Annotated in this window: 36 protein-coding genes, 5 pseudogenes and 2 CRISPR repeat arrays; of the genes and pseudogenes, 19 read left to right on the top strand and 22 right to left on the bottom strand. The window is 68.9% G+C overall.

Translation table 11 applies throughout. The features are described 5' to 3' along the window. Positions 1-278: pseudogene (locus tag ND748_RS02535) on the bottom strand (AraC family transcriptional regulator); the annotation flags it as partial. A gap of 614 nt (positions 279-892) precedes the next feature. Between ND748_RS02535 and ND748_RS02530 the strand changes: the two are divergent. From ND748_RS02530 to ND748_RS02520, 3 genes are all read left to right on the top strand, one after another. Continuing rightward, on the top strand, positions 893-1537 hold the full coding sequence (locus tag ND748_RS02530) for a protease (protein ID WP_251743773.1): 645 nt from the start codon (positions 893-895) through the stop codon (positions 1535-1537). Positions 1538-1683: 146 nt separating this feature from the next. Next, positions 1684-2115 (top strand): ester cyclase, encoded by a 432-nt coding sequence (locus ND748_RS02525; RefSeq protein ID WP_251743772.1) that lies wholly within the window; start codon positions 1684-1686, stop codon positions 2113-2115. Between the two features lie 208 nt (positions 2116-2323). Continuing rightward, positions 2324-3214 (top strand): neutral zinc metallopeptidase, encoded by an 891-nt coding sequence (locus tag ND748_RS02520; protein ID WP_251743771.1) that lies wholly within the window; start codon positions 2324-2326, stop codon positions 3212-3214. Between the two features lie 838 nt (positions 3215-4052). Here the strand turns inward: ND748_RS02520 and ND748_RS02515 are convergent. Next, positions 4053-4457, bottom strand: coding sequence for a hypothetical protein (locus tag ND748_RS02515; RefSeq protein WP_251743770.1), 405 nt, complete (start codon positions 4455-4457; stop codon positions 4053-4055). Positions 4458-4493: 36 nt separating this feature from the next. Here ND748_RS02515 and ND748_RS02510 point away from each other — a divergent pair, with 36 nt between their 5' ends. Next, a complete protein-coding gene (locus tag ND748_RS02510; protein WP_251743769.1) occupies positions 4494-4637 on the top strand; it encodes a hypothetical protein in 144 nt (47 codons plus the stop codon). A 212-nt stretch (positions 4638-4849) separates the two neighbouring features. Here the strand turns inward: ND748_RS02510 and ND748_RS02505 are convergent, their stop codons facing one another. Continuing rightward, a complete protein-coding gene (locus ND748_RS02505; RefSeq protein WP_251743768.1) occupies positions 4850-5683 on the bottom strand; it encodes an SDR family NAD(P)-dependent oxidoreductase in 834 nt (277 codons plus the stop codon). 99 nt (positions 5684-5782) lie between these two features. On the opposite strand from ND748_RS02505, the gene ND748_RS02500 reads away from it, so the two are divergent. Continuing rightward, the gene (locus ND748_RS02500) at positions 5783-6628 is read left to right on the top strand and encodes a TetR family transcriptional regulator (RefSeq protein ID WP_251743767.1); all 846 of its coding nucleotides are present in this window, start codon (positions 5783-5785) and stop codon (positions 6626-6628) included. Positions 6629-6725: 97 nt separating this feature from the next. Here the strand turns inward: ND748_RS02500 and ND748_RS34895 are convergent. Continuing rightward, positions 6726-7232 (bottom strand): annotated as a pseudogene (locus ND748_RS34895) (TniQ family protein); the annotation flags it as partial. A gap of 103 nt (positions 7233-7335) precedes the next feature. Continuing rightward, positions 7336-7734: pseudogene (locus ND748_RS02495) on the bottom strand (F0F1 ATP synthase subunit A); the annotation flags it as partial. 355 nt (positions 7735-8089) lie between these two features. On the opposite strand from ND748_RS02495, the pseudogene ND748_RS34890 reads away from it, so the two are divergent. Then, positions 8090-8272: pseudogene (locus ND748_RS34890) on the top strand (hypothetical protein); the annotation flags it as partial. A gap of 101 nt (positions 8273-8373) precedes the next feature. On the opposite strand, the gene ND748_RS02490 reads toward ND748_RS34890, so the two are convergent. After that, positions 8374-9231 carry a helix-turn-helix transcriptional regulator gene (locus ND748_RS02490; RefSeq protein ID WP_251743766.1) on the bottom strand — a complete coding sequence of 286 codons (858 nt, stop codon included), beginning with the start codon at positions 9229-9231 and terminating at the stop codon, positions 8374-8376. A 138-nt stretch (positions 9232-9369) separates the two neighbouring features. On the opposite strand from ND748_RS02490, the gene ND748_RS02485 reads away from it, so the two are divergent. Beyond that, positions 9370-10071, top strand: a complete 702-nt coding sequence (locus ND748_RS02485; protein WP_251743765.1) for an SDR family oxidoreductase — start codon at positions 9370-9372, stop codon at positions 10069-10071. Positions 10072-10102: 31 nt separating this feature from the next. Here ND748_RS02485 and ND748_RS02480 read toward each other — a convergent pair whose 3' ends face one another. Further along, on the bottom strand, positions 10103-11038 hold the full coding sequence (locus ND748_RS02480) for a helix-turn-helix transcriptional regulator (protein ID WP_251743764.1): 936 nt from the start codon (positions 11036-11038) through the stop codon (positions 10103-10105). 101 nt (positions 11039-11139) lie between these two features. Here ND748_RS02480 and ND748_RS02475 point away from each other — a divergent pair. After that, positions 11140-12399 (top strand): annotated as a pseudogene (locus ND748_RS02475) (MFS transporter); the annotation flags it as partial. 231 nt (positions 12400-12630) lie between these two features. On the opposite strand, the gene ND748_RS34885 reads toward ND748_RS02475, so the two are convergent. Further along, positions 12631-13299 (bottom strand): O-methyltransferase, encoded by a 669-nt coding sequence (locus tag ND748_RS34885; RefSeq protein WP_374215825.1) that lies wholly within the window; start codon positions 13297-13299, stop codon positions 12631-12633. 179 nt (positions 13300-13478) lie between these two features. After that, on the bottom strand, positions 13479-14312 hold the full coding sequence (locus ND748_RS02465) for a siderophore-interacting protein (RefSeq protein ID WP_251743763.1): 834 nt from the start codon (positions 14310-14312) through the stop codon (positions 13479-13481). 107 nt (positions 14313-14419) lie between these two features. On the opposite strand from ND748_RS02465, the gene ND748_RS02460 reads away from it, so the two are divergent. Together ND748_RS02460 and ND748_RS02455 are read left to right on the top strand one after the other, a co-directional pair. Beyond that, positions 14420-15481, top strand: a complete 1062-nt coding sequence (locus ND748_RS02460) for a LysR family transcriptional regulator (RefSeq protein WP_251743762.1) — start codon at positions 14420-14422, stop codon at positions 15479-15481. Positions 15482-15604: 123 nt separating this feature from the next. Beyond that, positions 15605-16450: an SAM-dependent methyltransferase gene (locus ND748_RS02455; protein WP_251743774.1), complete on the top strand. Its 846-nt coding sequence runs from the start codon at positions 15605-15607 to the stop codon at positions 16448-16450. Between the two features lie 272 nt (positions 16451-16722). On the opposite strand, the gene ND748_RS02450 is transcribed toward ND748_RS02455, so the two are convergent. Beyond that, the gene (locus tag ND748_RS02450; protein WP_308205574.1) at positions 16723-17199 is read right to left on the bottom strand and encodes a toll/interleukin-1 receptor domain-containing protein; all 477 of its coding nucleotides are present in this window, start codon (positions 17197-17199) and stop codon (positions 16723-16725) included. A 66-nt stretch (positions 17200-17265) separates the two neighbouring features. Next, positions 17266-17955, bottom strand: coding sequence for a CRISPR-associated endoribonuclease Cas6 (gene cas6 / locus ND748_RS02445; protein ID WP_251743761.1), 690 nt, complete (start codon positions 17953-17955; stop codon positions 17266-17268). 999 nt (positions 17956-18954) lie between these two features. Here cas6 and ND748_RS02440 point away from each other — a divergent pair. Then, positions 18955-19527 (top strand): hypothetical protein, encoded by a 573-nt coding sequence (locus ND748_RS02440; RefSeq protein WP_251743760.1) that lies wholly within the window; start codon positions 18955-18957, stop codon positions 19525-19527. Between the two features lie 106 nt (positions 19528-19633). On the opposite strand, the gene ND748_RS02435 is transcribed toward ND748_RS02440, so the two are convergent. Further along, positions 19634-19873 carry a hypothetical protein gene (locus ND748_RS02435; protein WP_251743759.1) on the bottom strand — a complete coding sequence of 80 codons (240 nt, stop codon included), beginning with the start codon at positions 19871-19873 and terminating at the stop codon, positions 19634-19636. 442 nt (positions 19874-20315) lie between these two features. Continuing rightward, positions 20316-20805: a CRISPR direct-repeat array (repeat unit 30 nt; unit sequence GTCGCTGATCATCCCTGGAGGGATCGCAAC). Between the two features lie 10 nt (positions 20806-20815). Then, the gene (locus ND748_RS02430) at positions 20816-21700 is read right to left on the bottom strand and encodes an NAD(P)H-binding protein (protein ID WP_251743758.1); all 885 of its coding nucleotides are present in this window, start codon (positions 21698-21700) and stop codon (positions 20816-20818) included. Between the two features lie 211 nt (positions 21701-21911). Here ND748_RS02430 and ND748_RS02425 point away from each other — a divergent pair, with 211 nt between their 5' ends. Continuing rightward, positions 21912-22880 carry a LysR family transcriptional regulator gene (locus tag ND748_RS02425; protein WP_251743757.1) on the top strand — a complete coding sequence of 323 codons (969 nt, stop codon included), beginning with the start codon at positions 21912-21914 and terminating at the stop codon, positions 22878-22880. A gap of 230 nt (positions 22881-23110) precedes the next feature. Then, positions 23111-24193: a CRISPR direct-repeat array (repeat unit 30 nt; unit sequence GTCGCTGATCATCCCTGGAGGGATCGCAAC). A gap of 21 nt (positions 24194-24214) precedes the next feature. Here the strand turns inward: ND748_RS02425 and ND748_RS02420 are convergent. Further along, complete coding sequence (locus ND748_RS02420) at positions 24215-26725, bottom strand: helicase-associated domain-containing protein (RefSeq protein WP_251743756.1); 2511 nt, start codon at positions 26723-26725, stop codon at positions 24215-24217. A 1151-nt stretch (positions 26726-27876) separates the two neighbouring features. Between ND748_RS02420 and ND748_RS02415 the strand changes: the two genes are divergently transcribed. Beyond that, positions 27877-28422, top strand: coding sequence for a response regulator transcription factor (locus ND748_RS02415; RefSeq protein WP_251743755.1), 546 nt, complete (start codon positions 27877-27879; stop codon positions 28420-28422). A 93-nt stretch (positions 28423-28515) separates the two neighbouring features. Here the strand turns inward: ND748_RS02415 and ND748_RS02410 are convergent, their stop codons facing one another. Further along, on the bottom strand, positions 28516-29346 hold the full coding sequence (locus tag ND748_RS02410; RefSeq protein ID WP_251743754.1) for a helix-turn-helix transcriptional regulator: 831 nt from the start codon (positions 29344-29346) through the stop codon (positions 28516-28518). A 65-nt stretch (positions 29347-29411) separates the two neighbouring features. On the opposite strand from ND748_RS02410, the gene ND748_RS02405 reads away from it, so the two are divergent. Together ND748_RS02405 and gap are read left to right on the top strand one after the other, a co-directional pair. After that, positions 29412-30848, top strand: a complete 1437-nt coding sequence (locus ND748_RS02405) for an MFS transporter (RefSeq protein WP_251743753.1) — start codon at positions 29412-29414, stop codon at positions 30846-30848. A gap of 16 nt (positions 30849-30864) precedes the next feature. Further along, positions 30865-31875, top strand: coding sequence for a type I glyceraldehyde-3-phosphate dehydrogenase (gene gap / locus ND748_RS02400; protein WP_251743752.1), 1011 nt, complete (start codon positions 30865-30867; stop codon positions 31873-31875). A gap of 324 nt (positions 31876-32199) precedes the next feature. On the opposite strand, the gene ND748_RS02395 is transcribed toward gap, so the two are convergent. Then, positions 32200-33372, bottom strand: coding sequence for a pyridoxal phosphate-dependent aminotransferase (locus tag ND748_RS02395; RefSeq protein ID WP_251743751.1), 1173 nt, complete (start codon positions 33370-33372; stop codon positions 32200-32202). A gap of 271 nt (positions 33373-33643) precedes the next feature. Further along, positions 33644-34648, bottom strand: a complete 1005-nt coding sequence (locus ND748_RS02390) for a TauD/TfdA family dioxygenase (protein ID WP_251743750.1) — start codon at positions 34646-34648, stop codon at positions 33644-33646. 258 nt (positions 34649-34906) lie between these two features. On the opposite strand from ND748_RS02390, the gene leuC reads away from it, so the two are divergent. The 3 genes from leuC to ND748_RS02375 are packed head-to-tail and all read left to right on the top strand — an operon-like array spanning position 34907 to position 37826. Then, positions 34907-36307 carry a 3-isopropylmalate dehydratase large subunit gene (gene leuC / locus ND748_RS02385; RefSeq protein ID WP_251743749.1) on the top strand — a complete coding sequence of 467 codons (1401 nt, stop codon included), beginning with the start codon at positions 34907-34909 and terminating at the stop codon, positions 36305-36307. 26 nt (positions 36308-36333) lie between these two features. Then, entirely contained in the window at positions 36334-36921 is a 588-nt protein-coding gene (leuD, locus tag ND748_RS02380; RefSeq protein WP_285901489.1) for a 3-isopropylmalate dehydratase small subunit, read from the top strand. An 11-nt stretch (positions 36922-36932) separates the two neighbouring features. Further along, positions 36933-37826 (top strand): LysR family transcriptional regulator, encoded by an 894-nt coding sequence (locus ND748_RS02375; RefSeq protein WP_251743747.1) that lies wholly within the window; start codon positions 36933-36935, stop codon positions 37824-37826. Here ND748_RS02375 and ND748_RS02370 read toward each other — a convergent pair. Both ND748_RS02370 and ND748_RS02365 read right to left on the bottom strand, forming a co-directional pair. Then, the gene (locus ND748_RS02370; protein WP_251743746.1) at positions 37805-38221 is read right to left on the bottom strand and encodes a cupin domain-containing protein; all 417 of its coding nucleotides are present in this window, start codon (positions 38219-38221) and stop codon (positions 37805-37807) included. The genes ND748_RS02375 and ND748_RS02370 overlap by 22 nt on opposite strands. A gap of 115 nt (positions 38222-38336) precedes the next feature. After that, a complete protein-coding gene (locus tag ND748_RS02365; protein WP_251743745.1) occupies positions 38337-40253 on the bottom strand; it encodes an FAD/NAD(P)-binding protein in 1917 nt (638 codons plus the stop codon). Between the two features lie 209 nt (positions 40254-40462). On the opposite strand from ND748_RS02365, the gene ND748_RS02360 reads away from it, so the two are divergent. After that, positions 40463-41047: a cysteine hydrolase family protein gene (locus tag ND748_RS02360; RefSeq protein ID WP_251743744.1), complete on the top strand. Its 585-nt coding sequence runs from the start codon at positions 40463-40465 to the stop codon at positions 41045-41047. A 346-nt stretch (positions 41048-41393) separates the two neighbouring features. Here ND748_RS02360 and ND748_RS02355 read toward each other — a convergent pair whose 3' ends face one another. From ND748_RS02355 to ND748_RS02345, 3 genes are all read right to left on the bottom strand, one after another. Beyond that, on the bottom strand, positions 41394-43079 hold the full coding sequence (locus tag ND748_RS02355) for a CocE/NonD family hydrolase (RefSeq protein ID WP_251743743.1): 1686 nt from the start codon (positions 43077-43079) through the stop codon (positions 41394-41396). A 522-nt stretch (positions 43080-43601) separates the two neighbouring features. Beyond that, positions 43602-43952, bottom strand: a complete 351-nt coding sequence (locus ND748_RS02350) for a hypothetical protein (RefSeq protein WP_251743742.1) — start codon at positions 43950-43952, stop codon at positions 43602-43604. Further along, positions 43949-44792: EndoU domain-containing protein (locus ND748_RS02345; protein WP_251743741.1), on the bottom strand; the 844-nt coding region annotated here is incomplete at its 5' end. The genes ND748_RS02345 and ND748_RS02350, both read right to left, overlap by 4 nt.

Genomic DNA, 44792 nt, shown 5'->3' with positions numbered 1-44792 from the left:
GCGGCGGCCCGCAGCGCGTCGAGCACCGCGGCGTCCGGCTCCGTAGCGGGGTTGTCGCACCCCGGCACGATGACGGTGTCCGCCGCGGTCAGCGCGTCGAGCCGCCAGGGAGCACGCAGGGCGAAGGCGCCCGCCGTCACCTCCGGGCCGGCGGCGCAGAGCCGCACCTCGTAGGCCGGGCGGCCGTCCGTCAGGCGGGTGCGACCGAAGATGTCCAGCGGTGTCGCGAGGTCGGACGGGACGACGTCGTCCATCGCGAGGACGGCCACCACGTGCATACCGGCCAACCTAACCCGGCCCGTGGCACCCGTTCGCCCGCTTCCGGCCCCCCGACGGAGCCCGCGGCGACTCGACGGGCCGTCCCCCGTCCGGCCGTCCCGGTGCCACCTCCCGGTCTGGTCGTCAGGCGCCAGCCGACGAGCCGACCAGCCGACCAGCGAACCCGGTGCCTCCCGCGCCACCCCCCTTGATCGGAAATAGAGAAGCGCGCGAGGTCGGGGGTCCAGGCGAGCCCGATGGTGGCGCGCGGTTCATTTCCGTCGCCGTCCGGGCGTTTTAGCGGTATTTGAACTGTTTTCGCTGGTCCAAGGCCTGGCGGGCACGGATGGGCGGAGCCCGGGGCCCGCGGCGCTGGCGGGGGTTGGCGAGAAGACGGCGATACCTGGCAATCCTGTCAGCGTGCCGGCGTCCCGGCGGTCGTAGCGTCGACGTCGAACCGTCAGACCCTTCTCCCGGCTCCGTGATGTCCGCGGCTCGGCGATCACCGCGGCTTGGTGATCTCCGGGGCTTCGCGGCCGGGCGGTGCCCGTTCCGGCGAGGTGTGTTGCGTGAACTGCTTGCTGTGCTTCTGGCCGCCGCGGCCGGCGCCCGAGGCGCCCCGCGGGGCAAAACCGTGACCAAGTTCCTGCTCAGCGTGCACGTTCTTGCCGCGATCGTCGCGATCGGACCGGTCACGGTGGCGGCGAGCATGTTCCCGTCGGCCGCCCGCGCGGCACTGGCCCGCCCGGGCGACGAGCACTCCGCCGGGATCGCGCGGGTGCTGTACCGGATCTGCGGGATCTACTCGGCGCTCGGCCTGCTCGTGGTCGTGTTCGGGTTCTTCACCGCGCAGAGCCTCGACGTGCTCGGCCAGACCTGGCTCATGGTCGCGATCGCGCTGACCGGCCTCGCCGCACTCGTGCTCGCGTTCGCGATCCTGCCCGCGCAGCGCAACCTCATCGACGAGATCACCGCCGCCGCGGCCGCCCGCGTCGCCGGTGCCGGTGCCGGGACAGGGGCCGGTAAGGCCGAGGCCTCGCCCGGGGGCGCGCCCGCCGGGGCCGTCTCGGCGATGGACCTGCCGACCGCCGACCAGCCGACCACCAGCCTGCCGGCCTCCCGCGTGGCGGCGGCCCTGGACAGCGGCGCGGCGACCGGCAACGGCTTCGCGCTCGCCCGCACCAAGCGCCTCGCGATGACCGCCGGCATCTTCAACCTGCTCTGGGCCACCGTCACCGTGCTGATGATCATTCGTCCCGGCTCGACCACCGGCGTCTGACCGCCGCCGGCCCGCCGCCCGCCCGGCTGGTGCCAGGCGGTGCCGCCCGTCGGCCGTGGGATCGGGTGAATCCGTCGTCGCCTGGTCACGTCCGATGGGATGATTTTCTCTCGGTGAGGTCGCGGCGACGCAGCGGGAGGGCCCCGATGGGGGAGGCACTGGACACGGTCAAGCGGGCGCTGGACGCCTTCGACGCCGGTGACGAGGCCGCGGTTCACGCGCTGCTCGACGACGACCTCGTGGTCGAGGCCCCCGGCGGGGTGCGCATCTGCGGGCGCGACGCCGCCGCCGGGTACAGCGCCGCGTTCCTCGCCGCGTTCGGCGACGCGGACGTCGACACGCACATCCTCGCCGAACAGGGCGAGCTCGTCGTCGAGGAGTACACCCTCACCGCCACGCACACCGGGGTCCTGCGCGACGCCGACGGCACCGAGCACCCCCCGACCGGGCGGCGCGTCACACTGCGGGTCGTCGAGGTCTACCGAGTCCAGCACGGCCTGATCACCGAGAACCGCCTCTACTTCGACCAGACCCTGCTGGCCCACCAGCTCGACGCCCCCGATCAGCCCTCCCGCTGACGGCCCAGACCCGCCGCCCGCCGCCCGCCGCCGCCCGCCGCCGCGCGCCCACCGTGGCGGCGCTGACCGTGCAGAACGCACCGTTTTGGCTGTGCGTGGCGGTGGCGGCCGCGGGTCGATGTTCAACGGCTGATCGGCGCGGACATACTGCCTTGCGGAACCCGGCGAACCGGACAGGTCCGAGACCGGGACAGGCGAAGGGCGGGACATGCAGTTCGACGACGAGTCTGTGGATGCCTCGGAGCTGGAGGACCAGCGCGGAGGCGGGGGGCTCGGCCGGGGGCTCGCGGTCGGCGGCGGCGGGGCCGGCATCCTCGGCGTCGTCATCTACCTGCTCGTCGCGGTCCTCGGCGGCGGCGGGTCGGACTCGGCCGGGTCGCCGCTGTCGCAGCCCGGCAGCGGCACGTCCGGCGGCGGCACGTCCGGTGACGTGGCCCGGCGGTGCAACACCGCCGGGGCGATCGACCAGTACGACGACTGCTTCGTCCTCAAGGCGTTCAACGAGATCAACGAGGTGTGGGGCGCCCAGTTCGCCCGCGCCGGCCAGACCTACACCAAGCCGCGGCTGGTCTACTTCTCCAAGTCGGTGCGCACCGGCTGCGGCACGGCGTCGTCGCAGGTCGGGCCGTTCTACTGCCCGCCGGACCGCAAGGTGTACATCGACCTGGGCTTCCTCGACCAGCTCCAGCGCAACTACGGCGCCCAGGGCCGCTACGCGCAGGCGTACATCGTCGCGCACGAGGTCGGCCACCACCTTCAGACGCTCACCGGCACCGAGGCCCGCGTCCGCCAGGCCCAGCAGGCCGACCCGTCCCGGGAGAACCCGCTCAGCGTCCAGCTCGAACTCCAGGCCGACTGCTACGCCGGGGTGTGGAGCACGCTGGCGAACAACGCGGGCAACGTGACCATCGGCGAGGCCGACCTCGACGAGGCCCTCGGCGCCGCCCAGGCCGTCGGCGACGACCGCATCCAGGCCCAGGCCGGCCAGGTGAACCCGGAAACCTGGACCCACGGCTCCGCCCAGCAGCGCAAGGAGTCCTTCCTCACCGGCTACCGCGGCGCCACCCTGGCCTCCTGCGGCACCGTCCCCCACGCCTGACCCTGCCCTGACCGCTCATCGCTCCGACGACGCGCGTGATCGGCCCCAACGGCCCGATCGTCACCGCCGGGGGATCTGCCTCGCTGGCTCAACCCCGCCGGGACCGACTTCCGGTCGTGGTCCAGGTCGTTCTCAACCCCAGCTGCGAGCCTGAAGCGGCCGGGATCGTCAGCGGCGGCCGGCGCCGGATGTGGCCGCGAGAGGGGGACCGAATGCGGGTGCTGGTTGTGGAGGACCACGCCCGGCTGTCAGAGGTACTGCACGCGGGTCGACCGCGGAGGTATTTGACGTCGACGTCGCGGACGAAGGTGAGGATGGGCCGTGGCAGACCCGGGAGGGCGCGCACCCCGTCGTTATCGACGTCATGATGTTGCAGGGTAGGCATCCGAAAGGCGAGCGCTGGATTTGGGGGTGGCTGTTCTCGCGGGGCACGGCTGGTTGGAGGCTCGGAGCGAATTGGCTCCGAGGCACCGGAGATCAAGCCGGTACCGGGGTGGACACCGTGGCTATTGGGTGAGCAGACGACACGGCTGCAAAAGCCGGCCGTCGGCCTCAATTCGTGGCCGCTACGGTCCAGATTCACTCCGTGGACCAGAACACAGTGCACGAGCTGATCCGGCCCGAGTGCACCTGCGATATGTCGGTAAACCGCTGCGTCGGTAAGGACTTCGCCGCAGCGGCCCCAGAAATGTTCCCGGGAGCAGAACCACGAGCCTGTGGCCCATTGGAAGCAGGTCGAATACTCCTGGATCCACGCAGCACGAACCACGGGAGTCTCGATCCTATTTCGAGGCGAGGCATCCGTAAATATTGCTTCTCGCTGGTTCGGTTGCGAGATTCAATCATCGTATGTATCGATGATTGGGAACGTTTCCCGATCGCCAAATATCTTCCGGCGCTCCTCTTGTTCTTTACGTTGACCCCGCTCGCGGGCCCGAACCCATATATCGGAATCAATTTCCCCGTCCGTTATCCGGCGGATCGGATCATTCTTGTCGCCATCCTCGGCTGAAATTTCTGAATGCTCGATCTTGTCGCCCATAATCGTGATCGAACCCTTCGGTGTTGAGGAGGAATGATGTAGAAGTGCTTCCTGAAGACGATCGATTGCAAAATCGGCCAACGTTGCAAGCTTGGCTGCGGTATCGGGGTACTGGAAAACGGGTGAAGAGATAAGGGATCGTCGCGTTTCGCCGCTGCCATGTGGACGGGCTCCTCGAGCGACGACCACCGTCGCCTTCATGCGCACCACCGGCTGCGGGCGACGGGCTCGGTTGCGATGGACAGGATCACTACCTGGTCGTGTGCCATCGAACCGGATGCGACCCTCACAGAGCTGCTGGGGATTCTGCGTCGTCACCTGGCGATGGATCTCGCCTACCTGGCGCGGCTGGACGGGGAGTACCTCGCCCCGTTCAGGTGATCAACGGCGAGGTAGGCGGTTCGGGCTGGCACCAGGGACCAGGGTCCGACCCGACCCCGGGTCGTACAGGAGCATGCTGGCCGGCACCGCCCCGGTGAGGTGGTACGTGATGTGTTCAGCCCGACAAGGAGCTTGAGCTGGTCATGCCGACCGCCAAGCCCCACAGGCTATATCTGAGGTTCACCATGTGGCCGTTCTTGAAGCTGCTGGTCTCACGCCAGCAGTTCTTCGGAGCGGTCCCAGAGCCGGCGGGCGAGGTCCTTGTCGAGGGCGAGGGGGTTGAGACGCTTTCCCGGCCTGCGCTTCTCGTAGAACCCGCCGGATTCCCAGTCGACGCCGGGACGGCCCATAGCAAGCCAGGTCAGCGTGTCGGCGCCCTTCTCCGGGGTGGTCAGGAGCACGGAACGGGCGACGCGGTTGGTCGCGAGGAACTTCATCAGCCGGCTGGTGCTCTGGGAGCCGAAGTTGGTCGCGACATTGCCCGGATGGAAGGCGGCTGCCGAGATCCCCTGTCCGTGGTAGCGCCGATCCAGTTCCTTGGCGAACAGGACGTTCTCCAACTTGGCGGCGTTGTAGGCGCGAATCGCGCCGTAGTCGTGCTCGTGATCGAGGTCGTCGAGGTCGAGCTCGCGGACCAGGCCTCCGTTGAGGGTCGATGTCTGGATCACCGCGGCCCGGGAGGCGACGAGCGTGTCCATCAGTAGCTGGGTGAGCAGGAACGGGGCCAGGTGGTTGATCTGGAAGGTCCGTTCGAACCCGTCGACGGTCTTGGAACGGTCACCGAAGACGCCGCCGGCGTTGTTGGCGAGGACGTCGATGTGTGGGTACGCGGCATCCAGAGCGGCGGCGAGCTCGCGGACGTCGTCGAGGCGGGTGAAGTCGGCAAGGTAGTGGTCCGTGCCGATCTCCGCGGCAACCGCCGCCGTCTTGCGCGGGGAGCGGCCGACGATGACAACGCGGTGCCCGTCCTGGTGGAGTCGCCGGGCCGCCGCGGCGCCGATGCCGTCGCTGGCCCCGGTCACGACGATGGTCTTTCCCTGGCTCATGGTCTGCCTCCGGTGGTGACGCGACGTCCGACCTGGCAGTGTACGCCTGAGCTGTCAGTCACTGCCATGTATGACTGTCGCTGCTATGCTTGGTGCATCATGAGCGAGAAACAGCTCGGCCTCCGAGAGCGCACCCGCCAGGCGGTGCGGAGGGAGATCGCCGAAACCGCCAACGCGCTGTTCGTCGAGCGTGGATTCGACGTGACGACCATCGACGACATCGCGGCAGCCGTCGGAATGTCCCAGCGCAGCGTCTTCCGCTACTTCGCGACCAAGGAGGAAATCGTCCTCGGCAAGTTCGACCTGGTCGTGGACGACATGCTCACCACCCTGCGCGCACGCCCGGCCGACGAGGACGTATGGACCTCCCTCCACCACGTGTTCGACGTGCTGGTGTCTCTCGCCGAGGCACCCGGATACGAGGCGCTGGTGGAGCCGATCCACCGAATGGTCTTCGATACGCCCGCCCTGCTCGCCGGCTACCTGCAGAGGCTGCAGCACATGCAGGACGTCGTGGTCACCACACTGCACGAACGCGCCGGAGCGGTCGGCACACCCTATGGCGCCGCTGATCCGACCCCGCGTGCCCTGACCGCGGCGGCATTCGGATGCCTGGTAGCCGCGCAGCACTCCTGGCTCGCCTCCGGCACGAAGGGCTCCTTCGCCGCCGCCATCGACCGCGCCATGGCGACGATCAGCCCACGCGTACCAATCCGCAGCCCCGACAGGGACGCCCGCGATCGTTGCGGGCCCGCCGAACGCCGCGTCCAGCACACGCTGCTGCGGGTCGAGCAGGTCGACAGTGGCCGGGCGGGACTCGATCTGGTCCAGCCGCTGGCTGCACCCGGCTCGCTCGGGGACGTGCGGGCCGGAATTGCCGCAGCGCAGCGCATCGACCGCCCCTCGGCGTGCCACCCCTGCCCGGCGGGCATGCCCCCGACGTAGCCGCAGCCCGCAGCGAGGACAGCAATCCGCCAGCAGCACTCGGTGCTGCGGGCAGGCCGCGGCCACACCCAGCCGCCACCACAACGGCCACACCCAGCCGCCACCACAACGGCCACACCCCGCCAGAGGCAGCCAGGCACTGGGGGCAGGCGCGGCTACCGATAAACAGCGCCCACTCCCGCAACGCCAGCGCCGTCAGCGACGCGTCATGCGCAAGGTCCAGTCCGGTGAAGTCCAACACCGTGCCGGCGAACCGTGACAGGCACATCATCTCGAACGTCTCGCAGGGCAGCCCGGTCGAGGCGGTCAGCCCGGCTGCCGTGGCCTCGGTCAACGTCACCCCGCAGAACCGGGGCCGAAGGGTGCTGCCTCCAGCCCCCACCCGACACTCCACCCCCAGCCACCGGACCGCGTTCCCCGTCGACGTGCCCAGGTCGGCCGCGACCCGGTCCACCCACGACCCGAACGCCTCACCCGCCGCTGGCACGACTACGGCCGCGAGCCGACGCACCGAGGATTCCGGTGATCCGCCGACGACCCGCGCTCCTGATGGGCTGGGCCACGTCCGATCGCCAGCGGCGGAAACCGAAAGATCAGACGGCATGGTCCGAATCGTCGCGATAGACCCGGCTCCGGGCCGCCGGACACGCCGAGTACCGCCCGGCCGAGGAAAGGAGGCAACATGAGGATCACACCGTGGCGCCAGGTCAAGCCGGGCCGTTCTCTGCTGTGTCAACCGTGTGGGTGGACTCCGCCGACGCCTGCGCGCCGGCAATGTAGGCGGCGGTCAAGACCGTTATCACGTACGCCTGGAGAAAAGCGATCAACGCCTCGAACCCGGTGAGAATGATCGCCAACAGTAGCGACGTCACGCCGAAGATGTAGGGCGGCCTGGGGAGCAAATAAGTGGCCCCGAGTGAAAAGATCAACAACAGCATGTGACCGGCGAACATGTTGGCGAACAACCGCACCGCGAGAGTGAACGGGCGGATGACCAGCATGTGGAGCACTTCGAGCGGCGCCAGTAGGAATTTGATCCAGAGCGGTGCGATAGGCGCCGGGTTGATCATTTCCAGGAAGTAGGCCCGCGCCCCATGAGCCCGGATGCGGGGGCGTTCTCATATTCGGTGACGATCCGCAGCTTGTACGCCGTGCTGAACACCCGCCGCGACGGACGCGGCGCCGGACCACGCGACGGCGGTCGGGATCCGTCCGGACGCTCCTGCGACTCAGACTCCATGAACAACAGGATCTCCGATCAAGCCCTCCGTAGCCAGCCCACACCCGGGAGGGTGTCTCACTCAAGCCTGACAGAGAGGGGTTCGAGGTCGATGTGGCCCGCGACGGCGAGGCCAGGTTGCGGCAGGCCCTGACTGCGGGAGCAGGCGCTCGGCGCCACCGCCGACCGGACCGTCGCCAAGAATTGGCTGTTACACGCCAAGTCGAGAACTCGACGCGATGGGGGATCCCAACGTCGTCGAGGTATACGTGTCGGCGCTGCGCCGCAAGCTCGGCGCCTCTATGATCACGACCTGGACACCGACTGGTGAATCCGGACGCCTGAGCCTGCTTCGCGATCTCCGTCGGGGCCCGGCTGCTGCTTCGGATGCTGCGGGTGGGTGCGGGCGCTGTGGGTGTGGTTAACGGCGCCGGTAACGATGCTGGTCGCCCCGAGCGCGCCCCGCAGAGTGTCCCGCCTCGGCCTGGTGACTGTGTGTGAGCTGGTGGAAGTGCCCCACTGGGTGTCAGTGCGGGGTGCGGTCTTCGGCCATGGCCTGGGTGCCGATGACGTTGAGGAGCCTGAGCCGGTCCGCGGCGTCGCTGCCATGGGCGGCGGTGTAGGCGACGATGCGCAGGTCTCCGCCGGGAGGGGTGAACACGTCGCAGTCGAGGGTGAGCACGCCGACGGTGGGGTGGTGGACGGTCTTGGTGATCGCCTCGTGGACGCCCACGACTCCGGCGTCCCACAGGTCCGCGAAGTCGGTGCTGACGTCCCGTAGGCCCTTGATCAGATCCCGTAGGCGGGCATCGGCGGGGTAACGGGCGGCCGCCGCCCGCAGACCGCCGACCATGGCCGCCTTGAACCGGGCCTCCTGCTCGGGGGTGTGGCTGACCCGGCTCGGCGGACTGGTGAAATGTAGCCAGACGACGTTGCGCTCCCGTCCGCGCAGCGCGGACGGGTCCCCGAGCAGGGCGGCCCACAACGGGTTCCACAGGATCAGGTTCCAGGCCGCGTCCCACACGCTCAGCGGGGCGCCGTCGAGCTGGTCGAGCAGCCGCCGGACCCCCGGCGGGACGTGCGCCGACACCTGCCCGGGACCCGGCACCCACTGGCCCGCGAGCAGGTACAGATGCTCGCGTTCCGCCGCGGACAGGCGCAGCGCGCGGGCGAGCGCGGACAGCACCTGTGCGGACGGGGAGGTCGCCCGGCCCTGCTCCAGCCGGACGAGGTAATCCACCGAGATGCCGGCGAGCTGTGCCACTTCCTCGCGGCGTAGCCCGGCAGCCCGACGTACTCCGCCGACGGGCAGCCCCACCGTGGCTGGGGCCGTGCGGTCGCGCCAGCCACGCAGTGCCTGGCCCAGTTCCCTGGATCCGCTCACAGTCCCCAGTATCCGGCGGCGGCACCGGGACAGCCTGGTACTGGCAGTCCACTGGCAACGGCGGGCACTGGCTGCCCATCCGGGGTACGGCGACGGTGGAGGGGACACCAGCCCGCGATCATCGGAGATGACCACGACATGACCACCACCCTGATCACCGGAGCGAACAAGGGTCTCGGGTTCGAGACCGCCCGCCGCCTGACCGAGGCCGGGCACACCGTCTACGTCGGGGCGCGCGACGCGGACCGCGGCCGGGAGGCGGCGCAGCGGCTCGGCGCCCGCTTCGTCCAGCTCGACGTCACCGACGAGGATTCCGTCGAGGCCGCCGCCAAGACCGTCCAGGCGGAGGCCGGCGGCCTCGACGTCCTGGTGAACAACGCCGGGATCGTGGGCGCGGGCAAGCTCGGCCGGCTCGGCGAGGTCACCGCGGCCGACATGCTGGCCACCTACGACACGAACGTCTTCGGCGTCGTACGGGTCACGCGCGCCTTCCTGCCGCTGCTGGCGGACAGCGAGGCCGCGGTCGTCGTCAACGTCGGCAGCGGCCTCGGCTCGCTGGCGGCGACCAACGATCCCAGCCGGATCGAGTCGCAGGTGACGGGCCTGGACTACCACTCCTCCAAGACCGCGCTGGTCATGATCACCGCGCAGTACGCCAAGGCGTTCCCCGCCATCCGGTTCAACACCGTCGACCCCGGCTACACCGCCACCGACCTCAACGGCCACCAGGGCACCCAGACCGTCGAGGAGGGCGCGGAGGTCATCGTCCGCCTGGCGACGATCGGCGCCGACGGCCCGACCGGCGGCTACTTCGACCGGACCGGCCCGGCCGCCTGGTAAACGGTGACAGCTCCGCCGCGGGCAGGCCGGATCAGTGCCGGTGCGGGGCGATCGCGAACTCCGGGTGGGCCCGCAGCCGCGCGAGGCGGTCACGGCTGTCGTCGTCGACCGGGGTGTAGACGACCAGGCGGTTGCCGGGCTGATCGGTCAGGTCGAGGCTGGTCGACCGCGTCGCGATAGCGCCGATTTTCGGATACCAGTACACCTTGTTGCACTGGCCTGGCGGCGCCACGTCGTGGGTGGCCCACAGTTCGGCGAACAGTGGGCTGGCGGCGCAGATCCGCCGCACGAAATCCAGCCACTCCGGTTCGCGCATGTGCTGGCTGTAGCGGTAACGGAAGATCGCGACGTGCTCGGACGCCTGTTCGTGCAGATTACGGAACGGGTTGCAGCACGACGGTGTGGTGAATGCATACCACACCGTGTTGCGCCGCTCGGGTGGCGCCGCCGCCAGCGCCGGAAGGAGATCAGCGAAGGCACCGTTCCAGCTCAGCACGTCCGAGCGGGCGTTGAGCAGCATCGCGGGCAGCGGATCGAGGGCGTCGAGGATCGCGGGCACGTCCCGCGGGACGTCGTCGTCCCTGTCCGCGCCGCGCTGCGCCTGGGGCACGTCGGCCAGCCGGTAGAGATGCTGCCGCTCGGCGTCGTCGAGGCGCAGCGTGCGGGCGACCGCGTCGAGAACCTGGGCGCTGGCGTTGATGGGACGGCCCTGCTCCAGCCAGGTGTACCAGGTGACGCCCACCCCGGCGAGCTGCGCGACCTCCTCGCGGCGCAGCCCGGGGGTACGCCGGCGGGGGCCGGGCGGCATGCCGACCTCCTGCGGGCTGATGCGCTCGCGCCGGCTGCGCAGGAACAACGCCAGCTCGCCGCGCCGTCGCCCGGAGCGGGCGACGGCCCGAACCGACACGGTCTGCGACGCGGCGGAGATGTCCCGCACCGCGGCCGGGACTGTCACGGGCGTCGTCATGGCTACAGCCTCGCCGGAGCCGTGAGGATGCGCCAGGTGCTGTCAGTACCAGCATCAACAGGCTCGCGTTACCAGTACCGGGTCGGCCTCACGCTGTGCCCATGTCACGGAACACGTCTGCTGCCCCTGCACCGTCATCACGTCGTGAACCGCTTACCCGGCATGGACCTTCCAGCCCCCAGGCCACCCGGCCCGCCGCCGGGGCGGCCCGGGGCAGCGGGGTGCTGCTCGCCGTCATCCTGGCCGGGCAGTTCATGGCGAACCTCGACGTCAGCATCGTGAACGTCGCCCTGCCCACGCTGCGGGCCGACCTGCACGTCTCCGACGCCGGCCTGCAGCTGGTCGCCGCCGGCTACATCCTCACCTTCGCCGTACTCCTGATCACCGGTGCTCGCCTGGGCGGGCTCATCGGCCACCGGCGGGCATTCCTGCTCGGCCTCGCGGGATTCACCCTCACCTCCGCCGCCTGCGGGGTGGCGCCGCAGGCGGGGACGCTCATCGCCGTCCGGTTCCTGCAGGGCGCCAGCGCCGCGCTGATGACTCCGCAGGTGATGAGCCTGATTCAGCGCAACTTCGCTGGGCCCGCGCGGGCCCGGGCGCTGGGGTACTACGGGGCCGTGCTCGCCGGCGGGGTGGTCGTCGGCCAGGCTGCCGGCGGCCTGCTCGTCAGCGCCGACCTGTTCGACACCGGCTGGCGGGCGGTGTTCCTCGTCAACGTTCCGATCGGACTGCTGCTGCTCGTCACCGCGCCGCGGGTCCTGCCGCGGGACGAGGAGCTGCACGGGTCGTCGCTGGACGTGCCGGGCCTGCTCGTCCTGTCCGCGACGGTGCTGCTGTTCGTGCTGCCGCTGGTGCTGGGCCACGACCTGGGCTGGCCGGTGTGGACATTCGTGGCGCTGGCCTCCTCCGTCGTGCTGGCCGTCGTGTTCGTGGCCGTGGAGCGGCACGTGTCCGCAGCCGGTGGACGTCCGCTGATCTCGGGCCGCGTCCTGCGTGCCCCCGGCATGGCGGCGGCGGCCGGGACGCTGGTGCTGGCGCCGTCGACGTGGGGGGCCTTCCTGTTCACCACGACGCTGCACCTGCAGGGCGGGCTGGAGATGAGCCCGCTTCGCTCGGGGATCGCGTTCATCCCCTGCGTCGCCGCCTTCGGCCTGACGAGCACCTCCTGGCAGCGGCTGCCCGCGGCCTGGCACCGGCCGCTGATCCCGATCGGGTTCGCCTTCGCCGCCGCGTCCTACCTGCTCCTCGGCCCGACGGCCGGCGGCGGCGCGGGTTACGAGGTGGCCACCGCGCTGATCGGGCTGGGCCTCGGCGTCCTGTCCACCACCATCTCGGTAGCCCTGGCCCATGTCCCCGTCGAGGACGCCTCCGACGCCAGCGGCCTGCTGCTGACGCTGATGCAGCTCGGCCAGGTCATCGGCCTGGCCACCATCGGCACACTGTTCCTTACCGTCGTCGACGACGGCGGCTCGACCCGGCACGCCGAGCAGGACATCAGCTGGGCGTTGTCCGCCGTCGCGCTGCTCGCCGCGGCCAGCGCCGCGTTCCTGACCCGCGGCACGGCCCGGCAGCCCGCCTCGACTGCGGCAGGGTCAGTGGCGCAGGGCGAGGTCGACGCCGTCGTCGAGGGGGATCTCGACAGGGGTGTAGCCGTTGCGCGGGGTGCGGACGTAGTCGAGGTAGTCACGGGTCTCGTCGGGGAACAGGGTGACGTCGTCGGCGACGATGAGGGCGCCCGGGGCGAGCCGGGGTTCGAGCATGCGCAGCAGCGGCAGGTAGAGCTGGTTCCAGCCGTCGAGGACCAGTAGGTCGATGGGTCCGGGCAGCTCGCGCAGGGTCTCGAAGGCGTCCCCCGGCCGGACCTCGACGAGCGCGGCCAGGCCGGCCTCGGCGAGGTTCCCGGCCGCGGCCTTCGCCTTGACCGCCGACAGCTCGGTGGTGATGATGCGGCCGGCGCCGTTGTCCCGCGCGGCCGCCGCGAGATGGATCGCCGAGATGCCGTAGGACGTGCCGAACTCGACGGTCAGCGCCGGCCGGTTCGCGCGGGCGAGCAGGTAGAGCAGCGTGCCGACCTCTCGCGACACCGGCATGTAGACGTCGGCGGCGAGGTCGGCCAGCTCCGCCGGAGTGAAGTCCCCGACGGTCCGGTCGGGCCCCACCGCCGACCGGAAGGTGTCCAGGGTGATGGCGTCCTTCTCGGCGGCGGCGAACGAGCGGTCGAGGACCGCGCTGACGGCGGCGTCCTGCAGAGCTGCGGGCATGCGGAATCAATCCCTCTCGAAAGGCCGATGGTCTGGGCCCGGCAGCCCTCGTCGGGTACGAGGGCGTGCTGGTCGGGTGAGTGCTGGTCCGGTGCGTGCTGGTCCGGTGCGCGCCGGGATGACGGCCCGCCCCCGATCGGGCGGCCGGTTGCGGGGGGTGGATGTGTCAGTGCTCGGTGTTAGTCCATGCCGCGCTTGCCCGGGGTCCAGAACGGCTGGGTGTGGACGTCCCGGCGGGGCCAGCCGCGGTCGTTGACGAGGTGGTCGCGGACGGCCTGGACGGTGCGGGCCTCACCGGCGACGTAGGCGACGCCCGGTTCGGCGGGCAGGTCGAGCCCGGCGACGGCGGCCGGCAGCAGCGCCGAGCTCGCGGCCGGTGCCCCGTGGCGGTGCACCCACGTCAGGGTCGGGGCCGCCGCCCCGGGCAGCGGGAGCTCGTCGTCCGCTTCGTCGCATTCGAAGACGGCGAAGGCCCGCGCCGTGTCGGGCAGGCTGCGCAGGATCGCGCCTAGCGGGACCGCGGCCGTGTCGTCCCCGGCGAACAGGTGCAGGGGTGCGCCGGCGCGGGCGACGAGGTGCCCGTCCGGCTTCGTGACGATGATGCCGTCGCCGGGCTGGACCGTCCGCGACCAGCTCGCCCCCGGAGCTTCGCCGCCGTGGTCGTAGACGGCGAGCTCCAGGCGCCCGGCCGGGTCGTAGTCCCAGACGGAGTAGGTGCGTTTGAGGTCGCGGGGCCCACGGCGCCACGAGGCAAGCGCGGTCGGGTCGGCGAGGAAGACGGTCACGCTCTGCCCCGGCACCCAGTCGAGCCCGGCCAGCGGATCGCCCGCGAGGACGATCCGACGGGTTCGCCGGGCCAGCGGTTCGACCGCGGCCACTTGAACCCGCAGCAGCACCCGATCCAGCAGGCGCCTGCGCGCCGGCCTCGGCCGGTCCGCGGGTTCGACCGACACGGGCGGCTGGGTCGGCGCGGATGGCTGGGCCGGCACGGCTGCGGGGGAGTCGGCGGTCACGGAAGCTCCTCGACGTTTGCGTAACATCGCGATAGGTCGTTGAGACGACTCTAGGGCTCCTGTGATCTGCCTTCAAATGCAACTACGGCAATGCGAAGATGCATGACATGCATTCCGCTGGCCTGTCGACCACCTTCGGCGACGACAACGTCAGTGTCAGTGACGGCGACCGGGCTCGTTCTGCCGCCGCCGCCGCCGCAGCCGCCGCTGCCGCCCCGGCCGGCGGGTCCGGGGAAGCCTCCGAGGGACGGGCCCTCGCCGGCGTCGACCTGAATCTGCTGGTCACCCTGGACGCGCTGTTGGCCGAGCGGAGCGTCAGCGGCGCGGCGCGCCGACTGCACCTCACCGAGCCGGCGGTGAGCCGGGCGTTGGGACGCATCCGCAGGGCCATCGGTGACCCGATCCTCGTGCGCGCCGGCAACACCATGGTCCCGACCCCGCGTGCCCTGGAGATCCACGCCGAAGTGCATGATCTCGTCCAGCGCGCCCACGGCGTGTTCGCACCGGTGGGAGCGCCGGACCTCGCCGCCCTGGACCGGACGTTCACCATCCTCGGCAGCGACATGCTCGTCGCCTCGATCGGTGTCGACCTGCTCGACCGGCTCCCCCGCCGGGCCCCCCGCGTCCGCCTGCGCTTCCTGCCGGAACCGACGCCATCAGCCGACCCGCTGCGCGACGGCACCGCCGACCTGGAGATCGGCCAGATCGACTCCACCGCGCCGGAGATCCGCGTCGAGACCCTCGGCGAGGATTCCGCCATCGCCGTGGTCCGCGCCGGACACCCGCTCACGGAAGGTCCGCTGACCCCGCAGCGCCTCGCGGCCGCCCGCCATGTCCTCGCCTCCCGCCGCGGCCGGCTCCACGGCCCGATCGACGACGCGCTGGCGGCCCTCGGTCTGCGCCGCGCAGTCGCCGCCTCCGTCCCGTCACACACCGTGGCACTGTCGCTCGTCGCGCGGAGCGATCTCGTCGGCGTGGCGCCGCGGCGACTTGGCCGCGACAGTCTCGCCGCGCTCGGCCTCGTGCCCCTCGATCTCGGCCTAGACCTGCCGAACCTGTCCCTGTGCCTGGCCTGGCATCCCCGCTTCGACGCCGACGCCCCGCACCGCTGGCTACGCGCCCAGGTCCGCGACGTCATCCGCAGATCAATCACTCAGGGTGAATTCTAAGCTCGCCACCCCGTGGGTACCGCGCCCTCTCCGACCCCTGGAACCATTGCGGGATAGGGTTTTCGGGCTGGGTCCTTCGAGTCGGATGCGCCGGTGGGGGTGGCTGCGGTGAGTGACACTGGACTGCGGGATGCGGGGTCCGAGGGATCATCCGCCGGCTCCGGGCACCGTACCGGCCCGGTGGATCTACGCGTCGACCAGCCTCACGTGGCCCGGATGTACGACTACTACCTCGGCGGGAAGGACAACTTCCCGGCTGACCGTGAGGCCGCCGAGCAGGCCATCGCGGCCTTCCCGAACGCGCCGCTCGCCGCCCGGCAGAACCGCGCCTTCCTGGTCAGGGCCGCCCGCTACCTCGCTGCCGAGGTGGGCATCCGCCAGTTCCTCGACGTCGGCACCGGCATCCCCACCTCGCCGAACCTGCACGAGGTCGTGCAGGACATCGCCCCCGACGCCCGAATCGTCTATGCCGACAATGACCCCATCGTCCTCACGCACGCCCGCGCGCTGCTGACCAGCACGCCCCAGGGCCGAACCGCCTACCTCCACGCCGACCTGCACGACCCGGCGAGCATCCTCGACTCCGCGGAGCTGCGCTCGACCTTCGACCTGACCAGGCCGGTCGCGCTCTCCCTTATCGCGATCTTCCACTTCTTCCCCGACGACCACGACCCGCACGGCATCGTGCGCCGCCTCGTCGACGGCCTGCCGTCCGGCAGCCACGTGGTCATCACCCACTCGACCGCCGACTTCGACCCGGGGGTGGCGCGGCTGGTTCAGACCTACCTGGACCGCGGCATCCCCGCCGCGGCCCGCAGCCGTGCCGAGGTGCAGTCCCTGTTCGTCGGCCTGGACCCGGTCGAGCCCGGCGTCCAGCCCCTGCACCGCTGGCGTCCCGACGCCGACGTCCCGCCCGACCTCACCGACGCCCAGGTCAGCGGCTACGGCGGCATCGCCCGCAAGCCGTAGCCGTCGCCTCCCGCCGCGCCCCGCCGCGCCCCACCGGGCTCGGGGGCTCGGGGAATGGGTCGGCCGCAGCCGCACATCGTCGCCGTTCTCGTCGGCGGCAATCAACGTCCCGTCGGCGGCGAACGTCACCGGCCAGACGGTGCCGGCGTACCCGTCGAGCAGCAGTTCACCCACGGATGCCGTGCACGGCATCCCAGATCCGCACCCGCTGATCGTTGTAGAGCCGGGCACGCCGAGGCGGGGAAGCGCGGCTCGAGTACGGGCGGGGCGCGTTAGTCCGCGACCGGGAACGCCGGAGCAGCGGCAGGTTTCGCCCGGCCGCTGACCGTGCCGCGGACCTGGGCGAGCAGGTGCTCGCGGGCGGTGTCGGGCGGCAGCCCGAACAGGTCGATGGACACGACCGTTCTCAGCAGGCCGGGGCGTGGGCAGTCCTCGATCCGCATCGGCAGCAGCTTGCGTGCGAACCCCGCCGGGTCGGCTGCCTGCGCGGCCTGCCACTCCTGCTGGCCGTACCCCGACCGTAGATATGCTACGGACAGCAGAGCGATGGTCCGTTCCGCGTGCGCGGCTCCTTCCTGCATCCGGTTCATCCAGTTCGACCCGGGCACAGAGTCCCACGCTTGGATCAGCACCCGGTAGCCCGCATCCTCCAACTGCCAGGCCACCCATTCCGCCCATTTTCGGTCTGCACCGGTATAGGAGAGGAAGAAGTCCCAGCCATGGGCCTTGGCCTTGTCTGACTTGCCCATCTCACAATCCCTCCAGGGATGATAAGCGAATTCGTACTAAAGGTGCAGGTCAGCGATGCAGCCCGGTTACCGAATCCATCCGAAGCCCTGGTTGGTACCAAGACCGAGGCCCCAGTCGTAGACAGCGTCGAGCAGGGATGAGTCCGCCCGGATGCGCACCTCGGCGGTGCTGCCATGCCGTGGCGCCCGTTGCACGACGAACCTGCGGGGCGGGCCGGAAGAAATCACCTCGACATCGTTGTCGGCGGGTAGACCGAGGAGGTCGGCCTTGTGACGAAGATTGTGGCTGAGTCGTTCGGTGAAGTGCGGGTGATCCGGATGGATATAGCGGTCCTCCCACTTGACGAGAATCGGCGTCCGCGTGGAGAAGACTGCCTCGCCCGCCCGATGGTCAGGAGTCGTCTCGAGCTGAACTCCGCGGAGGGTGAGCCGCAGCGACGCCCAGCGGATCGTCTGCCGGCCGGCTATGCCGGCCAGCAGCGCGGAGGCGACACGGGGCACCGGTGAACCAAGCCAGAGTGAGCCGTCTGCTGATGTGGCGTAGACGCCGCGGCTCTTGTGTGCGCCGCGGAACTCAGGTGCCGAGATACCGAGTGGACGCAGCGACGATCCCCCATAGCCACGCTCGTGTAGTTCCTCGGCCAGTTCCGGATCCTGACCACGGATCAGATCGTAGGCCAGGGCTCGAGCGGGCGTGAAAACGTCATCCCATTGCAACGACGGCCGGTCGGCCGCGAGATCGACCCGAAATCTCATGCCTCTCCCGTTCCATGCGTGGACCGCTCTGTCCGATGGCGGCGACTGAACCGCCCCCCCGCACGGCGAGAAAGTCTTGCACAGCGGCGACCATGCCCGGCTGGCGGGGGTCCACGCCGCGGCGCATGATCGAGGAACACCCCGACGGATCTCGCGGGATCGGCTGTGAGGGGTAATCGGCGGCGTGGAGGCTCCCGGCCGAATGAGCTGGGACGACACCAGGCGGGACGGTGACCTCCCCGGTCGGCGAGGCGTCTTCGGGCGGCGTGGCGCCATCTCGACCCCGAGCACTGGGCCGCAGCAGATCGGAACCATCGGCTACCCGAGCTGTGTCCGCTTTACCTGCGAGCGATACGGTAGGCCTTGCTCGATCACCTATAACGTTGCGGGAGCTGCTTTCCTGGACGCCAGGATCGGTGTTCCCAACGACGCCCGCAAATGCCATGGGTGTCGTCGCGCCGATCACGTTCCTCAAGGATAGCTCAACCCAGATTGGTTCGCCGATCAACGTCACGATCGGACAGCTGCACCAGTTTCACGTGGACCTACAGGGTTCCTCGCAGCTAGTAATTCAAATCGATCTTATTACCAACTCGCGGGGAAACGGCCCCATCACCCTGGACCTCGTTCTGGGGGACGTCACCATCGGCCCTGGGACCGCGGCCTCGGGCAGCAGGAAGATGTCCCGACGACCGATGTGGACGGGGGCGCCGGCATCGACCGCCGGCGCAGCGCCCCCGAAGAAGTACACCAGGAGGCGGGCCGGAATTCGCCGACCCGCCCCGCCTATCGGCCCGGAAATCCACCGTGAAAGGTGGGAAATGGACGCGCAGGTTCCGCGGAGCGGCGGGTCCTTGCTTACGAGTACGGACCGCGGCGCTGCCGGGTGCCGGTCGGGGGCGGCTGCGGGTCGGGCAGACACTGACCGTCGGCCGGGAGGGGCGGCTGCCGCTCGGGGGCCAGATCCCGAACACGCGGGTCTCCCGTAAGGCACTCGTCGTGACCGCGACCGATTTCGGCTGGGACCTCGACGTCCACAACCGCAACGGCGCGACCCTGCACGCGTGGGGTCAGCCTCCCCAGGCGATCGCCGGCCAGGTGCGGGTCACCTGGCCGCGCGCCGCCGTCCGGATCCACACCCGCGACTTGCCGGCCGCGACCCACCACTGGGTGCTCCTTGAGGACGACACGCTGCCGCTACCCACGGCAGGCCCGCGCCCGGCCCGGGACACCACCACCGGCAGGACGGCCACCCCGCCGCCGCCACTGCCGATGACGCCGTCCCAGGAACAGGCGGTGCGGCTAGTCTTCGCCGACCTGCTGCTCTGGCCGCCGTCCCTGCCGGCGAACCCGCTGCAGCTCAAGCAGGCCGCCACCCGCCTGGGCATCAGCGAGCAGGGCGTATGTGACCGGCTGGGTTGGGCCCATGGTCGTGCGCTGCAGCTTGGCCTGCACCAGGAGGTAGGGCTGACCACGCCCGAGTACCTCTACTTCCTGGTCAGCACCGGCTACCTGGCCCCGCCGACCACACAGTCCTGCCGGGTGCTCCGCCCGTGGCTGGACGAGGACTGACGCTATGGCGACCCCGAGCGTAGTTTCCCGGGCTCGCGTCGAACCTGCCTTGGGCCGGCGTCGCTCCGGCGTCGTACCGCGCCCGGACCGGCGTTCCGCGAGGTCGTCAGGCGGGATCGACCGGTGGGGTGTCCTGGTGCGGGCGCCCCGCTCGACGTCGAGTCCGGTTCCACTCCTCGATCGTCGAGCGCCGCCAGCGCGGCCTGCGGCGATTCGCCGGTTGATCGGTGTCGGGGTCGTCGGCGGCCGGGGCGTCGCCGCTCGCCACATTGGCCCGCCAGGACGACGGCGTGATCCTGAGGTGGTCAGCCACCTGGAGGACGGTCATCAGGGGGTCTGGGTCCATCCGCCCATCATCTTTGCTGAAATGCCGTGCAGCGTCGTGGCACAGGCCACCCGGCCTGGCCAGACAGGTGGCGCAGCGCCCCTTTCTCGGACGGTGAAACCCCGAGATGGAGCTTCACAGCAGGTGAGCGGACCACGAAGTTGCCGATCGCCCCGATCGCCCCGATCGTCCGAGAGCCCGACGCCAGCCAGACCGTGACCGAGGACAAGCCAGCCGGGCACGAATGGGCCGTCCCGCCACGCTTCCCGCTGCCGGTGGCGCCGGCCGAGTTCCATCACCCCGCCAGGCTGACGCGCCGGGGATCCCGACCCATCGCAACGTCTCTCGGCCGCCCCTCCAAATCATGGCTTTGACCTGCGCACTTGCACTACCGTCGATCCGCTGCAAGATCGTCGAATTGTGCCAGGTGCGCACCACCCTTGATCTGCACCTTTACTATGGGGTCGCTGATCATCCCTGGAGGGATCGCAACATCCGCCGACCCGTCAACGCGCGCTCCAGGTCAGGGTCGCTGATCATCCCTGGAGGGATCGCAACCAGGAGCCGCGGCGGATCCTGCAACGGTCTACCCAGTCGCTGATCATCCCTGGAGGGATCGCAACCTGACCCGCAGCAGCCACGGGTACGCGCCGGGCACCTGTCGCTGATCATCCCTGGAGGGATCGCAACACGAGCAGACCCCCCTGGAACAGGGCCTCCAGGGGTCGCTGATCATCCCTGGAGGGATCGCAACGCCCGACCCGGGACGACCCCGGGCAGGCCCTGATCGCCGTCGCTGATCATCCCTGGAGGGATCGCAACCTACTCGGCGGAGCATCTCCGCGACGGCGCGCTGACGTCGCTGATCATCTCTGGAGGGATCGCAACACTCCCCGTACCTCGCCGACGATCAACCTGTTCGGGCCGCTGATCATCACTGAACGGATCGGGTCGGGCGGGGGCTCAGGCGAGGATGGCGGGCTTGAGGACTTCCTTGCACCACTGGCGGAAGGTGGTGGGGGTGGTGAATTCGGGGGTGCGGGGCTCGGCGTTGTCGAGGCCGTTGTCCTTGGCGGTGCACATGTCGATCATGGCCTGCGCGATCGCGTCGGACATGCCATGTTCGACCAGCGTTGCCCTGAAAGCCTCGCCGGGGATCTGCTGGTGCCGGATCGGGCGTTCGAGCACCTCGGACATGATGTCCGCCAGGTCGTTCTGGGACAGATCCTCGGGGCCGAGCACCGGGACGTGGTCGTGCCCCGTCCAGGAATCGTCGAGCAACAGGCGGGCGGCGACGGCGGCGATGTCGCGGGTGGCACACGTCGGGTGCTTGCGGTCGCCGGACAGCATCGAGAAGAACGTTCCCTGGTTCCTGATCGCCTCGACCTGACCGAGCATGTTGTCCATGAATCCGGGCATCGCCAGCGACCGGTAGTGCACGCCGGTGCTCGCGATCAGGTCGTCCATCGCCAGGGCCGCCGTCACAAGTCCGGCGTTGCGGCCCAGGGCCGTCCCCCGGCCGAGGGCCGAGACGCCGACCACCCGGCTGACCCCGTGCTTTTCGATGGCGTCGCAGGCCGGCCGGGTGAAGTCGAGGTAGGCGGCGTCGACGCTCACGGCCCGCTCGTTCGGGGGAGCCAGCCAGAACACCGCGTCGGCGCCGGCGAACGCCTGGGTGACGACGTCGGCGTCGCTGTGCGAACCCGCCGCGACCTCGACGCGCTCGCGGGTGTGCGCGGGCAGGCGGGAGGGATCGCGGGCGACGACGCGGATGGGCTGGTCACTGGTCAGGAGGATGTCGAGGAGCTGGCGACCGATCTGGCCGGTGGGTGCAGTGACGACGATCAAGGAAAACTCCACTGGTTGCTGGCGGACACAGGGGGAGGCACCGTCGCGCCCGTGAGACTGAGGGCCCACGCGACGACGCCGTGAGCGAGTTGGCGACGCCGTGAGCGGGTTGTCTGGGGCCGCTCGTCGGTCGGCGTCGGCATCACTCAGTCAATCCGGCCCGGCGCCGGAGCTGAAGGACCGATCGGCGTCGCATTGATACCGTGCGGATATGAGTGAGCTGGAGGTTCGGCAACTCCGGTACTTCGTGGCCGTCGCCGAGGAGCTGCACTTCGGGCGGGCGGCCGAGCGGCTGGGCATGGCGCAGCCGCCGCTGTCCCGGGCGATCCGCGAGCTGGAGCGTCACCTGGGCGTGCAGTTGCTGGAGCGCACGACGCGTCAGGTGGCGCTCACCCCGGCGGGGGAGGTCTTCCTGCACGACGCCCGGACCGCACTCGACGCGGTCACCGCGGCCGGCCGGCGGGCCCGCCACGCCGGGCAGCCGACCCCGAGCCTGCGCGTCGCCCTCAAGGCCGACTTCGACGCCGGGCTACTCCCGCGGATCCTCGCCGCCTTCCAGGGCGAGGACGCCGCCCTCCCGGTGGAGCTGCTGCTCGGCGGCCGCGGCGAGCAGGTGCCCGCCCTGCGCGACGGCCGGGCGGATGTCGCGCTGCTGCCCGCCCCCTTCGACGACCGCGACCTGGACGTCGAGCCGCTGGTGACCGAGCCCCGCCTGCTCGCACTGGCGGCCGACGATCCGCTGGCCGCCCGCTCCACCCTGTGCCTGGCCGACCTGACCGGCCGATCGCTGCCCGACGGCACACCCGCCGACCATGACGGCCGTCCGCCCACGACCGCGCACACCCAGAACGGCCGCGAGCAGCCACCGTCCATGCCCCGGAGGCGGGTCACCGGGGACCAACGACCGACTCCCCTCGACCTATCGAAGATCTTCAACCTGATCGAGCTGGGCAGCATCATCATGTTCCTGCCCGTCTCCGTCGCCTCCCGCCATCGCCGGCTCGGCATCACCTACCGGACCGTCCGCGATCTCCCCCCGTCCACGCTGTCCCTGGCCTGGCCACAGGACTCCCGCTCGCCGGCCGTCGCCGCCTTCATCCGCACGGCCATATCCGTTGCGAAGGCCGCCCAGAGCGCCGCCCAGGCGGACGCAGAAATGCCGCAGCAAGCGATGATGTGATGCGTCGCCATGGGACCGTGCCCTCGTCGTCATGGGCGAGCAGGCGCCGGGCACATGCCCGTCACCCGCCGGGGGCCACGCGTCAGAGCAAGCTGGCCCATCCTGAGCACTCAAGATGACCTTTTTGGATCATGGCTCTGACCTGCGCAGTTGCATTACCGCCGGACCGCTGCAAGATCGCTGTCATGTACCCGGCTCACACCGCCCTTGACCTGCACCTTTACTATGGGGTCGCTGATCATCCCTGGAGGGATCGCAACTTGAGGGCCTGACCCGCGCGGCGACGGTCGGACCACGTCGCTGATCATCCCTGGAGGGATCGCAACGCGGGGAGCGGGTGATCCTCTCCCACTTCCCGTGTCGCTGATCATCCCTGGAGGGATCGCAACATGGACCACGCGCCGTGGGCCAGCATGAACGTCGTCCGTCGCTGATCATCCCTGGAGGGATCGCAACAGCGTGAACGGATTCCCCCAGCGGGTCGGCCGGGCGGTCGCTGATCATCCCTGGAGGGATCGCAACATGCTTCTTTCTCGGCGGGCGGCCTGAACCGCACCAGTCGCTGATCATCCCTGGAGGGATCGCAACATGTCCCACCAGTCGATGGCGGTGGGGTCGTCCGGGGTCGCTGATCATCCCTGGAGGGATCGCAACAACGGGCCGGGATCAGCCGCGCCGACCAGCCCGACCCGTCGCTGATCATCCCTGGAGGGATCGCAACGAATACGCGGAACGCCTTTCTGACCGCGGTATCTTGTCGCTGATCATCCCTGGAGGGATCGCAACTCCGTCATAGTCGTTCCTCCGGGTTCCCTAGGACGGTGTCGCTGATCATCCCTGGAGGGATCGCAACGAGACCGTGGAGATCAGCGACGGGGGCACCGGTACGTCGCTGATCATCCCTGGAGGGATCGCAACCTCTGAATCTGCTCCTGGCGCTTGCGGCCCATTGTGTCGCTGATCATCCCTGGAGGGATCGCAACAACGACACGGCGCACCAAGACCACCGACCGGTGGCTCCGAGTCGCTGATCATCCCTGGAGGGATCGCAACATGTAGGCGTTGAGTGCGTCGACGAGGTCGTTGACGCGTCGCTGATCATCCCTGGAGGGATCGCAACAGCCATTCGGGGGTGTATGCCTGCCCCACCTCCGGTCGCTGATCATCCCTGGAGGGATCGCAACATGACCGTGCCGGAGTAGATGTGGCGGATCTTCCAGTCGCTGATCATCCCTGGAGGGATCGCAACCTGATGGCACCTTCAACCGCACGGCGCTGGTCGGGTCGCTGATCATCGCTGGAGGGATCGGGCGGCCGGGTGCGGATGTGTGAGGTCAGCCGGCGGGGGAGATGGACTGGATGTTGGCGATGGCGAATTCGCGGTCGTCGTTGCGGAGGTGGCACCAGGCGTCGAGCCAGCGGCCGAACATGGCGTTGACGGTGATGCGGCGGATGGTGCGGCTGCCGTTCTTGTCCCGATAGGCGATCACCACGTCGCCGCGGGACTCGACGGCCTCGGCGAGCAGGGCGAGTTCGCCGTCGTTCAGGCGGTCGTTGAGGCCGGCGAGCTCGCGGACCAGGGGGCTCGGTGGGGGCACGCCCTCGTCGGCGTCGGTGAGCAGGCGCGTGACCAGTTCCTCCGGGGTCACCCGTCGGAGCGGGCTGTCGGCTGCTCGGGGCCGGCCGCTACCGGTGGTAGCCGGCGAGGTGCCCAGGGGATCGGGCCGGCGACCCCGGGAGCGGCCCGGGGAGGCCGCGGACGGTGTGCGGCCGGGTGGGACGATGACGGCACCGGTGGCGTCCTCGGCGACGGGGTAGAAGCCGGCGCGGCGCAGTTCGGCGAGGACGGTGTCGGGGTTCTCGGGGCTGGACAGGACGGTGGGGGCGAGCCGGGCCAGGTAGAGCTTGGCCAGGACGCGGGTGTGCAGCAGCTCGGTGGTCGTCGGCTCGTCGCCGAGGATGGCGCTGCGCAGGCCGCGGACCCGGACGTGCCCGTGGCGGCGGGCGACGTCGGCGATGAGATATCCCAGGGTCTGAGGCAGCTCGTGGTCGGCCATCGCGCGCAGTTCGCCGAGCAGCTCGTCGGCGGACCAGCCGGCGTCCAACGCCGCGCGGACGGACGCGGGGGTGAACCGCCAGGTCCCGGCGGCGCCGCGGGATTCGGGTTCGGCGGTGGCGCGCAGCACCTGGGCCATCGCCGCGGTCGGTGGGCCGGAGACGACGGCGGTGAGGTCGGACTGGAGGATCAGGCTGGGCCTGGACTCGGGCAGCAGCTCGGCGCAGCGGTCGCCGAGGGCCCTCGCCGTGGCGGCGATCTCCGCGGCGAGGGTGCGGTGCGACGGGAAGGTGGCGGTGGGGCCGGCGAGGTCGGCGAGGCCGGCAGCGCTGGTCCGCAGCGCCTCACCCAGCCCGGACAGGACGTCGACCGCCGCGACACCGAGCAGCTCGGCCTCGCGGATCGTCGCCGCCATCATGGCATTCCGCAACGGGCCCGGGTATCCGTCCAACGGGAAGAACCAGTCGATGTTCTCGGCGGTCAGCCGCACCGACCGGCCGCCGCCGGCGGCGCGCAGCAGGCTCGCGCGCAGCAGGCCGGCACCGGATTCGATCGGCAGCGGCGGGGCGATGTCCCGCTCGTCGTCGAGCTCCCGGCCCGACGGCGCGTGCTCCTGGATGTACCAGGCCAGTGCGAGCGAGGCCCACTGCCGGCTCGGCGTGGCCTGGCGCCAGGCGGTGAACTCCGGTCCCGGCACGTAGCCGGCCGCGCCGTAGATCAGCAGGCCCGCGGTCGCCGTCAGATCGATCCATACCGGCAGGTCCGCCGCCGGCAGCGACAGCCGTTTGGCCAGCCGCAGCCGTTCCCGCCCGCCGACCCCGCCACGCTTGAGTGCCGCGATCGGCACGGCCGCCGCCTCGTCGAGCAACGCCGCGACACTGCGGACGGCGTCCTGCGCCGCCGCCTGCGCACTCGATTGCACCCCGGCCGGATCGACCGCCGGGCGGGGGACGGCCGGCGGGCCGGTCAGCGTGCGGCGATGCTCGGTGAACCAGGCGGCGACGACCACCTCGCGGGGCAGCTCCGCCAGGCCCCGGACCGGCAGCATCAGGCCAGCGTGGATCAGGGCCCGCACCGCGGCCGGCCCGGCGCGCTGCTCCCGCTCGGCCAGCACAATGACGAACGGGAGGTCCTCGTCGACCGCCGTCCACAGGTCCGTCAGCAGCTCCCGCGCCGGCGCCGGGAGCCCGGCGACGAGGGCCGCCACCTGCGCGGGATCGGCCAGCAGTCGGGCGAACAGCGGGACGAGATCGGGCTTGCGCAGCCCCGCCGGGTCCTCGCCGAGCGCGCGCACCGCCGTCCGCACGTCCTCGACGAGCGCGGCGAGGCCGAGGCGCGCCGCCGTGTCGATCTCGGTGAACGGCTCCGACCAGTGGCCGTGCAGCGGCGCCAAAAGGCGGATGGCCGGCTCGCCGGGGATGCTCTCCCCGCCCTCGGCAGTGCCGCCCTCGGTAGTGCCGGTCGGGGCGGGCCAGGCCAGGCCGCGGGCGAACAGACCCGCCACCAACGCACGCACGGCGTCGCGCGGCACGTCCAGCAACCCCGCGAGGCGGTCGACGGTCACCGGGTCCGGCAGCAGGGCGACCGCCATGCCCACCTGGAGACTGTCCCGGTCGAGCTCGATGAGCGCCCGGCTCAACGAGCGGGCGTCGGTCAGCCGCTGGGCGAGCTGGCCGAACCCGCGGGGCAGCGGTTCGACCAGGACGTCGGGGCGGGCGCGCAGCACGGCACCCAGCTCCACCGGGTCGAGACCGGCGAGATACGTGGCGAAGGACGGCGTGGAGGGCATCGGGACCATTGTTACCGCCGTGCCTGACGCGCCCTCCGCCAGTCGGCAGGCGTGCACACAGAGACAACGGCACTCGTGGGAGAGCAGGACGAAGTCGGACCATCTGGTCGTGATGTCGCCGATTCCGCGACGCGGGCGCCTCATCGGGCGATGCCTTGCCGCCGTCGATCGGGACTCCTTGTGCTCAGAGTGATGTGCTCAGAGTGATTGCCGATGGGGGAGAACTCGGGTGGCGGGGAGGGCGGTCCGGGGGCCGGCCAGGTGGAATCGGCCAGTGGCCGGACCCGTCCCCGACCGGCTGCTGCGCCAGTACTTCTCGAAAGGTCCTGACCCGTCTGCGCTGTGGTCCTGGACCGACGTGAATCCGTAATCGGGCGATTGGCTGTGGGCGGTGGCTGCGCTTCAGCTCGCTGTAGATGAGGTCGGTCTCTTATTCTGCAGTAGTAGTTGCGAAGAGAGATGTATCACAGAAGGCGGGGTTGGATGTAACGGTCGGTGATCTCGGGATCTTTTCTGCAGCTTATGCCGGTCCAGCTCCCGCAGGTGGCGCGATTTCTTCATCCGACAACCACCGCATGCTGTCGCCTAGAGTAATCATCCCGTCGACGTCGGGTTCTGGGTGTATGCAATTCCGTGGGTGCTCGGCTACAATACGTTCCGCATCGAGACGTCGTACCGGTTATGGCCCATTCGCGACAGCAGTGGAGACCCGTGTCATCGAGTGAAGAAAACCCGGAATGAACCGGGACTGGTGCTCGTTCTTCCGGTTAGCGGCATGACGGCTGGATAAATTCCGCGGAAACCTGGTGTGGATAGAGAGTTGGACTTGTTGCCGCGGGGCTTGCCGGCCTACGTCGCCGACCCTGCCTCGGGCTTCTGTGTGCCGGGAGATCGTTCGGCGAAAATGGGGTGCATCTTGCAGTCGAGAAGTATCTTAATAGCCAGAAATACTCCCAGATTTTCGGGGTGGGAAGACGTGCGAGGCGAAGGTTGCGGCGATGCTCTGTGGGTGCTCCGTGTCCACTGAAATCGAATCGCGCTCATATCTGAGTCTGGTCGAAAGGGTCAGGATTCTGCTGGCCGATCCAGACCCCATCTCAAGGCATGTTCTCCGTCGATCACTGGAGGATGCCGACGGGGAGGGTGTCCGCGTGCAACTGATCGAATCCGTCGACAGCTCGATCCCCGTCAGGGAATGGAGGTCGCTCAGAAATGCGCAGGTAGTCGTCCTGTCCGCAGTCCCGTGGGAGTCGTCGATTCCAGTGGTTCGCGAACTGGTATCGCGCGGAATATTCGTCCTGCTGCTGGCGGCTCGCTGGAACCGTATCTCCCTCGGGGAGGGTGTCGCCGCGGGGGCATCGGGATTCCTGGTCAAGGAAGCTGAAATGGGTCGAATCGCGGCGGCCGCGTATGCCGTGGCCTCCGGGTACACGGTGTTCTCGAAGGAATTGTCGGACGAGTATGTTCCGCCCCTGGAGCCCGATGTTGTCGCGGCATCCACCGAACTACCGCACGCCGTGCTGACGGGGCGCGAGCGAGAGGTGCTCGGGCTGCTCGCGAAGGGCCTGTCGACCGCCGAGGCTGCCGGAGTGCTGCAGGTGTCCCCGGCGACGGTCAAGAGCCATGTGTCGCACGCCCTGTCCAAGCTGGGAGCGCGCAATCGGCTGGAAGCCGTCCTGATGGTCAAGGGCGACTGACGACGGACATCTCGATCTCGGGGAAGGGACGGTGACCGACCACGCGTCCCACGCCTCTGTCACCGACGGATTCCCGTTCCGTAGGGCCGCCCGTCAGGACAGAGCGCGAAAGCGATCGGATTCGTCCTGGACGCTGCCCGTGGCGGTCTGCCATGGGGCGGTGTCCAGGGCGAAGACGCGCTCCAACCCATCGATCCCGGACGTGGTCACGTGCACGATGCGTGGGCTGACACCATGCCGGATCCACTGCAGGTCGAACAGTCGACGGGTGAGCGCGCCGCCGAGCGCTCCGGCGAGATGATGGCACCGCCGCTCGCTCCAGTCGACGCAGTAGCGGATCAGGGGCCGCCGCGCCGGCAGGCCTGCCAGGTCGATACCGAAGGCGGTCAGAGTGTCACGCCCCTGCGCCGTCAGGACGTAGTGCACGTCCCGGCCGTACGCCGCCGCGCGGTCGTGTACCGCCCCATCCGGTCGGTGAATGCCGTCGTGACCGGTCAACAGGGCGCCGTCCGTCAGGGCACGCATCAGCGACACGCCCAGCAGGCCGGCCAGATGGTCGTAACAGGTGCGGGAACGGCGCAGCGCGTTGCTCCGGATGTCCTGCCGCAGTGAGGTGACCCGCAACGGCGGGGAAATGACGGCAAGGGCTTCCAGCGCCATCGTCACCTCCTCGCCGGCCAGCCGGTAGTAGCGGTTGCGGCCCTCCTGCCGCACCGTGATCAGGCCCGTCTCGACAAGCTTCGCGAGATGACCGCTTGCCGTGGCGGCGGCGACCCCGGCCTCGGCGGCGAGCAGTCCCGCCGAGATCTCCCGCCCACCGCACAGGGCCTTCAGGATGCGCGCCCGGGACGCGTCCGCAATCAGTGCGGCCGTACGTGCGATGTCCGGATCCGCCACGGCCCGGTCAGCCTCGTGATGCGCCATACCGGTCACGCTACGACGGGGACACTTCGGCGTCCGGCGAAGTCTCCGGCGCCGACACTGACCGCATGAGCACCGTCGACCTCCCATCCGCTCCCGAGATCACCGAAGTCGGCCCGGCGAGGCTCGCCGTGGGGCCACTCGCGGTCCTGAGCCTCGGCTACTTCCTGGTGATGCTGGATGTCACGGTCGTCACGGTTGCCGTTCCCGCGTTCCAGACCTCGCTGCACGCCGGAGCGACCAGCCTGCAGTGGGTCGTAGACGGTTACAGTACGACGTTCGCGGCACTGTTGCTGCTAGGTGGCGGGCTTGGTGAGCGGCTTGGTCACCGACGGGTCTTCATGGTCGGGCTTGCTCTGTTCGGTCTCGCATCCGTTCTGTGTGCCCTCGCGGTCGACACCGGAGTACTCGTCGCAGGACGGATGTGCCAGGGCGCGGGCGCGGCACTCCTGGTGCCCACCTCGCTTGCTCTGCTCGCCGGCGCCTACCCGCAACGCGAGATCAGGGCCCGGGCGCTGGGCTTCTGGGCGTCCATCGCAGGTGTCGCCTTTGCGGCGGGGCCGCTGGTGGGTGGGCTGCTCCTGGCCGGCCTGAGCTGGCGTGCGGTGTTCTGGCTCAACGTTCCGGTCGTCGCCGTCGCGATGGTGCTGACGACCAGGATGGTTCCTCGCCCGGCCGTGGCGCGCAACCACCGTCGGATGGACCCGGCCGGTCAGGCCGCCGCGGCGGTGGGCCTGACCGGCCTGGCCGGGGCGCTCAACGAGGCGGCCTCGGGTAGCTGGACCTCACCGCTGGTGCTGGGGGGCTTCGCCGTCGCCGTGGTCGCCCTTGCCGGGTTCATCGCGAATGAGCACCGGCTGGACCGCCGTCTGTCAGGCACCGGTTTCGGCCGCCCACCCATGCTGCCGTTGTCGCTGTTCCGATCCTTTGGTTTCGCCGCGACGGCCCTGATCGGCGTTCTTCTCAACCTGGGCTACTACGGCATTCTGTACCTGAGCACGCTGTATTTTCAGCAGCAGCGTCACTATGACGCCCTGACGACGGGCCTCCTCCTGCTGCCGTCGGTGTGCATGGCCCTCATCGCCGCGCCGCTGTCGGGTCGGCTCACCGCCCGTTTCGGCCCGTATCGGCCGATGGGCGCCGCCCTGCTTCTCGGCTCGCTCGGCTTTCTCGGCTGGTTGCCGGCGGGGGCGCACAGTCCCTACGCGATCCTCCTTTTCGCGCTGATCGCCACGGGTCTGGCAACGCCGATGACCGTCCCTGCGGCCACTGCCGCGATCATCGACAGCGCGCCGCCCGACCGTTCAGCCGCCGCGTCGGCGGTGTTCAACGTTGCCCGACAGATCGGTAACGCCGTCGGAGTGGCGCTCTTCGGCACCCTCGCGGCGACGTCTTCTTCGCTGGTCGCCGGCCTCCACATATCCGCAATCATCGCGTTCGCCGTGTTCCTGCTCGGCTCGCTACTCGCATTTTCGGCCGGGCGGCGACAGGCCACGCAACAGTGACAAGGGGAAGTTCACGATGACCACCCGCGTAGCCGTCAACGGATTCGGTCGGATTGGCCGGACCATCACTCGGATCGCGCTCGGCCGCCCTGACATTGAGGTCGTGGCGGTAAATGATCTCGCGGATCCGGAGCTTCTCGCCCATCTGTTTACCTACGACTCCACCCACGGTCGCCTCCCCACCCAGGTGACAGTCGACGGGGATGCCTTTGTCGTGGGCGACCGGCGCATCGGTGTCCTGCGGGAGTCCAATCCCGCACAACTGCCCTGGGACACGCTGGGGGTCGACGTGGTCATCGAGTCCACCGGCGCGTTTACAGATGGTAGCCGTGCTGCGTTGCATCGGCAGGCCGGGGCCGGCCGGGTGCTGATCACGGCACCTGCCACCAATGTGGACCTGACGGTCGTCATCGGGGCGAATGAGGACGCCTTCGACGGCAGCCAGTACGTCATTTCCAACGCGTCATGTACGACCAACTGCGCGGCCCTGCTCGCCAAGACGCTGCACGACGCCTTTGGCGTCCGGCGAGGGCTGATGAACACCGCGCATGCATACACCAGTGACCAGCGCCTGCAGGACCTACCCCACAAGGACTTCCGGCGGGCCCGGGCGGCCGCTACCAACATCATTCCGACCACCACCGGAGCTGCGCGGGCCATCGGCAAGGTTTTGCCGGCGCTCGCGGGAAGACTGGACGGACTCGCCATGAGGGTGCCGGTGATCGACGGCTCCGTCGTCGATCTGACCGTCGAGCTCGAGGCATCCGTGACGGTCTCCGAGGTCAACGCGGTATTCCAGAAGGCCGCGGAGGGCGAGCTGGCCGATCTTCTGGTCTACTCCGAAGCCCCGATCGTCTCCGCCGACATCGTCGGCACCTCCGCATCCTGCACCTTCGACGCCCCACTCACGATGATCAGCGACCGGGACGGGATCGGCTCCATCGTCAAGGTTGTCGGATGGTACGACAATGAAATGGGCTTCTCGCACCGATCTGTCGAGTTGGCTCATATCCTGGGGTCTGCCTGACCCGACGGCCTGACGGCCCGACGCAGACGGCCCGCCATCCCCAGTGGGATGGCGGGCCGTCGCCGCCGCCGATCTCTATATCCAGAGTTTGCCCTGGAGATATATCCGGTCGTCGTGGGCGCGATCAGACCGGTGGCCACCTCGCTCGTCGCGATCGGGAAGCGGCCAGGAATCGTCGACGCATGACATGGGCGCCGAACGGAGATCTCGGATGTCATCCGCCCGCTCGTCGCCGCCGGATTTCTGGTTCCCGCGCCGTAGTGCCGACATCTCTACCTCCTGGTACCGTCCGGATATGGGCTCCCGCGTGCCTCTGGCGGCGATTCAACTGGGTCCTGGATCGTCCGCGACCGGCGGACTGGCGGGAGGACGTCGACGTGCGGAGTTCAGTGCGGCGGACATCCGGAACATCGCCTCGGTAAGCACCTCGCGCGAATTTGCGAACGACAGTCGCACATGCCCTTCGCCGCCTGGCCCGAAAGCTGACCCGGGAGTGACTGCCACCCGTGCCGCGTCGAGCAGCCAGCCGGCGAACTCCGAAGCGTCGCCGAGATCAGTGTCGAGGATCTTGGGAAAGACGTACAGAGCGCCGTCCGGATGTGTGCAGGAGATGCCGGGCATCTTGTTGAGCGCATCCACCACGAAGTCCCGGCGCGCCGAGTACTCGGCTGTCATTTCTGACACCGGCGACTGTGCGCCGGTGAGCGCCGCGATCCCGCCGACCTGGATGAAAGAGCCAGCGCATCCGACGGTGTGCTGCTGCACCTTGAGTAGGTCCGAGACCACCTCGGTTGGCCCGGCCACATAACCGAGCCGCCAGCCCGTCATGGCATATGCCTTGGAGAATCCGTTCACCGTCAGCGTGCGCTCCGCGCCGCCTGGGAGACTCGCGGGACTCACGTGCGGTCGGTCGACATAACTGATCTTCTCGTAGATCTCGTCGGAGATGATGAAAAGATCATGTCTGTCGGCGAAGGACACGAGCGCCGCGACCTCCTCCTCTTCCAGGACTCGGCCGGTAGGATTATTAGGAGTGTTTACGAGCACCGCGCGGGTGCGTGATGACAACGCCCGCTCGAGAATCTCCGGATCGAGCCGGAAACCGTTCGTCGCAGACAGGGGTGCTGACGAGGCCCGAGCGCCCACGAGGCCGGCCATCGCGCTGTAGCTGACCCAACTCGGTGTGGGGACGATCACCTCGTCCCCAGGGTCCAGGACGGCAAGCAGTGCACTGAAGAGTGCATGCTTGGCTGATGGCGTCGCGATCACGTCGGTCGACGCGTCCACGAGAATCCCGTTGTCCTTCGCCAGTTTCTCGGCGATGGCGGTCAGAAGCTCGGGCTCGCCGCGGCTGGGTGTGTAGTGCGTGCGTCCCATCCCGATCGCGGCCACGGCCGCAGTGGACACGTGCCGCGGAGTGTCGAAGTCCGGCTCACCGCCCCCCAGGTCAAGCACGTCATGACCGCGTGCCCGCAGAAGCCGGACCTTGTCGAGCACGGCATACGTGGCAGACTCCGATATCTCCGTTAGTCGGCGTGCGGTTCTTGGCATGGGCCCCTCCAGATCATGGACATGCTGGTGAGCGAAGCCGGCCACCTCGGCACGGGGACTCGTCGTCGAGGCCGTCGGGCCGGCCCCGAAAGTCCTGGCCGGCCCGATCGGCCGGGGTGCCGGACATGGCGGGTGGCCGGTCAGGCGGACCGCACGTGCGGCGCCGCCATCCATTCCCTGCTCCGACTCGCGGCGTCTCACAGCTACGAGCGCACGGTCAGTCGGCGACCCGCCCAGGAACACCGTCGAGCCACTTCTCGCGGTGGCTGGCACGGGCAGCCTCGTCTCGAAAGGCGTAGGTCTTGAGCAACCAGCGACTGCGGACCTGTGTCGGATCGACGACCTCGACCTTCTCGCGGCTGTGCAGGCCGTCCTGGTTGGCGAGCAGGAGCAGATCGCCTTCGAGAATCCGGTGGCGGGTCCTGGTGACGCGGGTCAGCGCGTTCTTCATGTCCAGAAGGGCGTCCTTGGCCCGCTCGGGACTTCCCGGTGCCACTGTCGTGCTCGTGTCGAGGTACCGAAAGCTGTGATCGTTCTCCAGGATCGGATGCCGCTTCGAAACGGTCAAACTGTTGTTCTTGTCTCGGGAGTAGACGTCGAAGGGTGTGATGAAGTAGGGCTCGCGAAGCACCGACAGAGTGCTCGCGGCGCATTCTTCAAGGAGATCCCGGCCATCGATGAAGCCGGTGTAGATGAGGTCCTTCCCCGGACACCGCAACCCGAGTAGCGCGATGTAGTCGGCTCGGACCTCGTGCGCGGTGCGGTCGTTGTGATAATAGAGCTCGCTGTCGCTGTAACCGGTCAGGGTGCCACTGAACCGATCGATCGCCACCACATCGGTGAAGAAGTCACCGCGGTTTCGGGCGTAGGCCAGGAGTGGCGTCCCCGTGAGCTGGGCGCAGAGCTCGAGCAGCGCCTCGCCGATGAAGGTCTTCTTGAGCTCGTGCTTCCTGGCCATGGGGTCGTCGTTCCCGAGATCCGGGAGGTCCCGGTCGATCGGGCAGTTGCGGAGAACGTGAACGACGGACGCCCCATCCCGACGATCAGACCGGACTCGTTCAAGTGCGACGAGGAAGGGGCGAGGGACCCGTCGGCTGGCGATGAGATCCGTGACCGAGGCAGCGAAGTCCTGGTACTCAAGGTAAGGATTCGAACTGATCGTCGCGAGGGCGTCGAAAATTGACTCCCTCTCACGCTCCGTGAGGATGAGAAGTGGCTTCATGACATTCACCTCCGAGTTCTGGATCGCTCGCCATCGATTTTCACGTGCGTCTCGGAGTGCGTCATCAGACGGGAGTGGAAGTAGGTCTGAAATAATTTCCATCGGGAGTGGAGAGCTTCGACCGGAGGTGTAGAGCGTCGCGTATGCATCGGTCGGGAGTGGATATCCGCTGTCGGCATCTCTTGCCACGGGGCAGCCGCTGTGCCATAAACTCCTACACGCCAGCCGGCGGTACGTCCGTCAGGAGCGGGAGGCCTCATGGGGACGACACTGACCCAGAAAATCTGGGACGAACACGTGGTGCGCCGCGAACCTTCGGGTGAGGATCTGCTTTACGTTGATCTGCACATGCTGCACGAGGTGAACACGCCGCAGGCGTTCGAAGGGCTCTGGGCTTCCGGACGATCCGTCCGTAGAGCCGATCTCACCGTGGCCACAGAGGACCACAACACACCGACGATCTCCATTGACCGAGTCGACCGGAGCGGGCCGGCCTGGGCACAGTCAAGACTTCTCCGTGAGAACTGCGCTCGGGCCGGTATCCCGCTACTCCGACTCGGCGACACCGCCCAGGGAATCGTGCACGTGATCGGCCCGGAGTTGGGCTTGACCCGGCCCGGGATGACGATCGTCTGCTGTGACTCCCACACGACGACGCAGGGTGCGTTCGGCGCCCTGGCACTCGGGATCGGTACCCGGCAGGTCGAGCACGTACTGGCCACGCAGACGTTGTGGTTGCGTCGACCGAAGGACATGGCCGTGACGGTGACCGGCCGGCTGCCCGCCGACACCAGCGCCAAGGATCTCGTCCTTGCCCTCATCGCGAGGATCGGGACGGCCGGTGCCCAGGGCCATCTGATCGAGTATCGGGGCGAGGCCGTTGAGGTTCTGTCGATGGCAGAACGTATGACGCTGTGTAACATGGCTGTCGAAGCGGGATCCCGCGCCGGCGTCATCGCTCCGGACGAGACGACATTCGACTATCTCGCGCGCCGACCGTCCATGCCGACCGGCAAGGACTGGGACGACGAGGTCTCGTACTGGCGGACGCTGAGGTCGGACAACGACGCACGGTTCGACCGCGAGGTGACCTTCGATGCCGGGGGCCTCGTTCCGTACGTGACATGGGGCACCAACCCGGCGCAGAGCGTTCCGCTGGAGGCCACGGTCCCCTCGCCCGCTCAGTTCACCGATGCCTCGGAACGTGCGGCAGCCGAGAGAGCACTGGCCTACATGGACCTGAAGCCGGGAACGGCCATGCGCGCGGTCCCGGTCGATGCGGTGTTCGTCGGTTCCTGCACGAACAGCAGGATCGAGGATCTTCGTGCTGCCGCCGCGGTGCTGCGGGGACGGCGGGTCGCCGCGAATGTACAGATGATCGTGGTGCCCGGATCGGCGGCAGTCCGCCGCCAGGCGTGCGAGGAGGCGCTGGACGAGGTCTTCGCCGCGGCCGGTGCCGACTTCCGGCCGCTGGCCGGCTGCTCGATGTGCGCGGCGCTGAACGAAGATCGTCTCCAGCCCGGCCAGCGCGCCGCCTCCACGAACAACCGCAACTTCGAGGGCAGGCAGGGCCGTGGGGCGCGGACCCACGTCGTATCGCCGGCCGTGGCGGCGGCCACCGCCGTCGCCGGTCGGCTCGCCACTCCCGCCGACCTGTAAGCACGCGAGCACGATCGGGAGCTGCCATGAAAAAGTTTACTGTGCATGTCGGAACAGTGATGCCGCTGCGTCGCAGCAACGTCGACACCGACCAGATCATCCCGGTACGGTTCCTGCATAACTCCCGGCGTACCGGGCATGCCGAGTCCCTGTTCGCGGACTGGCGTGATGAACCGGACTTCGTGTTCAACAGGCACGATCACCAAGGTGCCACCATTCTCGTCGCAGGCCACGACTTCGGCACTGGATCCTCCCGGGAGTATGCCGTGTGGGCGCTGCTCGACCACGGATTCCGGGCCGTGCTGGCCCCGAGGTTCGGTGACATCTTCCGGGAGAATGCACTGCTCAACGGACTGCTCGCCGTCGCGCTCCCACTCGGCGTGATCGAGGAGCTATGGGACATGGCTGAGGCGGCTCCGGCGACCGAGCTGACGGTCGATCTCGTGAAGCTCCGGATCACGGGTGCAGGGGTCGTGTACAGTTTTGACCTGGATCCGCGTATGCGTGCTCGAATCCTGGACGGCACGGACCAGGTGGCAGGGACGTTGCGGTATGAGGCTGACATCGCGAGGTATGAAGACGGCCGTCGCCGAGCGCTCCCCACGACGGGCTGACCTCTCCCGGTATGAAGATAACCCACTGCCGGGCCCTGGTCGCGGCATTCGACTGTGGCAGCTTTACAGAGGCGGCCCGCCGGTTGGGGATAACTCAGTCGGCGGTCAGTCATGCCGTCGCCGCACTGGAGGCGGATCTCGACTGTGTGCTCTTGGAGAGGGACCGCACCGGTGTCCGGCTGACCCAGGCCGGGAGCGCGATAATCAACCATGCCCGGGCGATCCTCGCCCATGCCGATGAAATGCGCAGAAATACTGGCAGGATCCACGGGGAAGCCGGCGGAGTTGTCCGTTTCGCAACGAGCCAAAGTTTCTCCCAACACCTTCTTCCGAGCGTTGTGAGTTACCTTCGAACCGATCAACCGACACTGTCGGTGGAATTGCGGGAGGGAACCGACCAGCAGATTGCCCGCTGGCTTCGGATACACGCAGTCGACGTCGGAGTGGTCACACTCCCCAAGGCCGGGATCGCCACGGTCTCGTTGTGGAGGGATGAGCTTCAGGTCCTGCTACCCGCTGCCCATCGGCTCACCAGGACCGGCGCCGTCGACCTCCGAGAGCTTGCGGAGGAGAGTCTCGTCCTGCCGGTCGGTGGCGTCGAACCGTCGATTCGTGCGGCGTTACAGCTGGTGGGCGCCGAACCGGCGGTTGCATACCGCATGCAGGACATCAACGGCCTGGTCGCGATGGTCGCCGAGGGTCTTGCCATCGCCGTGCTGCCTGCCCGAGCATTGCGATCACTTCCCGGCGGAATACGGGCTGTGCCGCTGAATCCGACCGTCAACCGGCAGGTCGCGCTCGGTATCAGCGGCACCTCGTGCGAATCGCGGACCACGCGCTCGTTCGTGCGGGCGGTGCTCCGCGTGGCGAACCAGAACGGGACTCAATCCCCGGTGGCGGTCTGAGCGAAACCGGCACCACGGAGATCGGCCGAGTTGGTGTCGACTTTCGGTGCAACCGCCCGGGTGGGGCCCGTTCGAATGCCGAGCACGGTGCATCCTGCCACGCTCCGCACGCGGTGGATACTTCCCGGCTCCTTGATCATCAGATCGCCGGTCGTGAGCCGACCACCATCGTCCTCCAGCAGCTCGCCGGCGAGTACGAGCATCAGCTCATGACCGAGATGCTCGTGCAGGTCGCCGTGGGCCCCGGCAGCGAACCTGGTCAGAAAGGCTGTCGCGCCCGCATGGCCTTCCTCGGTGAACAGGGTGTGGATCTCCGACCCCGCGCGGTCGGGTTGCGCCCAATTGGTCCACTCCAGGTTGGCGAGTGTTGTCGAGGACAGCACGTCGCGGAGCACAGAGGGCACGATCACCGGATGTCCCTGGGTAGTTGTCACTGTCTCTCCTTCGAGTGCCGATCGACTTGGCGACGCCATGCCGGCGCGAACACCGGAGCGGTGCCGGGTGGTTGACTCAGCCGACCGGGATGGGGACGGCCGCGTTCAGGGATGACACGGGGAGCAGTACCTCCGCCGCAATGGCATCGGCGTCGCTGGTGAACTCGTTCCAGCTACCGGGGCGCCCGCTTCCGACGAGGGTGAACCAGCGAGTGTGCTCCGTGGGAATCCCGAGGACGTGAAGGTTGTGATCCGGTGACCCGTCGCGGCGGATCGGATGAAAGGGCGACCGCGTGACCGCGACTCCGCCGGTCCGAAACGTCACACCATCGCCGCTGTTGACAAACTCGGTCCAGATTCCGCGCCTCAGCAGGTTACGGGTCAGCGCCGACAAGTCCTGGCCGACGTCAGGACTGGGAGTCCGCGCGTCGATCAGGGTGTCGACGTCTACGCGCGAGCCGCGTACAGCCGGGGAGGACAGCTCGAAGACGCCACGTCGGTCGTCCAGACCGACCTCGATGTCCGGGCCGACGAGGTGCAGGATGCCAGCCCTGCGCAGTGCCGCCGTCTGCCGCAGGCGTACCCGCGGTGGTCCGGCGGCGAGCAGCGAGCTGCGGGGTGAGAACCAGGAGAGGAAACCGCCGCGATGGGATTCAGGGGTGAGTCCGCCGAAGTCGACGATGCGGCGGATCACCCAGCGGGTGTCCCGCAGTACATCCAGGGAAGCCTTGAGCGGATCGTCGTAGTTACCCCGGTCGGCGTGCCGGAGATCGCGCGTGATATGTTCTGTCAGTGCGCGATCGAACTCCTCGGTACTGGCAAACTCAGCCCCGTCGAACGGGCGTGAAAGCTGTCGGAGATCGGGCGGAATATCGGATATACCCAAATCTTGGGCGATCAGCCGGACTGCCGGTGTCCCATTCGCTGCCGCTCGTGAGACCGCTGTCTCCAGGCGGGACAGGTCCGTTAGTAGGCCACGTACACGCAGTAGCGTCCGATAGTAGACGAGGTCTATTTCCGCCAGTATCCATGGAAGCACGTCGGTGGTGAAGTCGATGGCCCCGTCCTGAAGATTCCGGAGGACGTTGTCGGTCGTGAACAGCAGAGGGTCGAAGGCTAGAATCGCAGGTTTCTGATTGAGTCCCCGGGCTGGCACGGGAATGCCACTCCGCGAGCCGGCAAAGAGGACGGGCTCGCGGCCGCTAGCCTGATATTCGAGCTGTTCCGACTCCTGGTTGACGAACCGTCCGCCGCGTCCGACCGTCAGAGCAAGCATGACGTCGTAGAACGAGAGCCCGAGCCCGAGGATGCCGACTCCGGAGCCCGCCGGCACTGTGTTGAGCTGCATGTCCGCGGCAGAGTCGCCGGGCAAGTATCGCAGTCGCGGTCGTGCCGAGGCGAATTTCTCGAACTCCTGGAACCTGCCGGTCTGCTGGAGCCGTGCATGCCCGGTGGTCAGGACGATCTTGTCGGCCAGCAGGGCGCCGCCGTCGGACAGGTCGAGCCGATAGCCGTCGGCCGTCGGTTCCAGATCTTCGACGGTCGCCGATACGCGGTGGAGAACCACGCCGCGGGGTAACGTGGCCTCGATCGCGTCGAGGAGATGGCGCATGTAGCGGCCGTGCAGTGCCCGTGGAGCGTATCCATCCGGCCCGGGAAAACCCTCCTCGTTGGATTCCCACCATTCGGCGAGGGATGGGCCGGAACCCGGCCGGGTCGGGCCGTTGTCCGGGGGCCCCGAAAACATTGTGACCTCGCCGCACACTGTATTCATGACGAACCATTCGGGCTGGTCGCTTCGCCAGACGCGGCCACATCCGACCTCGACCGTGTCGATGAGATAGATCTCGATCGGACGGTGCGGGGGAGAGTCGAGAAGTCGGGCCGCGGTACGCTCGAGCACGCCGAGCCCCCGTGGACCGCTCCCGACGATCGCGACGCGGAACGTCGACACCGGTTCATGGCTACCGGACATCTGCCGGCTTGTGGTCATCGCCTGCTCCTCCGTGGAGTCCGTAATCCGTGCCGACTCCGGTTGCGCGGGCACTGATCTGCAGCCTAAGGACCGCCTTCGGCAGGTTCAAGGGAGTTCTTCTCATGCTTCGATCGCGTTCGCTCATGGAGGTCTCGAACGGCTCGATCCACCCTGGATGCCGTGTTAACTTCGGCGTGCTGGACCGTGTCCGGATACGGAGGCCGAAAATGCGCGATGCTCCCGCACTGCTGATTCTTGACATGATCAACGAAATTGTTCATCCGAAAGGGTTGTACGCCTCGCACGGATATGCGGCCGAGGTGGAGAAGCGGCAGGTTCTGGAACGTACCGCGGATGCCATAGATCGGGCGAGGAGCGCGCGGATACCTGTGATCTATGTGGTCGTCGGATTCTCGCCAGAATATCACGAATGGCCGGCCGGCTCCGCGGTGTTCGCCGAAGCACGTCCCGGCAGGAAGCTGGTGGTCGGTACCTGGGCGACTACGGTACATGAGGAGCTCAAGCCCGCCGCTGATGAGCCGATAGTCGTCAAGCGACGCATCAGCCCGTTCTGTGGTACCGAGCTGTCGCTGCTCCTGCGGGCCAGAGGAATTGACACGCTACTGCTCGCGGGCGTCTCCACCGACCTGGTGGTGCTTTCCACCGCGCGGGACGGCCACGATCAGGACTACCGCGTCGAAGTGCTGGCCGATGCCACGGCGAGCATGACCACCGCGTTGCACGAGTCCGCGCTGGCGCTGGCTGCTCGCACCGCTTCGGTGACGACGGTCGACGAGGCGCTCCCGCGATAGACCGGTCGCGGGCCGAGCCTGTCCGGCCGCTGTCGCCAACTGATCCTTGGCCGCCGGTGTGCCGTCGTGCGGGCGACCTGTCCAACGTGCCGCGGGGGGGGGGGGGGGGGGGGGGGGGGGGGGGGGGGGGGGGGGGCCGCCCGGGGCGCGGGGGGGGGGGGGCGGGGGGCGGCGGGGGGGGGGGGGGGGGGGGGGGGGGGGGGGGGATGCTTGGTCGGGGGGGGGGGGGGGGGGGGGGGGGGGGGGGGGGGGGGTGGGGGGGGGGGGGGGGGGGCCGCGGCGGGGGGGGCCCCCCCCCCCCCCCCCACCGATCACTCTGCTGCCGAGTCGCGGCCGGACGAAGGTCTCATTCCGCGTCGGGGAGGTCGGCGAGCGGGAGCTCCAGGTAGGAGGCGGCACCGTCCGGGGAGCCGAGCTCGACCTGGCTGCCGTCGACGGTGGCGTCGGCGAACAACCGGTCCCTGGTGTCGATCACGAGGGCGAGCTGGTGGCCGGCGGCGATCCGGTAGTCCGCGGGCTGGAGCTGGACGTCGATGGCCCGCGCCTCGCCCTCCCGCTCGTTGAGCAGCGTGTACGGCGCACTGGTGATGATCTTGCCCTTGGCGCGACCCGGGTCCACGTCGAACAGGTGGGTCACGATCGTGGTCGTCGCCGCGGCCGGGCGGACCGTCAGGTGCAGCCGGACGTTGCCGGTGAGCTGGCTCTGCGCGACCAGCGGCTCGGTCACCCAGACGGCCGCGTCCCGCCGCGAGATCGACGCCGTGTCGTAGATGGCGGGCGAGCCGAGCCGCTCCAGGACGCCGGTCTGGACGAGGGCCTCGGCGACGTGCGCGGGGGTGTCCACGCCCGCCTGGATGGTCGTCGTCCACCCGGTGGCCGGCCGGGACGCCAGCGCGCCGTCGGTGGAGCCGCCCCGCGGCTGGTCGAGGTAGAACCGGCGGGTCGGCTGGACGTACGACTGCCAGTCGTTGGACTTGCGCAGGTCGAACAGGTTGTGCATGTACTCGGTGTGGACGTTGCCGTCCTGGCCGATGCCGTTGTCCTTGCCCCGCAGGTGATGGTCCAGCCAGCGGAAGGTCGTCGCCGTCGGCCGACTCCAGCCGCCGAGGAACCCGAGGATCTCGTCGCCGCCGTGGTCGCCGATCTGGACCAGCAGCCGGCGGGGCCCGGTGAGCTCGTTGAAGAACTCGACGACGGCCGGCACCGAGAAGATCGTCTCGTGCCAGTAGGTACCGAGGAAGACCGGCACCTGCCGGGCGTTGAGCCGCTCGACATAGCTGATCGGCGAGCGGATGGCCCCGAAGTCGATCAGGTTCTTGATGTTCTTGTTGGCGCGGAAGTCCTCGAAGATCTGCCGCGTCTCGTCGGACAGGCGGTCCTCGCCGAACAGCGCCGCGAGGGCCTCGAAGGCCGCGATGTGCCGGGTCTCGTTCTCGTACAGCGAGCGGGTGAGATCCGCCCACGCGCTCTGCGCGGCGACGGCCTTCACCCGGTCGTCGTGCGCGGCGATGATCAGGCTCTGGCCGGCGCCGTAGGACGATCCGACGAACGCGATCTGGTCCGGGTTCACCCGGTCGGCGTGGTTCTCCAGGACCCAGTCGATGATGGCGGAGCCGTCCGCCCGGTCCCGCGGCCCGGCGACGTCGATCTTCCCGGTGGACTCGGCCAGGCCCCGCTCGCTGTACGCGACGGCCAGATAGCCCCGGATCGCGAAGTTCACCAGCAGCCCGGGGTAGGAACGCCACCCGGTCGGGGCCAGCGGCGCGGGCAGAATGACGACCGGGCTCGGACCGGTACCGCGCGGGACGAACACGCCCGCGTCGAGCTGGACGTCCGGGTCCGCGCCGGGAATCCGGACGGACGCGAACGTGCCGGCGCCCTGAAGCTGCTGGAACTTGGCGGCGGTCGCGGCCGGAAGCTCCCGAAAGTCACCGCGGTCGAGGTTCTCCAACGCCCTGTTCTGGGCGTCGAGCAGGGATCGGTCCTGGGGGGCGAAATCGAAGACTGTCGTATTCTGGGGGCTGGTGGCCACTCGTGGAGTCTCCTTGCCGAAAGTCGGAGCAGAACAGGCCAGATCGCCAGGCGGCGTTCAGGCCGTGCCGTGAGGTGGCGGGATTACGTCGCTGTCCGGCTGACGGTGTTGCCCGACTGCCGGTGTTATCCGGTTGACGGTGTTGCCCGGATGATGACGGTGGTCCGTGACCATCGCCCGGTTCGTCGCCGATCCGCGGCACCCCGGCGTTGACGATTCCCGGTCACGAGCCCGAAGCGTAGGGCCGGCCGCGACCGCCGCCGCTGAGGCGGACACTTGATGCGTGGCGTTCGGCGACGCCGCGTTGGTCCACCTTCGCCCCTCTTTGGCCGCCTCGGCAGGCAGTTTCCGCCACATCTGCTTCGACGAACTTGTCGGCCGGTCCAGCCCCCGCTGACGGTCCAACCCCCACTGGCGGTTCAACTCTCGCTGGTGATCCAGTCCTCGCTGGTCGTCCGGCGCTCGCCGACGGTTCCGCGGAACCGCTCGACGGCCTACCCGACGACGGTTCCGCGGAACCGCTCAGCCGTCGGCGCCGGGCCGGCTCCGGGAGTCGAGGAACGCCGCGTAGTCGTCGAGCAGCTCCTCGAACTCCGCGATCGTGAAGTACACCGACTCCCACTGCTCGTACAACGACTCCAGCAACACCCGATCCCCCTCGATCTCCTGCACGGTGCCGTTCCCCAGTGCAGCATTCAACTCGCCCGAGCGTACTTTCTGCCATCGCCGCACATATCTTGCGATGTCCGGTGGGTATGGGCCGACATCGCTCTCCAGGAAATCGAGGACGGCAGCCTCGATATTCCGGTCGAGCTGGGGTGCGGCTATTTCCAGGTTCTGATCTTCGTCGCGCCGGAACGTCCATCTGCTCATCGAGGCTCTCCTGGGTCGGCCTTCTGGATCGGGAATGCGGTCCTGAGTTCTCCGCGTGGGCTGACATAGAGCTGTATCAGCACGCCATCGTAGCTGTCTCGCAGCGTCTTCTTGGGAATTTCTTCATTATTTCTGAGTCTCGGCTCGATGACGTCGTTGTAGACCTTCTCGTAGGTTGTCTGCACGGCATCGCGCACTTTCTGCTCCGGCCACTGGTTCGGGAACATGGTGTGCTCCGGAACGTCCTTTCTCCGCCATTCTCCGGTGGTGGGATGGCGGAACTCGACGTCGGCATGGTAAGTGCCGTCCGTTTTCCGGTCTTCCACCGAGGTGATGCGGCGGTCGGGTGGGGGGTGGCCGTCGGGGGCGCTGTGGAAGCCGACGGGGCGGCCGCGCCTGTTCCATTCGCCGTGCAGGATGTGCTGGAACACCTTCTCGCTGATCTCGGGCCGGGCGGGTGCGTCCGCCGGGCGGATGGGTGGCCCATCCGGCAATCGGCTCGTGGCGCGGCTGTCGAGGAGGGCGGCCTTGCGTTCGGGGTCGGTGGTGGCGCGCGGAGCGTCGGTGGATGGCCTGCCGGACTCGGTGGGCGCGAACCGGTCCATGCCGGCGGCGCGGGCTTCGAGTAACGCCGCCTTCCGCTCGGCCGAGGTAACGGCAGGTGCGGGCCGGTCGTGGGCGGGGACCTCGGTGGCGCGGCAATCGAGAAGCGCGGCCTTGCGTTCCACTCCCTCGCGTGGGGTGGCGATGGGCCGGTCGGATGGGGACGGGGGAGCGTCGGCGGCGGGTTCCCGGGCGGCGGGTTCGCGGGCGGCGGGTTCGCGGGCGGCGGGGCGCGGC

The sequence above is a fragment of the Frankia sp. AiPs1 genome (assembly GCF_023716945.1).
GTDB lineage: Bacteria > Actinomycetota > Actinomycetes > Frankiales > Frankiaceae > Frankia.
This window is presented reverse-complemented; position numbering and strand designations above follow the sequence as displayed.

What these genes read in the sequence shown, in the direction of transcription:
- ND748_RS02410 (WP_251743754.1), bottom strand. Translation starts at nt 29,346, where the DNA reads ATGGCGCATCACGAGGCTGACCGGGCCGTGGCGGATCCGGACATCGCA.
- ND748_RS02520 (WP_251743771.1), top strand. Translation starts at nt 2,324, where the DNA reads ATGCAGTTCGACGACGAGTCTGTGGATGCCTCGGAGCTGGAGGACCAG.
- ND748_RS02505 (WP_251743768.1), bottom strand. Translation starts at nt 5,683, where the DNA reads ATGAGCCAGGGAAAGACCATCGTCGTGACCGGGGCCAGCGACGGCATC.
- ND748_RS02405 (WP_251743753.1), top strand. Translation starts at nt 29,412, where the DNA reads ATGAGCACCGTCGACCTCCCATCCGCTCCCGAGATCACCGAAGTCGGC.
- ND748_RS02420 (WP_251743756.1), bottom strand. Translation starts at nt 26,725, where the DNA reads ATGCCCTCCACGCCGTCCTTCGCCACGTATCTCGCCGGTCTCGACCCG.
- leuC (WP_251743749.1), top strand. Translation starts at nt 34,907, where the DNA reads ATGGGGACGACACTGACCCAGAAAATCTGGGACGAACACGTGGTGCGC.
- ND748_RS02525 (WP_251743772.1), top strand. Translation starts at nt 1,684, where the DNA reads ATGGGGGAGGCACTGGACACGGTCAAGCGGGCGCTGGACGCCTTCGAC.
- ND748_RS02450 (WP_308205574.1), bottom strand. Translation starts at nt 17,199, where the DNA reads ATGGGCAAGTCAGACAAGGCCAAGGCCCATGGCTGGGACTTCTTCCTC.
- ND748_RS34885 (WP_374215825.1), bottom strand. Translation starts at nt 13,299, where the DNA reads ATGCCCGCAGCTCTGCAGGACGCCGCCGTCAGCGCGGTCCTCGACCGC.
- ND748_RS02390 (WP_251743750.1), bottom strand. Translation starts at nt 34,648, where the DNA reads ATGAAGCCACTTCTCATCCTCACGGAGCGTGAGAGGGAGTCAATTTTC.
- gap (WP_251743752.1), top strand. Translation starts at nt 30,865, where the DNA reads ATGACCACCCGCGTAGCCGTCAACGGATTCGGTCGGATTGGCCGGACC.
- ND748_RS02515 (WP_251743770.1), bottom strand. Translation starts at nt 4,457, where the DNA reads ATGAAGGCGACGGTGGTCGTCGCTCGAGGAGCCCGTCCACATGGCAGC.
- ND748_RS02510 (WP_251743769.1), top strand. Translation starts at nt 4,494, where the DNA reads ATGGACAGGATCACTACCTGGTCGTGTGCCATCGAACCGGATGCGACC.
- ND748_RS02365 (WP_251743745.1), bottom strand. Translation starts at nt 40,253, where the DNA reads ATGACCACAAGCCGGCAGATGTCCGGTAGCCATGAACCGGTGTCGACG.
- ND748_RS02500 (WP_251743767.1), top strand. Translation starts at nt 5,783, where the DNA reads ATGAGCGAGAAACAGCTCGGCCTCCGAGAGCGCACCCGCCAGGCGGTG.
- ND748_RS02435 (WP_251743759.1), bottom strand. Translation starts at nt 19,873, where the DNA reads ATGGACCCAGACCCCCTGATGACCGTCCTCCAGGTGGCTGACCACCTC.
- ND748_RS02480 (WP_251743764.1), bottom strand. Translation starts at nt 11,038, where the DNA reads ATGACGACGCCCGTGACAGTCCCGGCCGCGGTGCGGGACATCTCCGCC.
- cas6 (WP_251743761.1), bottom strand. Translation starts at nt 17,955, where the DNA reads ATGAGATTTCGGGTCGATCTCGCGGCCGACCGGCCGTCGTTGCAATGG.
- ND748_RS02375 (WP_251743747.1), top strand. Translation starts at nt 36,933, where the DNA reads ATGAAGATAACCCACTGCCGGGCCCTGGTCGCGGCATTCGACTGTGGC.
- ND748_RS02350 (WP_251743742.1), bottom strand. Translation starts at nt 43,952, where the DNA reads ATGAGCAGATGGACGTTCCGGCGCGACGAAGATCAGAACCTGGAAATA.
- ND748_RS02460 (WP_251743762.1), top strand. Translation starts at nt 14,420, where the DNA reads ATGCATTCCGCTGGCCTGTCGACCACCTTCGGCGACGACAACGTCAGT.
- ND748_RS02360 (WP_251743744.1), top strand. Translation starts at nt 40,463, where the DNA reads ATGCGCGATGCTCCCGCACTGCTGATTCTTGACATGATCAACGAAATT.
- ND748_RS02425 (WP_251743757.1), top strand. Translation starts at nt 21,912, where the DNA reads ATGAGTGAGCTGGAGGTTCGGCAACTCCGGTACTTCGTGGCCGTCGCC.
- ND748_RS02485 (WP_251743765.1), top strand. Translation starts at nt 9,370, where the DNA reads ATGACCACCACCCTGATCACCGGAGCGAACAAGGGTCTCGGGTTCGAG.
- leuD (WP_285901489.1), top strand. Translation starts at nt 36,334, where the DNA reads ATGAAAAAGTTTACTGTGCATGTCGGAACAGTGATGCCGCTGCGTCGC.